54 protein-coding genes, 1 pseudogene and 1 riboswitch (1 of these 56 running past the window's edge) are annotated in these 57,671 nt (G+C 66.4%); of the genes and pseudogenes, 14 read left to right on the forward strand and 41 right to left on the reverse strand.

Annotated elements, in window-relative coordinates; translation table 11 throughout:
* Nucleotides 1-160: 160 nt before the first annotated feature.
* Genes rlmB through carD form a run of 5 tightly spaced genes read right to left on the reverse strand, consistent with a single transcriptional unit; the run spans nt 161 to nt 4,225 of the window.
* Nucleotides 161-1,132, reverse strand: a complete 972-nt coding sequence (gene rlmB / locus RhoFasB10_RS17740; protein WP_068423136.1) for a 23S rRNA (guanosine(2251)-2'-O)-methyltransferase RlmB — start codon at nt 1,130-1,132, stop codon at nt 161-163.
* On the reverse strand, nt 1,132-2,547 hold the full coding sequence (gene cysS, locus RhoFasB10_RS17745) for a cysteine--tRNA ligase (RefSeq protein ID WP_068423301.1): 1,416 nt from the start codon (nt 2,545-2,547) through the stop codon (nt 1,132-1,134). Before cysS ends, rlmB begins: the two co-directional genes overlap by 1 nt.
* Before the next feature lie 23 nt (nt 2,548-2,570).
* Complete coding sequence (gene ispF, locus RhoFasB10_RS17750; protein ID WP_068423138.1) at nt 2,571-3,035, reverse strand: 2-C-methyl-D-erythritol 2,4-cyclodiphosphate synthase; 465 nt, start codon at nt 3,033-3,035, stop codon at nt 2,571-2,573.
* The gene (gene ispD, locus RhoFasB10_RS17755) at nt 3,032-3,721 is read right to left on the reverse strand and encodes a 2-C-methyl-D-erythritol 4-phosphate cytidylyltransferase (RefSeq protein WP_068423140.1); all 690 of its coding nucleotides are present in this window, start codon (nt 3,719-3,721) and stop codon (nt 3,032-3,034) included. Before ispD ends, ispF begins: the two co-directional genes overlap by 4 nt.
* Nucleotides 3,722-3,736: 15 nt before the next feature.
* The gene (carD, locus tag RhoFasB10_RS17760; protein ID WP_068423143.1) at nt 3,737-4,225 is read right to left on the reverse strand and encodes an RNA polymerase-binding transcription factor CarD; all 489 of its coding nucleotides are present in this window, start codon (nt 4,223-4,225) and stop codon (nt 3,737-3,739) included.
* Between the two features lie 315 nt (nt 4,226-4,540).
* Between carD and RhoFasB10_RS17765 the strand changes: the two genes are divergently transcribed.
* Genes RhoFasB10_RS17765 through disA form a run of 3 tightly spaced genes read left to right on the forward strand, consistent with a single transcriptional unit; the run spans nt 4,541 to nt 7,818 of the window.
* On the forward strand, nt 4,541-5,218 hold the full coding sequence (locus RhoFasB10_RS17765) for a hypothetical protein (RefSeq protein WP_068423304.1): 678 nt from the start codon (nt 4,541-4,543) through the stop codon (nt 5,216-5,218).
* Nucleotides 5,219-5,255: 37 nt separating this feature from the next.
* Entirely contained in the window at nt 5,256-6,665 is a 1,410-nt protein-coding gene (gene radA, locus RhoFasB10_RS17770) for a DNA repair protein RadA (RefSeq protein ID WP_068423146.1), read from the forward strand.
* A 55-nt stretch (nt 6,666-6,720) separates the two neighbouring features.
* A complete protein-coding gene (disA, locus tag RhoFasB10_RS17775) occupies nt 6,721-7,818 on the forward strand; it encodes a DNA integrity scanning diadenylate cyclase DisA (RefSeq protein WP_114332007.1) in 1,098 nt (365 codons plus the stop codon).
* An 8-nt stretch (nt 7,819-7,826) separates the two neighbouring features.
* Here disA and RhoFasB10_RS17780 read toward each other — a convergent pair whose 3' ends face one another.
* Entirely contained in the window at nt 7,827-8,573 is a 747-nt protein-coding gene (locus tag RhoFasB10_RS17780) for a hypothetical protein (RefSeq protein WP_114331968.1), read from the reverse strand.
* A gap of 76 nt (nt 8,574-8,649) precedes the next feature.
* Nucleotides 8,650-9,273, reverse strand: a complete 624-nt coding sequence (locus RhoFasB10_RS17785; RefSeq protein WP_068423306.1) for a carbonic anhydrase — start codon at nt 9,271-9,273, stop codon at nt 8,650-8,652.
* A gap of 69 nt (nt 9,274-9,342) precedes the next feature.
* Here RhoFasB10_RS17785 and RhoFasB10_RS17790 point away from each other — a divergent pair, with 69 nt between their 5' ends.
* Entirely contained in the window at nt 9,343-10,218 is an 876-nt protein-coding gene (locus RhoFasB10_RS17790; protein ID WP_167677697.1) for an A/G-specific adenine glycosylase, read from the forward strand.
* A 6-nt stretch (nt 10,219-10,224) separates the two neighbouring features.
* Here the strand turns inward: RhoFasB10_RS17790 and RhoFasB10_RS17795 are convergent, their stop codons facing one another.
* Both RhoFasB10_RS17795 and RhoFasB10_RS17800 read right to left on the reverse strand, forming a co-directional pair.
* Complete coding sequence (locus tag RhoFasB10_RS17795) at nt 10,225-11,031, reverse strand: alpha/beta hydrolase (RefSeq protein ID WP_167677699.1); 807 nt, start codon at nt 11,029-11,031, stop codon at nt 10,225-10,227.
* Between the two features lie 5 nt (nt 11,032-11,036).
* Nucleotides 11,037-11,774: an alpha/beta hydrolase gene (locus tag RhoFasB10_RS17800; protein WP_167677762.1), complete on the reverse strand. Its 738-nt coding sequence runs from the start codon at nt 11,772-11,774 to the stop codon at nt 11,037-11,039.
* A 35-nt stretch (nt 11,775-11,809) separates the two neighbouring features.
* Between RhoFasB10_RS17800 and mhuD the strand changes: the two genes are divergently transcribed.
* Nucleotides 11,810-12,118 (forward strand): mycobilin-forming heme oxygenase MhuD, encoded by a 309-nt coding sequence (mhuD, locus tag RhoFasB10_RS17805; RefSeq protein ID WP_167677701.1) that lies wholly within the window; start codon nt 11,810-11,812, stop codon nt 12,116-12,118.
* 5 nt (nt 12,119-12,123) lie between these two features.
* On the opposite strand, the gene RhoFasB10_RS17810 is transcribed toward mhuD, so the two are convergent.
* From RhoFasB10_RS17810 to ftsH, 20 genes are all read right to left on the reverse strand, one after another.
* The gene (locus RhoFasB10_RS17810) at nt 12,124-13,545 is read right to left on the reverse strand and encodes a diguanylate cyclase (RefSeq protein WP_243636928.1); all 1,422 of its coding nucleotides are present in this window, start codon (nt 13,543-13,545) and stop codon (nt 12,124-12,126) included.
* 87 nt (nt 13,546-13,632) lie between these two features.
* The gene (locus RhoFasB10_RS17815) at nt 13,633-16,068 is read right to left on the reverse strand and encodes a bifunctional diguanylate cyclase/phosphodiesterase (protein ID WP_167677703.1); all 2,436 of its coding nucleotides are present in this window, start codon (nt 16,066-16,068) and stop codon (nt 13,633-13,635) included.
* A 64-nt stretch (nt 16,069-16,132) separates the two neighbouring features.
* Nucleotides 16,133-16,792 carry a DsbA family oxidoreductase gene (locus RhoFasB10_RS17820; protein ID WP_068423166.1) on the reverse strand — a complete coding sequence of 220 codons (660 nt, stop codon included), beginning with the start codon at nt 16,790-16,792 and terminating at the stop codon, nt 16,133-16,135.
* A gap of 39 nt (nt 16,793-16,831) precedes the next feature.
* Nucleotides 16,832-17,269 (reverse strand): OsmC family protein, encoded by a 438-nt coding sequence (locus RhoFasB10_RS17825; RefSeq protein ID WP_167677705.1) that lies wholly within the window; start codon nt 17,267-17,269, stop codon nt 16,832-16,834.
* Between the two features lie 75 nt (nt 17,270-17,344).
* On the reverse strand, nt 17,345-18,940 hold the full coding sequence (locus tag RhoFasB10_RS17830; protein WP_167677707.1) for an MFS transporter: 1,596 nt from the start codon (nt 18,938-18,940) through the stop codon (nt 17,345-17,347).
* Nucleotides 18,941-19,141: 201 nt separating this feature from the next.
* Nucleotides 19,142-21,682 carry an ATP-dependent Clp protease ATP-binding subunit gene (locus RhoFasB10_RS17835; protein WP_068423176.1) on the reverse strand — a complete coding sequence of 847 codons (2,541 nt, stop codon included), beginning with the start codon at nt 21,680-21,682 and terminating at the stop codon, nt 19,142-19,144.
* Nucleotides 21,683-21,979: 297 nt separating this feature from the next.
* On the reverse strand, nt 21,980-23,497 hold the full coding sequence (gene lysS / locus RhoFasB10_RS17840) for a lysine--tRNA ligase (protein WP_167677709.1): 1,518 nt from the start codon (nt 23,495-23,497) through the stop codon (nt 21,980-21,982).
* A 75-nt stretch (nt 23,498-23,572) separates the two neighbouring features.
* On the reverse strand, nt 23,573-23,995 hold the full coding sequence (locus RhoFasB10_RS17845) for a rhodanese-like domain-containing protein (protein ID WP_167677711.1): 423 nt from the start codon (nt 23,993-23,995) through the stop codon (nt 23,573-23,575).
* Nucleotides 23,992-24,585 carry a cysteine dioxygenase gene (locus RhoFasB10_RS17850; protein ID WP_308115215.1) on the reverse strand — a complete coding sequence of 198 codons (594 nt, stop codon included), beginning with the start codon at nt 24,583-24,585 and terminating at the stop codon, nt 23,992-23,994. Before RhoFasB10_RS17850 ends, RhoFasB10_RS17845 begins: the two co-directional genes overlap by 4 nt.
* A gap of 114 nt (nt 24,586-24,699) precedes the next feature.
* Nucleotides 24,700-25,500: a type III pantothenate kinase gene (locus RhoFasB10_RS17855; RefSeq protein WP_114331962.1), complete on the reverse strand. Its 801-nt coding sequence runs from the start codon at nt 25,498-25,500 to the stop codon at nt 24,700-24,702.
* Nucleotides 25,501-25,502: 2 nt separating this feature from the next.
* Nucleotides 25,503-25,934, reverse strand: a complete 432-nt coding sequence (panD, locus tag RhoFasB10_RS17860) for an aspartate 1-decarboxylase (protein ID WP_068423188.1) — start codon at nt 25,932-25,934, stop codon at nt 25,503-25,505.
* Between the two features lie 11 nt (nt 25,935-25,945).
* Entirely contained in the window at nt 25,946-26,830 is an 885-nt protein-coding gene (panC, locus tag RhoFasB10_RS17865) for a pantoate--beta-alanine ligase (RefSeq protein WP_167677713.1), read from the reverse strand.
* On the reverse strand, nt 26,827-27,741 hold the full coding sequence (locus RhoFasB10_RS17870) for a DUF2520 domain-containing protein (protein WP_167677715.1): 915 nt from the start codon (nt 27,739-27,741) through the stop codon (nt 26,827-26,829). Before RhoFasB10_RS17870 ends, panC begins: the two co-directional genes overlap by 4 nt.
* 123 nt (nt 27,742-27,864) lie before the next feature.
* A complete protein-coding gene (locus tag RhoFasB10_RS17875) occupies nt 27,865-28,986 on the reverse strand; it encodes a DUF6779 domain-containing protein (protein ID WP_167677717.1) in 1,122 nt (373 codons plus the stop codon).
* A gap of 101 nt (nt 28,987-29,087) precedes the next feature.
* Complete coding sequence (locus tag RhoFasB10_RS17880; protein WP_167677719.1) at nt 29,088-29,555, reverse strand: DUF3180 domain-containing protein; 468 nt, start codon at nt 29,553-29,555, stop codon at nt 29,088-29,090.
* A complete protein-coding gene (folK, locus tag RhoFasB10_RS17885; RefSeq protein WP_167677721.1) occupies nt 29,552-30,067 on the reverse strand; it encodes a 2-amino-4-hydroxy-6-hydroxymethyldihydropteridine diphosphokinase in 516 nt (171 codons plus the stop codon). The genes RhoFasB10_RS17880 and folK overlap by 4 nt, the downstream gene beginning before the upstream one ends.
* The gene (gene folB, locus RhoFasB10_RS17890; RefSeq protein ID WP_114331956.1) at nt 30,064-30,426 is read right to left on the reverse strand and encodes a dihydroneopterin aldolase; all 363 of its coding nucleotides are present in this window, start codon (nt 30,424-30,426) and stop codon (nt 30,064-30,066) included. The genes folK and folB overlap by 4 nt, the downstream gene beginning before the upstream one ends.
* Nucleotides 30,423-31,256 carry a dihydropteroate synthase gene (gene folP / locus RhoFasB10_RS17895; RefSeq protein ID WP_206031060.1) on the reverse strand — a complete coding sequence of 278 codons (834 nt, stop codon included), beginning with the start codon at nt 31,254-31,256 and terminating at the stop codon, nt 30,423-30,425. The genes folB and folP overlap by 4 nt, the downstream gene beginning before the upstream one ends.
* The gene (folE, locus tag RhoFasB10_RS17900; RefSeq protein ID WP_114331955.1) at nt 31,253-31,900 is read right to left on the reverse strand and encodes a GTP cyclohydrolase I FolE; all 648 of its coding nucleotides are present in this window, start codon (nt 31,898-31,900) and stop codon (nt 31,253-31,255) included. Before folE ends, folP begins: the two co-directional genes overlap by 4 nt.
* A gap of 83 nt (nt 31,901-31,983) precedes the next feature.
* Nucleotides 31,984-34,647: an ATP-dependent zinc metalloprotease FtsH gene (gene ftsH, locus RhoFasB10_RS17905; RefSeq protein ID WP_167677723.1), complete on the reverse strand. Its 2,664-nt coding sequence runs from the start codon at nt 34,645-34,647 to the stop codon at nt 31,984-31,986.
* Between the two features lie 258 nt (nt 34,648-34,905).
* Between ftsH and RhoFasB10_RS17910 the strand changes: the two are divergent.
* Nucleotides 34,906-37,299, forward strand: a pseudogene (locus tag RhoFasB10_RS17910) (serine/threonine-protein kinase).
* 4 nt (nt 37,300-37,303) lie between these two features.
* On the opposite strand, the gene hpt reads toward RhoFasB10_RS17910, so the two are convergent.
* The 4 genes from hpt to dacB are packed head-to-tail and all read right to left on the reverse strand — an operon-like array spanning nt 37,304 to nt 41,380.
* A complete protein-coding gene (gene hpt / locus RhoFasB10_RS17915; RefSeq protein WP_068423317.1) occupies nt 37,304-37,858 on the reverse strand; it encodes a hypoxanthine phosphoribosyltransferase in 555 nt (184 codons plus the stop codon).
* 48 nt (nt 37,859-37,906) lie between these two features.
* Nucleotides 37,907-38,887: a tRNA lysidine(34) synthetase TilS gene (gene tilS / locus RhoFasB10_RS17920; protein WP_167677725.1), complete on the reverse strand. Its 981-nt coding sequence runs from the start codon at nt 38,885-38,887 to the stop codon at nt 37,907-37,909.
* Nucleotides 38,884-39,939: a zinc-dependent metalloprotease gene (locus RhoFasB10_RS17925; protein ID WP_167677727.1), complete on the reverse strand. Its 1,056-nt coding sequence runs from the start codon at nt 39,937-39,939 to the stop codon at nt 38,884-38,886. The genes tilS and RhoFasB10_RS17925 overlap by 4 nt, the downstream gene beginning before the upstream one ends.
* Before the next feature lie 31 nt (nt 39,940-39,970).
* Nucleotides 39,971-41,380 (reverse strand): D-alanyl-D-alanine carboxypeptidase/D-alanyl-D-alanine-endopeptidase, encoded by a 1,410-nt coding sequence (gene dacB, locus RhoFasB10_RS17930; RefSeq protein ID WP_167677769.1) that lies wholly within the window; start codon nt 41,378-41,380, stop codon nt 39,971-39,973.
* Between the two features lie 131 nt (nt 41,381-41,511).
* Here dacB and RhoFasB10_RS17935 point away from each other — a divergent pair, with 131 nt between their 5' ends.
* Nucleotides 41,512-42,003 (forward strand): inorganic diphosphatase, encoded by a 492-nt coding sequence (locus RhoFasB10_RS17935; protein WP_068423225.1) that lies wholly within the window; start codon nt 41,512-41,514, stop codon nt 42,001-42,003.
* Nucleotides 42,004-42,047: 44 nt separating this feature from the next.
* Nucleotides 42,048-42,518, forward strand: a complete 471-nt coding sequence (locus tag RhoFasB10_RS17940; protein WP_068423227.1) for a PAS domain-containing protein — start codon at nt 42,048-42,050, stop codon at nt 42,516-42,518.
* A 27-nt stretch (nt 42,519-42,545) separates the two neighbouring features.
* Here the strand turns inward: RhoFasB10_RS17940 and RhoFasB10_RS17945 are convergent, their stop codons facing one another.
* The 3 genes from RhoFasB10_RS17945 to RhoFasB10_RS17955 form a co-directional block, all read right to left on the reverse strand.
* On the reverse strand, nt 42,546-43,622 hold the full coding sequence (locus RhoFasB10_RS17945) for a GGDEF domain-containing protein (protein ID WP_167677729.1): 1,077 nt from the start codon (nt 43,620-43,622) through the stop codon (nt 42,546-42,548).
* Nucleotides 43,623-43,705: 83 nt separating this feature from the next.
* Nucleotides 43,706-44,164, reverse strand: a complete 459-nt coding sequence (locus RhoFasB10_RS17950; RefSeq protein ID WP_243636926.1) for a MarR family transcriptional regulator — start codon at nt 44,162-44,164, stop codon at nt 43,706-43,708.
* A 5-nt stretch (nt 44,165-44,169) separates the two neighbouring features.
* Nucleotides 44,170-44,997, reverse strand: coding sequence for a crotonase/enoyl-CoA hydratase family protein (locus RhoFasB10_RS17955; protein ID WP_167677734.1), 828 nt, complete (start codon nt 44,995-44,997; stop codon nt 44,170-44,172).
* A 119-nt stretch (nt 44,998-45,116) separates the two neighbouring features.
* Between RhoFasB10_RS17955 and RhoFasB10_RS17960 the strand changes: the two genes are divergently transcribed.
* Nucleotides 45,117-45,443: a 2-oxo-4-hydroxy-4-carboxy-5-ureidoimidazoline decarboxylase gene (locus RhoFasB10_RS17960; protein ID WP_068423233.1), complete on the forward strand. Its 327-nt coding sequence runs from the start codon at nt 45,117-45,119 to the stop codon at nt 45,441-45,443.
* 1 nt (nt 45,444) lies between these two features.
* Here RhoFasB10_RS17960 and fepB read toward each other — a convergent pair whose 3' ends face one another.
* The gene (fepB, locus tag RhoFasB10_RS17965; RefSeq protein WP_167677737.1) at nt 45,445-46,455 is read right to left on the reverse strand and encodes a Fe2+-enterobactin ABC transporter substrate-binding protein; all 1,011 of its coding nucleotides are present in this window, start codon (nt 46,453-46,455) and stop codon (nt 45,445-45,447) included.
* Between the two features lie 38 nt (nt 46,456-46,493).
* Here fepB and fes point away from each other — a divergent pair, with 38 nt between their 5' ends.
* Entirely contained in the window at nt 46,494-47,789 is a 1,296-nt protein-coding gene (fes, locus tag RhoFasB10_RS17970) for an enterochelin esterase (RefSeq protein WP_084423608.1), read from the forward strand.
* On the opposite strand, the gene RhoFasB10_RS26435 is transcribed toward fes, so the two are convergent.
* Complete coding sequence (locus RhoFasB10_RS26435; RefSeq protein WP_084423609.1) at nt 47,703-47,924, reverse strand: DUF6480 family protein; 222 nt, start codon at nt 47,922-47,924, stop codon at nt 47,703-47,705. The two genes, fes and RhoFasB10_RS26435, sit on opposite strands and share 87 nt — an antisense overlap.
* Nucleotides 47,925-47,988: 64 nt before the next feature.
* Here RhoFasB10_RS26435 and alc point away from each other — a divergent pair, with 64 nt between their 5' ends.
* Together alc and RhoFasB10_RS17985 are read left to right on the forward strand one after the other, a co-directional pair.
* Nucleotides 47,989-48,948, forward strand: a complete 960-nt coding sequence (alc, locus tag RhoFasB10_RS17980) for an allantoicase (protein ID WP_068423240.1) — start codon at nt 47,989-47,991, stop codon at nt 48,946-48,948.
* 126 nt (nt 48,949-49,074) lie between these two features.
* Complete coding sequence (locus RhoFasB10_RS17985) at nt 49,075-49,548, forward strand: YbaK/EbsC family protein (protein ID WP_167677739.1); 474 nt, start codon at nt 49,075-49,077, stop codon at nt 49,546-49,548.
* An 80-nt stretch (nt 49,549-49,628) separates the two neighbouring features.
* On the opposite strand, the gene RhoFasB10_RS17990 is transcribed toward RhoFasB10_RS17985, so the two are convergent.
* Both RhoFasB10_RS17990 and RhoFasB10_RS17995 read right to left on the reverse strand, forming a co-directional pair.
* Nucleotides 49,629-50,138, reverse strand: coding sequence for a hypothetical protein (locus RhoFasB10_RS17990; RefSeq protein WP_167677741.1), 510 nt, complete (start codon nt 50,136-50,138; stop codon nt 49,629-49,631).
* Between the two features lie 132 nt (nt 50,139-50,270).
* The gene (locus tag RhoFasB10_RS17995; RefSeq protein WP_167677743.1) at nt 50,271-51,614 is read right to left on the reverse strand and encodes an aminotransferase class V-fold PLP-dependent enzyme; all 1,344 of its coding nucleotides are present in this window, start codon (nt 51,612-51,614) and stop codon (nt 50,271-50,273) included.
* A 48-nt stretch (nt 51,615-51,662) separates the two neighbouring features.
* Nucleotides 51,663-51,778, reverse strand: a riboswitch (SAM riboswitch).
* A gap of 189 nt (nt 51,779-51,967) precedes the next feature.
* Between RhoFasB10_RS17995 and RhoFasB10_RS18000 the strand changes: the two genes are divergently transcribed.
* Nucleotides 51,968-55,906 (forward strand): Pls/PosA family non-ribosomal peptide synthetase, encoded by a 3,939-nt coding sequence (locus RhoFasB10_RS18000; protein ID WP_068423248.1) that lies wholly within the window; start codon nt 51,968-51,970, stop codon nt 55,904-55,906.
* Nucleotides 55,903-57,249 carry a M1 family metallopeptidase gene (locus RhoFasB10_RS18005; protein WP_068423250.1) on the forward strand — a complete coding sequence of 449 codons (1,347 nt, stop codon included), beginning with the start codon at nt 55,903-55,905 and terminating at the stop codon, nt 57,247-57,249. The genes RhoFasB10_RS18000 and RhoFasB10_RS18005 overlap by 4 nt, the downstream gene beginning before the upstream one ends.
* Nucleotides 57,250-57,340: 91 nt before the next feature.
* On the opposite strand, the gene RhoFasB10_RS18010 is transcribed toward RhoFasB10_RS18005, so the two are convergent.
* Nucleotides 57,341-57,671: the 3' end of an MFS transporter gene (locus RhoFasB10_RS18010; protein WP_068423252.1), read on the reverse strand. 896 nt of this gene lie beyond the right edge of the window; the window shows 331 of its 1,227 coding nt (coding positions 897-1,227); the start codon falls outside the window, past its right edge; its stop codon occupies nt 57,341-57,343.

Genomic DNA, 57,671 nt, shown 5'->3' on the forward strand with positions numbered 1-57,671 from the left:
AGGCGCGCACCCGTTCTGGCCATGGAATCTTCCCTAGCCGATTCAGGTGCCCCACACCTACGACGCCAGCAAGCGTGTCTCACATGTCCGTAGACATACGACTCTCATATGTCTATGGACTGGACACCGACCCTGGTGCAACCAACCACGCACGGGCGCGTCAGCGCCTACGCTGCCGCGCGATGTCCGCGAGCACGACGCCCGCAGCCACCGATGCGTTGAGCGATTCGACCGGCCCTGCCATCGGGATGGACAGGATGTGATCGCAGTTCTCGCGGACGAGGCGAGACAGTCCCTTGCCCTCCGAACCGACGACGATCGCGACGGGACCGGTGCCGTCGAACTCGTCGAGCGTCGTGTCGCCGCCCGCGTCGAGACCGACGATCGTGATGCCCTTGGTCTGCCAATCCTTCAGCGTGCGAGTCAGGTTCGTGGCCCGCGCGACGGGAAGTCGCGCTGCCGCGCCGGCACTGGTACGCCACGCGACCGCCGAGACGCTCGCGCTACGACGCTGCGGAATGACGACGCCGTGCCCACCGAACGCAGCAACGGATCGCACGACGGCACCGAGGTTGCGCGGGTCGGTGATGTTGTCGAGCGCGACGAGCAATGCAGGCTCCTGATGCGCACGTGCCGCACCGACGAGGTCGTCCGGATGCGCGTACCGGTACGGCGGCACCTGCAGCGCGAGACCCTGGTGCAGACCGTTGGCGCTGAGCTTGTCGAGATCGCTGCGCGGGACCTCGAGGATCGAGATGCCCGCGTCGGCCGCGCGCTGGACGCTCTCCTTGAGTCGGTCGTCGCTGTCGGTGCCGGTGGCGACCCACAGCGCCGTCGCGGGAACGCCCGCACGCAAGCATTCGACGACGGGGTTACGTCCGAGAACGACCTCGGGTCCGTCGTCGTTCTTCCGGTTCGCGACGCGGCCCCCGCCCTGCCTGCCCTGGGACTGCGCAGCCTTCTCGGCGAGCTTGGCCCGACGCGCCGCGGGATGCTTCGTCCGTGCCTCGGCAGGAGGCGTCGCACCGCGTCCTTCGAGACCACGACGGCGGTTACCGCCGGAGCCGGCGACCTGCCCCTTCTTCGTGCCCGCTTTGCGAATTGCGCCGCGCCTACTGGAATTGCCTGCCATCACTGCCCTGCTTCGTCGGTACTGCTGGTTGCCCCGACGGACCATTCGGGCCCGTTGGGGGTGTCTGTCACATCGATCCCCGCCTTCGCGAGGCGATCTCTGATCGCATCCGCGGTGGACCAGTCCTTGTCGACCTTCGCCTGTGCTCGGCGCTGGAGTTCTGCGTCCACGAGAACGCCGAGGGCTCCGACGACGGCATCGCTGTCGCGAGTGCCGCTGTCCCAGTGCGGATCGAGCGGATCGACGCCGAGGATCGAGAGCATCGCCCTGACTTTCGACGCCTGCTCGACGGCCCCCTGGAGGTCGCCGCTCTCCAGAGCGCTGTTGCCCGCCTTGACCGTCGCATGGACGGCGGCGAGAGCCTTGGGCACTCCGAGATCGTCGTTCAACGCGTCGGCGAAATCGTCGGTCCACGTTCCCAGCGGAACGTCGCCCGCACGTTCGACGGTACGTTTGACGAAACCTTCGATACCCCGGTACGTCACGGCTGCCGTCTGCAGCGCGTTGTCCGAGTACTCGAGCATCGACCGGTAGTGCGCGCTGCCGAGGTAGTACCGAAGTTCCTGCGGCCGAACGCTTTTCAGCACGTTCGGAACCGACAGCACGTTTCCGAGCGACTTGGACATCTTCTCGCCGCCCATCGTCACCCAGCCGTTGTGCAGCCAGTAGCGGCTGAAGCCGTCGCCGGCGGCCTTGCTCTGTGCCCGCTCGTTCTCGTGGTGCGGGAACACCAGATCCAGACCACCGCAGTGGATGTCGAAGTCGGAACCGAGATAGGCCTCGCACATCGCGGAGCATTCGAGGTGCCACCCGGGACGCCCGCGTCCCCACGGCGTCGGCCACGACGGCTCACCCGGCTTCGCGGCCTTCCACAGCGTGAAGTCCCTCGGGTCGCGCTTGCCCGCGGCCGCGCTCTCGCCCTGATGGACGTCGTCGAGCTTGTGACCGGACAGTGCACCGTAGTCCGGGAAGCTGACGACGTCGAAGTAGACGTCGCCCTCGGCGGCGTAGGCGTGGCCGGACTCGATCAGCCGCTCGATCAGCTCGACCATCTGCGTGATGTGCCCGGTTGCGCGCGGCTCGGCCGACGGCGGCAGCACACCCAGCTTGTCGTAGGCCCAGGTGAACGACCGCTCGTACGTCGCGGCCCACTCCCACCACGGGCGGCCTGCGTCGCGAGCCTTGTTCAGGATCTTGTCGTCGATGTCGGTGACGTTGCGGACGAAGGCGACGTCGTAATCGTGCGCGAGCAACCACCGCCGCAGCACGTCGAACGCGACTCCACTGCGCACGTGCCCGATGTGCGGTTCCCCCTGAACCGTTGCCCCACACAGATACACCGACGCATGGCCAGGGACCAAGGGGGTGAATTCCCGCAGGGCCCTCGTCTCGGTGTCGTACAGGTGAAGGGTCACGACCAGCAATGCTACCGGTGCATTTACTTCGTCATGACAAGTGCGGTCGCGACCGCCGCGATTCCCTCGCCACGACCGGTCAATCCCAATCCGTCGGTCGTCGTCGCCGAGACCGACACGGGCGCTCCGAGCACCGCGGACAGCGTCTCCTGGGCCTCGAGACGACGCGGGCCGATCTTCGGACGGTTTCCGATGATCTGCACTGCCGCGTTCCCGATCGTGAATCCGGCCTCGGTGAGCAGTCGACGTACCTCGGTCAGCATGGTTGCACCGCTGACGCCGTCCCACTCCGGCCGTCCGGTACCGAAGACCGAACCGAGATCGCCCAACCCGGCCGCGGACAGCAACGCGTCGCACAGCGCATGCGACGCGACGTCACCGTCGGAATGGCCGTCGAGCCCGTCGCCGTCCTCGAACAGCACACCGGCGAGCCAGCAGGGCCGACCCGGCGAAATGGGATGGACGTCGGTCCCGATACCGACCCTCATGAACGCTCCTGCCCCACCAGCGCCTCGGCCAGCAGCAGATCGTGTGGAGTGGTGACCTTGAATGCCAGCGGGTCACCGACGATGGTGTGGACGGTTTCGCCGAGTCGCTCGACGAGACCGGCGTCGTCCGTCGCGGAATCGCCTGCCTCGGCGTACGCGCGGGCCAGAAGTTCGGCGTCGAAACCCTGCGGTGTCTGAATTGCGCGAAGCCCGCTTCGATCCGGCGTGCCGACGACGGCACCCATGATGTCGACCGTCTTGACGGTGTCGGCGACCGGAATCGCCGGTACGACGGCGGCTCGTCCGGCACGCACCTCTGCGACGACGCGCGAGACGAGCGACGACGGTGTCAACGCTCGGGCCGCGTCGTGCACGAGAACGATGTCGGCGTCACCGGCCGCGGCCAAGCCGCATCGGACGGAATCCGTTCGTTCGCCTGCACCGGCGACGACCGTGATCTCGTCGAAGGAGCCCAGTAAGTCACCGGTCCGCTCGACCAGTTTCTCGGGAACCATGACGACGATGCGATCGACGGAACCCGATTCGACGAGGCCTTCGACCGAGCGCTCGAGGAGGGTCTTGCCCCCGACGGTCACGAACGCTTTGGGCTCTCCCAGACCGAGCCGAAGACCTCGGCCCGCCGCCGGAACGAGTGCGACGACGGGACCTGTGTTGGAACGAGCCACCTAAGCAGCTGTCACTCAGGAAGCCGCAGCGAGAACTTCGTCGAGAATCGTGTCGGCCTTGGCCTCGTCGGTTCCCTCGGCGAGAGCGAGCTCGCCGACCAGAATCTGACGCGCCTTGGCGAGCATGCGCTTCTCACCTGCGGAGAGACCACGATCCTGCTCACGACGCCACAGGTCACGAACGACCTCGGCAACCTTGTTGACGTCACCGGAGGCGAGCTTCTCGAGATTTGCCTTGTACCGGCGCGACCAGTTGGTCGGCTCTTCCGTGTGCGGAGCACGCAGAACCTGGAACACCTTGTCCAAGCCCTCCTGCCCGACGACGTCCCGGACGCCGACGTACTCGGCGTTGTCTGCAGGAACTCGAACGGTGAGATCGCCCTGAGCGACTTTGAGAACTAGGTACTCTTTCGGTTCACCCTTGATGGTGCGGGTTTCTATCGCTTCGATCAGCGCCGCTCCGTGATGGGGGTAAACGACGGTGTCTCCGACCTTGAAAATCATCTGTCCCGTGCCCCTTTCGATTTTCCGAGTTTACCACGCACCCAGATCAACGGCGCAGGTCAGGGGCACAGCGCGAACGTCGCAGGGGTTGACAGGACGGCCGGAACGTGTATCCGACACCCCCGCAATGGGTTCGGAAATACACGGTGTCGACGCAACAGCGACGAAACGAAACACGGGTGAACACGCCGGTCCCCGCCGGATCCGTCGACGCGATCGAAGCCCCAGCGAAGAACCTTCGGACGATGACTACTACTCTGCCTAGTGGACCTGACGTACCGGCTGGCCCGGACCGGCACAACTGGAGGACGACCCGTGACTGCGATCCAAGCTGCGACTGCGCACCGTAAGACCCGCCGACTGGTGGCGACGGCAGCCATTGCCGCCGGTGCCGCACTGACGCTGAGCGCCTGTGGCGCGGGCCAGATCTCCCAGACGGCGGATCAGGTCGCTGCCGTCAACGGCAACTCCGCCGACGTCGGAAACATCTCGGTGCGCAACGTACACGTCGTCTACCCGCAGTCCGAGGAGTACTCGATCGAGCCAGGCGGCAAGGTCGAGCTCGGCTTCATCGCCGTCAACAACAGCCCGAACAACTCCGACAAGCTGACCCGCATCGCGACGACGGCCGCGTCCTCGATCACCCTCGGCGAGGAGCCGGGCGGCACCGAGATCGAACCGCTCACCGCGCTCGGTGCAGGCGCTCCGGCCGACACGCAGCTCGACGACCCGCTGATCCCGCTGCAGCAGATCGTCGTCGAGCTCAACGGCATCGGTGAGGACGTGCGTCCCGGACTGACCGTCCCCGTCACGTTCACGTTCGAGAACGCAGGCGACGTCGAGGTTCTCGTTCCCGTCGACGCAGGCCCCGTCCTTCCGCGCAACGTCTCCGACAAGTCGCCCGTCGAGGCGGAGGCACACGGCGAGGCCGAGAGCGCCGAGCAGAGCATCGTCGAGACCGAGGTCGAAGAAGGCGCTGACGGCAACAACTGACAGTTCCTGTCGGTAGCCGCGTCTAACGTTCTCGATCGTGGCCAAGCTCAAGACGAATTACCGCTGTTCGGCCTGCCAGCACACGGTTGCCAAGTGGGTGGGTCGCTGCCCGGAGTGCGGTAGCTGGGGTTCGATGGACGAAGCCCCGATCCTCGCGCCCGTCGCCAGTCGGCCGGGTGCGTCGGGCCTCGGGGCGGGCAACACCCGGTCGGCGACGGCCGCGATGGTGCCCACCCTTCCCGCCACCGCACTCACGCAGGTCAGCAGTACCACCTCCCAGGCCAACTCCACTGGCATAGACGAGTTCGACCGCGTGCTCGGCGGCGGCCTCGTTCCCGGCTCCGTCGTGCTCCTCGCGGGCGAGCCGGGCGTCGGCAAATCCACCCTTCTGCTCGAGGTCGTGCACCGGTGGGCTCGCACCGGCGAGGACCGTCGCGCGCTGTACGTCACGGGTGAGGAGTCCGCAGGCCAGGTGCGCCTTCGCGCCGATCGCACCGGCGCCGTCCACCAGCGAGTCTTCCTCGCCGCCGAGTCCGACCTGGCGACGGTCTTCGGCCACGTCGAGCAGGTCAAGCCGAGCCTGCTGATCGTCGACTCCGTGCAGACCATGCTGGCAGCCGACGTGGACGGTGTCATCGGTGGTGTCACACAGGTCAAGGCCATCACCAGCGCGCTCACCTCGCTCGCCAAGACGACAGGCGTCGCCGTCCTGCTCATCGGACACGTCACCAAGGACGGTGCGGTCGCCGGTCCGCGGGCGCTCGAACATCTCGTCGACGTCGTCCTGCACTTCGAAGGCGACAAGCATTCGACGCTACGGATGATTCGCGGCATCAAGAACCGCTTCGGCGCCTCGGACGAGGTCGGCTGTTTCGAATTGCGCGACACCGGGATTCACGGCATATCCGATCCGTCCGGGCTGTTTCTCCACCACCGCACCGAAGCCGTTCCCGGCACCGCTGTCACGGTCACGATGGACGGCAAGCGTCCCCTGCTCGCCGAACTGCAGGCACTCGTCGTCGACACTCAGATGCCGTCGCCGCGCCGCGCCGTCAGCGGCCTCGAATCCGCCCGCGTGGCCATGATCCTCGCCGTCCTCGAACGTCGTTGCGGCATCAAGATGTCCAAGAGCGAGGTGTACGCCGCGACCGTCGGCGGCATGAAGACCACCGAGCCGGCAGCCGATCTCGCGCTCGCGGCAGCACTCGCGTCGGCCGTCACCGACAGGCCGCTGCCGTCGGGCGTCGTCATCCTGGGCGAGGTCGGACTCGCGGGAGAGGTCCGTCGCGTGTCGGGGCTGGGTCGTCGGCTCGCCGAAGCGTCGCGGCTCGGTTTCACCCGAGCCATCACGCCGGAACACGACGACACGGTGCCCGCCGGAATGAAGGTCCACGCCGTCACGAATCTCGGTGAAGCATTGAACTCGGTAACAATGCGGGCCGTATGACCCCGGCGGCGTACCCTCTACCTGCGAGACTGTGACACAACACGAGGGGATGAACATGGACGTATCCGCGCGCGACACCACGTCATCTCCGGCACTCCGGGACACCATTGCACGTCTCGCGCCCGGCACGGCCCTGCGCGACGGCCTGGAGCGCATCCTGCGCGGCCGCACGGGCGGTCTCATCGTGCTGGGCTACGACGACGAAGTCGAGGCCATCTGCGACGGCGGATTCGAGCTGGATGTCGAGTTCTCACCGACGCGGCTGCGCGAGCTGTCGAAGATGGACGGCGCAGTCGTCCTGTCCACCGACGGCCGACGGATCGTCCGGTCCAATGTGCAACTTGTTCCCGATCACAAGATCGCGACGGTCGAATCCGGCACCCGGCATCGGGCCGCCGAGCGGACCGCGATGCAGACCGGCTATCCGGTCGTCTCGGTCAGCCAGTCGATGAGCATCGTCAGCGTCTACGTCGCCGGCATACGCCACGTGGTCGAGGGTTCGGCCACGATCCTCTCCCGGGCCAATCAGGCCGTCGCGACGCTCGAACGGTACAAGGCGCGCCTCGACGAGAACACGCGTCAGCTGTCCGTCGTCGAGATCGAGGACTTCGTGACGCTACGTGACGCTCTGACCGTCGCGCAGAGGCTGGAGATGGTGCGGCGCGTGTCCGTCGAGATCGAGCAGAACGTCCTCGAACTCGGTACGGACGGTAGGCAATTGGCCCTGCAACTCGAAGAACTCCTCGGCGACAACGATGCCGATCGGCAGCTGATCGTCCGCGACTATCTCGCCGGTGCGGAACCGTCCGACACGGTCGCCGTCGAGAAGGCACTCGCTGCCCTCGACAAACTGACGGACGTGGACCTACTGGATCTGACGACGCTCGCGCGGGCGTTCGGCTACCCGGGCACGATCGAGGCACTCGATACCCCGATGAACCCGCGCGGCTACCGGGTGTTGACGCGTGTGCCCCGGCTGCAGTTCGGCCAGATCCACCGGCTCGTCGGCTCGTTCGGAACGCTGCAGGGTCTGCTCGCCGCGACCGCAGCCGACCTGCAATCGGTCGACGGCATCGGCGGGCTGTGGGCCCGTCATATACGAGAAGGCCTCTCGCGTCTCGCGGAGGCCTCCATCGCCGGACCGTACGACTAGCGGACTTCTCAGGTCATGTTGAACGGCTCGGGCGAGCTGCGAAGCTCGCCGAGCTGAGCGATCACCTTGTACGAGCCGACGCCCACCGGGATGCGCTCCTCGCCGCATCCGGGCACCGAGTTCGTGCCCGACCACTTGACCGTGAAGCCTGCCTGCTCGCCCGGCTTGAACGTCCGCAGGTCGGACTGTGCGTCGGGGAAGCAGTCGGTGTTGGACCAGATGCGCTGATCGTCCAGCGTGTAGACGAGGGCCTGCTGCAGGCCTGCGCCGACATCGCGCTGGCATTCCGTCGAGCTGATGTTCGTGATGACGACCGTGAACCCGGGCTCTTCTCCGACGCGGTACGACGGCTTGTCGGGCGTCGCCTTGATGGCCAGGCTCTGATCCGAGCACTGGTTCGCGGGAGCAGGCGCGCCTGCAGGAGCGGCCGCGGACGAGCTGGTGCTTCCGTTGCCGGCCGCCGTGTTGCCGGAACCGTTCCCCGAACCACTGCCCGAGGAGCCGCTGCCCGAACCGCCGGACCCGCCGCCAGACGAGGCCGGTTGAGACGGCGTCGCCGATGCACTCGGCGTCGTGGGCGCCGGTGTCGTCGCGACGACACCGGCGGGCTCGGCTTGCGGAGGCTCGTCGTTACCACCGCCGAGAGACGAGATGAACCACACGATCAAACCGAGCACCACGACGGCTGCGCCGATGGCGAGAGCTCGGCGACGCCAATAGATTTCGGGAGGCAAAGGCCCGGTCGGTTGCAACACAGAACAACCGTAAACGCCAGCAGCTACCTATCCCTGAAGCACACGCGGCGTGTCGCGAAGCCGATGCGCCTGGACGCTAGGGCTGCTCGCCGATGTCGCCGATGACCGCGCGCAACTGCGCCTTGCCCTCCGACAACTGGTAGGTGAGACCGACGATCGCGACCTGTCCCGACTCGACCTTCTCCGCGATGATGCGTGAGCGCTCCATCAGCAGTTTGCCGGTCTCCTCGACGTGGCGACGCTCGAACTCGTCGGCAGCATTCTGACCGTCGCGACGAGCCGACAGCACCGACGGAGTGACCCGCTCGACGACGTCGCGGATGTAGCCCCCCGGTGTGTCTCCGGACTCGAGCGCGTCGACCGTCGCCCGGACCGCACCGCAGCTGTCGTGGCCGAGCACGACGATCAGCGGGACGCCGAGGACCGCGACGCCGTATTCGATGGAACCGAGGACGGCGGAGTCGATGACATGACCTGCCGTACGCACGACGAACATGTCGCCGAGGCCCTGGTCGAAGATGATCTCCGCGGCGACGCGGGAGTCGGCGCAGCCGAACAGCACGGCACCCGGGTGCTGACCTTCCGTCAGACGGGTCCGATCGTCGATTCCCTGACTGGGGTGCAACGACTCGCCGTCGACGAAGCGCTGGTTACCCTCCTTGAGAGACTTCCATGCTGAAACTGGATTGGTAGCAGGCATGGACCCCATTGTGCCCCGGCCCACTGTTACCGGCGAGTCGGGTCCGCTGCAGAAAGGTGTGCAGAGCAGGTGCCGATCGATACGGACGCGTTGCTCGGATGGTTCGACACCGAGGAACGCGATCTTCCCTGGCGCCGTCCCGGCGTCACGGCCTGGCAGATCCTGATGAGCGAGATCATGCTGCAGCAGACGCCGGTGTCCCGCGTCGCGCCGATCTGGGCGGAGTGGGTGGAGCGGTGGCCGGTGCCGTCGAAGATGGCCGCGTCGAGCCAGGCCGAGGTGCTGCGCGCATGGGGCAAGCTCGGGTACCCGCGTCGCGCACTGCGATTGCACGAGTGCGCGGGCGTGCTCGCCGCGGAGCACGGTGACGTCGTTCCCGACGACGTCGACACACTCCTGAGTCTCCCCGGAATCGGCGCATACACCGCGCGCGCGGTGGCCTGTTTCGCCTACGGACAGCGAGTTCCCGTCGTGGACACCAATGTTCGACGCGTCGTCGCGCGGGCGGCTCATGGCGCCGCCGAGCCGGGCAATCCGTCGACCACGCGCGATCTGGCCGACGTCGAGGCCATACTGCCGATCGAACGAACGAAAGCTGCACGCTGTTCGGCCGCGTTGATGGAACTCGGAGCATTGATCTGCACGGCGAAGAATCCGGCATGCCTGCTGTGCCCGCTGCGGAAGTGCTCGTGGATCGAAGCAGGTCGACCCGCCTACACCGGACCGCCGAAGAAAGTGCAGAAGTTCGCGGGCACCGACCGTCAGGTGCGCGGCAAGCTGATGGCCGTGCTCCGCGAGAGCGACGGCCCCGTCGAACGCGCCGAACTCGACGTCGTCTGGCTCAGCGATCCGGGCCAGCGGGACCGAGCACTGGACTCGCTGCTCGTCGACGGGTTGGTCGAGCAGACCGAATCGGGCCTGTTCGCTCTCGCCGGTGAAGGGTAGTGCGCGTCAGCGCAGAAAATCCACGAGCAGCGAGTTGACGACGTCCGGGCGTTCCAGGTAGCCGAAATGCCCTGCGTCCGATACCTCTTCGTATCGCGCGCCCGGAATGGACTGCGCCACTTCACGGCTCAGATGCACGGGGATGAGACGGTCGTCGGCGAACCCGACGACCATCGCCTTCGCGGAGATTCTGCGGTACGCCGTCAGCCGCTCCGACCCGGCGCGCATCTCCAACCCGATCTGCGCCCGCTTGCCCGCGCTCGGCGCACCTCCCGAGTACTCGAGCACGGCGAGCCAGTCACCGATCGCGGTGTCGTCCCGCAACGTCGCGGGCGAGAAGTTGTTCATCGCGGTGATCGCAGCACGATAGCTGTCGGGCAACGTGATTCCGGCGTCGTACAGATCTCGCTCACCGCGCGACAGCGCCTTCTGCATCGCCGACGCCCGGCCGTACGTTGCCATCATGACGGCGTGCGACACGAGGTCCGGGCGCGCGAGAGCGAGTTCCTGCGTGACGCGTGCGCCCATCGACGTCCCGACGACGCGTGCGCGCATTCCGCCGAGGTGCTCGATCAACGCGGCGGTGTCGGCCACGAGGTCGTCGAGTACGAACCCTTCACCGCATTCCGACGACGGTGCGATTCCGCGGTTGTCGAACGTGACGACGGTGTACCCGGCTGCCGTCAGAGCGGGCACCTGATGCGTCTTCCACACCCGGCCCGGGCTTCCGGATCCCATGACCAGCACGACGAGGGGCCCACTGCCCGCGACGTCGTAGTTGATTTCGATACCGTTCAGTCTCGCCCTCGACATTCGCGTCACTGTAGTCGGCGCAGGAACTCCTCCACCGCCTGCCGGTAGACCGTCGGTTGCTCGTCGTGGACGAGGTGCGCCACTCCCGCGACGCACACGTAGGTCGACATGGGGTTCCGGCGATGCATTTCCGTCATCTGACCCGCAGGTGTGATCCCGAACTCACCCTCGATCAGCAGACTGGGCGCACGGACGGCGTCCCACTCGTCCCAGAAGTGCCGCGTGCCCCACTCCTGCGAGATCTTCTCGAACGTCGACACGTCACCGTGCAGATGGTAGCCGTCGTCCCGGCGCAGAAAGGAGTCCCGAAAGTATTGTCCCGCAACGTCTCCGAAGTACCGGTCGACGGCATCCGCGTCGGGAAACGGTTGCGGCCACCGACGGATCATCGCCGCCCACGCGTCGGCGGTTCGGCCGCGGAAGTCCGGCGCGATGTCCTCGACGACCACGCCCGACACGAGATCGGGGCGGGCGGCTGCGAGACACACTCCGTGCAGTGATCCCATCGAATGACCGATCAGCACCGTCGATCCGAGGTGCCGGACATGCTCGATCAGATCCTCGACGAACGCCTCCGTGGTGAGGTCCGACGGCGGCGGCCTGCGATGACCCGGTGCGTCGTAGGTGTAGACGTGCCCGAACTCTCGCAACCACGGAACCTGACGACGCCACGTGCCCGCACTGCCCATCAGCCCGTGCAGCAGCAGAAGCGGTCGCCCCGTCCCACCCTCGTCGTACAGCACCATTGGAACTGTAATAGGGCGAGTAGCCTTCGAGCATGGCAGTCGTGAAGATCAACGCAATCGAGGTCCCCGAAGGCGCAGGCGCCGAGCTGGAGAAGCGCTTCGCCGCCCGAGCCGGAGCCGTCGAGAATTCTCCGGGTTTCCTCGGATTCCAGCTTCTGCGCCCGGTCAAGGGCGAGAACCGCTACTTCGTCGTGACGCAGTGGGAGACCGAAGAGGCCTTCCAGGAGTGGGCGTCGGGACCGTCACGGGCGGCACATGCAGGCGAGCGGGCCGAACCGGTGTCCAGCGGTGCGTCACTGCTCGAGTTCGAGGTCGTGCTCGACGTCGCCGCCAAGAGCTGACGGCCTCACAGCGCAAGATCGTGTTCGGCACGTGAGGACGGCGTGCCGAACACCGAAAACCCGGACGTATCGGCGTTCTTCGCGGCGTACATCGCCGCGTCGGCTTTCCTGAGCAGGTCGTCGGCGTCGGCCTGGAACCCGTCGTCGACAGCGATGCCGATACTCGCCGAGACGGTGACGACGTATCCCTCGATCTCGACCGGATCCGCGAGTTCGGCAAGTATCCGCTTCGCCACCCCGACGGCATCCGACCCGCGATGCAACACGACGAACTCGTCGCCGCCGAATCTCGACACGGTGTCGTCGGGACCCACTGCGCCGGCCAGAGTTTCGGCTGCGATTCTCAGGATGTCGTCCCCGACAGCATGCCCCAACGTGTCGTTGATCGTCTTGAAGTTGTCCAGGTCGATCACGAGAAGTGCTATCGGATAAGGGTTTCCGTTCTCGGCGATGTCACGGATCCGTTGCCCGACGAGCACACGGTTGGGCAATCCCGTCAGCGGATCGTGCAGGGTCCGGCGTCGCAGTTCACTCTCGAGGTCGTGCCGACGAACGGCCGCCGACACCACACCGGCGACGGTTTGCACGAATGCGAGTTCGCCGTCGTCGAACCCCCTGCGCTCGGCGCTGTACACCGCGAGGACACCCCACGGCTCCCCCATCCCGTCGATCACGACGGCAGCCCCGCTGCGCACGCCTCGGTCTCGCATGAATTCCGTCGGAAAGCGGAACTCCGCGTCGCGGTCGACGCACACGACGGGCTCGTCGGACACCAGCGCTGCCGCGGCATGAGACATGCGGGACAGAGGAATCGGACCGGGAGCACGGCCCGGGCCCGAATAGGCGACGGCCATCAGTTCCGTTCTGCTCGGAAACCCGGGTTCGAAGATGACGGCGCACTTCATACCCATCAACGACAGGGCCGCGTCGGTTGCGGTCTGCATGACGTGGGCTGGGCTGGCCGTCAACGCGATTCGACTCAGATTCGCGACCGCCCGCTGTTCCCTGGCGTGCGCGTCGGCCGCGACGGCGACCTCGACGAGGCGCCGTTCGTGATCGAAACGACCACGTAGGTCGCGGAATGCCAAGGCCACCATCGCGACGGAAGCGTGCCGTCCCGTCACCACGTACGCGGACACCCACGTCGGTATCGCCTCTCCGGTGCGGAGGTGCGTGAGTTCGACATCGCCCGTCCACACCCCACCCGCGAGCGCACGTGCCACCGGGCCCGTACGTGCGTACACCGAGCCGAACACCCATTCGGCGGTCCGCACCGCCTCGGCCGTGTCCCGCGCACCGATCAACTCGATCGCCGCCGAATTCAGGTACGCGACATCACCGTCCGACCCCCGCAGACACATCGCGTCGGGGGATCGGTCGGCCGTGGCGGCGAACTCCGCCACCCACTCCTCGACAACCGGATCCACTGTCCTGCACTCCCACTGACCAGCACTCGAATCCCCCGATGCTTCGTGGTGCGCCCTCATCGTCCTACGCCCGTACGGCGTCACTCACTACTGTCGTTGGGGCACCGGCCCTACGGCTTCCGACGAGGCGTCGTCGTCACGGTCCACGTCGAGTCCGGACGAGACCCTGCCTTCGACGCGCTCGACGAGCGCCTGCAATTCCTCGGCGGGAACAGGGCGTCCGATGTGGTAACCCTGCGCGCCGTCGCATCCGAGAACACGAAGACGATCCAGAGTTGCCTTGTCCTCCACGCCTTCTGCGACGACGTTCATTCCGAGGCTGCGTCCGAGTTCGATCGTCGAACGCACGATGGATGCATTGGTGGGTTGACTGTTCATCGCGGTGACGAACGACCTGTCGATCTTCAGTGTCTGCACCGGAAGGGATCTGAGGTAGGCCAGCGAGCTGTATCCGGTGCCGTAGTCGTCGATCGCGATCGACGATCCGATGTCCCTCAATGACACGAGCGCGTCGACCGAGCGACGCGGATCGGTCATCGCCGACGTCTCCGTCACCTCGAATTCGACTGCGGACGAGGGCACGTCGTGCCGCTCGAGCGCCGACGCAACTTGATCGACGAGCGTCGGGTCGATCAGGTTGCGCACGGACAGGTTGATCGAGATTCCGATGCGAAAACCTTTGCTGCGCAATGCGCCACAGCACGCGAGCGCGTCTTCCAGAACGTACGCGGTGATCGCGGGCAGCATACCGGTGCGCTCGGCGTCGGCAAGGAACGAACCGGGCCCGATCAATCCTTCTCGTGGATGCTGCCACCGCAACAGTGCCTCGACGCCGACGACACGGCCGGTCAGCAGATCCAGGCAGGGCTGGAAGAACACGCGCAATTGGCGTTGCAGAACGGCAGTTTCGAGTTCGCCGAGCAACCGCATCTGCTCGCGGCGATCGCAGTCCATCGCCGGGGCGTAGATCGACAGGCGCATGTGGCCCGCCTTCGCCGCGGTCAGCGCGACGTGCGCGTGTTGCAGGAGTGCGTCGGCGTCGGCGCCGGGCAGCGTCGAGGACTGTACGACGCCGACCGTCGCCTCCAACGCGACATTGATGTCGTGCACGAACATCGTCCTGCTCACGCATCGTTGGAAGTGCTCGGCACATTCGGCGGCCGGCATCGGCATTCGCTGCGTCGGTACCGCGACGACGAACTGGTCTCCGCCGAGCCGTCCGACGACGGCGTCCGTCACCGCGGCGGAGACGAGTCGTTGCCCGATTTCGCGCAGAACGGTGTCTCCCACCGGATACCCGAACGTCTCGTTGATCTGGGCGAAGCGATCGATGTCGACGATCAGCACCAGGATTCCCTGGTCTGTCGCCTCGTCGACTGCGCGGTCGAGCAGTTCACCGATACGCCGACGGTTCGGCAGACCGGTGGTGGAGTCCGACATCGCCGCGGTGGTCAGTTCCGACGCTTGGCGTCTCATCACCGACAGGAAACAGGCCATTCGAGCTCCGACGAGCGCGACCACGACCATCGAACACCCCGCGACGATCCAGCCCCACTCGGACACCGGAGCGCCTCGTGCGAGTTCTACGCCCATCACCACGGGCGCCATCAGGCTCGCCGCGCACAACCCGAGGAGTCGCGTTCGGTCGGCGAACAAGTGCTTCTCCACCCCGACGGACGACGACACCCGACGCGACGGGTGGAGCGAGTACGCGGCCAACAGCACGTAGCCGAGGAGCGAGGTCGCGGTGGCAGGGTCGACGGTCAGACCGTTCCAGAACGTATATGCCGATGCGTTGTACGCGAGCGGATTCGACAGGGCGATCGCGCAGAACGCGACCGTGAGCAGCACGAACGGAGTGGTTCGCGCGCGTTTCGACAGCAGAAGGATCAAGGCCGTGGCGACGAGCAGGCCGTCCGCGATCGGGTACAGCACAACGGGCCAGTTCGACGCCAACCGAGCCGGCAGTTCTCCGGCCGGCCCGTGCCCGACCAGGAAGACCCAGGAGATCAGGCCGAGTCCGGTAGCCACGATCGACGCCTCGAGAACGTCCTCGACCTTGACTACGCGGCCGTCGGCGTCGCGCAAACAGAGAACCGCGCCGACGAACGCCGCATGGCCGATCAGATACAGGAAGTCCGCCACCGACACCACCGGTGCCGCGCGCCCCTGGACATCCCCGAACTCGACGACGGCGTCGCCGACAACGCAGGCCAGCAGACCGATCAGCAGTAGGACCCACGTTGCCCGGTCGTCGCGGCGACGCGCATATCCACCGCGGACGAATGCAACGACGGTAACCACAGCTACCAGCGCGTGGAGGACCGCACGCCAGACATCGTCCGCGAGCAGGATGTACCCGGCCACGCAGGCGAGCCCCGCAGCCAGGAACCTCGACCAGACCATCGTCTCGGGCCGTTCCTTCCTGGTCCCCCAACCGTCGAATTCTTGTATTTCGCGTCGAAACCAGTCGTTCCATCGGTATTCGTACCCGAAACCGCACCGGATTGGTTCGGGTTTCAAGAATTACAGACTAGGGGAAGGATGTAACGCGCGGCTACTGGAGACCAGGCGGTATCGGCGGACGCTACTCGCGCATCGCGTCGAACCCCTGCTCCAACAGCTGCAGAAGCACCGGCACCGGCTGCGCACCCGAGACTGCGATTCGACGTCCGGCCACGAAGAACGGAACCCCTGTGACCTGCAGTTCTCTTGCGGTCGCAAGATCGGCACGTACCTCGTCCAACCCGGCGTCACCCGCCAAAGCGTCGGCAGCACCGGTTACGCCCGCACGTTCTGCCAGTTCGACCAGAACGTCCCGATCGTCGACGACGCGGCCATCGGAGAAATGAGCCTCGAACAGCGCGGACAGGATTTCGTCGGCGAGACCTTGTTTGCGTGCGATGTGGACGAGGCGATGGGCGTCGAACGTGTTCGCGGCGACGACGGTGTCGAAGTCGATCGTCAGTCCGTCCGCCTTCGCGATGCTCGCGACGTGCTCGAACATGCCTGCTACCTGTTCGGGAGCCATGCCTTTCATGCGCACGAGTGCGTCCAATTCGCGTTCTCGCGCGCCGACGGGCGCCTCGGGCGACAGTTGATAAGAACGCCAGATCACGTCGACGCGGTCGCGGCGGTCGAATTGCTCTAGTGCCGCCGCGAACCGCGTCTTCCCGATGAAGCACCAGGGACATGCGATGTCGGACCAGACCTCCACCTGCAGGACATCGATATCAGTTGAAGTCACGGCGAATGCAACCGCCGGGGTGCGTCGGCTGTTCCCGGGTCAGGATTCGAGCGCGGCGTCCAGAGTGATCTCGACGCCCGTGAGTGCTTTGCTGACCGGGCACGTCTCCTTGGCCGACTGCGCAGCCTTCGCGAAACCTTCGTCGTCGAGGCCGTCGACCTCACCGCGGACCGTCAGCTTGATACCCGTGAGCTTGAATCCGGGATCGTCCGGGCCGAGCGAGACGTCGGCCTTGACCTCGAGACTCTGGGGTGTGCCGCCCGCTTCGGCGATCAGCGCCGACAGCTGCATTGCGTAGCAGGACGAGTGTGCGGCAGCGATCAACTCCTCCGGGCTCGTCGTGCCGTCGGCATTCTCGGCGGCACGCTTGGGAAAGGACACGTCGAACGTTGCTGCGCCCGAACTCGTCAGCTCGACCTGACCCGATCCGGCTTCGAGGGTTCCGTTCCATGCGGTGCGCGAAGTACGTGTGGGCATTGCGTTCCAATTCCTCTCGTCGCGGACCGCCCGTCCAGCGGCCCTGGTGTGCAGGTTGCCCGGATCGGCTGTTCCCTAACCGGGCCTCTCCGCGGACTCCGATCGCTGCGCGTCGTGCGAATGATAGTGCGCGAGAAGGACTCTTTCGGCGTCGCGCTTGGGGAATGCGAAGAACACCAGAACTGCACCCACGAGAACCACGAGAATGGCTGCGGCGTAAGCGTTCTGGTCACCGTCGAGGAACGCTTGCCTCGCGGCGGAGATGATCTGATCGGCATACTGCGGGTAACTCTCGGAGAGGTCGGCGGCCGAGGAGAACGATTTCGTCAGGACCGCCTGGGTCTGCTCGCTGACCGCGCTCGCGTTCGGAGAGCTCGCGATCTGTGACGACACCGACGCCGCGTAGCCTGCCGTCAGCAACGCTCCGAGGGTGGATTGCATGATGGCACCACCCAGGTCGCGTTGGAGATCTGCAGTGCCGGAGGCCATTCCGGCACGATGCACCGGAACCGAGCCCGTCAGCGACCGCGACGCCGGCGTGCCGGCGAACCCGACGCCGACGCCGAGCATGATGTAGCTGATCGCGACGACCCAATAGGCGATGTTCTCCTTCCAGGTCGCCCATGCGACGACGAGCCCGGCGACGATGAACACGTATCCGAGCAGCAGCGTGAACCTCGACCCGTGGGACTCGACGAGCTTGGCCGACTGTGGTGCGACGACGACCATCGCCAGCGCGGCGGGAAGCGTCGACGCGCCAGCAGCGAGGGTCGAGTATCCGAGCACGTTCTGCAGAAACTGCTGTCCGACGAAGATGACTCCCATCAACGATCCGAACACGATGATGCCCGCCAGCGCCGCCACCCAGAACGTGCGACGTCGGGCGACGCCCAGGTCGTACAACGGAGATTCGACCCGTCGCTGCCGGACGACGAACGCGACACCCGCCGCGAGCGCGATGACGCCGAGACCGATGGACAACGTCCCCATGCCTCGCACCGGCGCGAAGTTGATACCGAGAACCAAGGCCGCGATGAACACCACCGACACCATGCCGCCCAGATGGTCCACCGCGTCGGTCGTCTCGTTGACGTGCGCGGGAACGAACACCACCGCGAGGATCAAGGCCAGCAACGCGAGTGGCAGCGTCACCAGGAACACCGAACCCCAGTGGAACTTCTCGAGCAGCGCGCCCGACATCAGCGGTCCCAGCGCGGACAGGGCGCCGCCGAGCGCCGACCACAACGCGATCGCCTTGGTCCGTGCCGGTCCCGACCACAACGCCGTGATCAGGGCCAACGTCGTCGGATACGCGAGCCCCGCGGACAGACCACCGAGCAATCGGGCACCGAACAGCACCTCGACGTTCGGCGCGAACCCCGCGACCACACATGCCGGAATCGACAGCGTCATTCCCAGCACGAGCAGTAGCTTGCGTCCGTACCGATCTCCGATCGCGCCGAGGTACAACACCGACGCGGCAAGACCGAGCGAGTACGCGACGGCGACGAGGTTCAGCTGGGTCTGACTCGCGTCGAAATCTCGACCGATCTCGGGCAGAGCGACATTGGCGACGGCCAGATTCAGGTTCGCCACTGCGGCGACGAGGATCAGAACGAACAACACCAGCCCGGCTCGGGCCGGTACCGAGCCCTTCTCGACAGAGGTCACACGCGACAGTAAAGCTCAGTATGGGCGTTCGTGCCTCACCTTTGTCGTGCGAACTGTGTACTCGCTCGTGGTCGTTCCGCATCGATGGACCCTCGCAGCCGTCTGTCGGCTGCCGCGTGACATCGATGCCGTAGGACAGCGAGACAACGAAGCGGGCCACGCCGAACAGATGGCGTGGCCCGCTTCGTTGGAACTACCTGACTACTCGCTGTCGCTGTCTCCCGCGGCCTTGGCCAGGTCGACGGGCAGCTCGTCCGGAACGCTGATCGGCTTCTTCTCACCGCGGAACGTGAACTTGGCGTCCTCGCCCTGGCCTTCGCCGTCCCAGTTCTCGACGTCGACCAGAACGATCTGGCCTGCCTCGATCTCGCCGAAGAGGATCTTCTCCGACAGCTGGTCCTCGATCTCGCGCTGGATCGTGCGACGCAGCGGCCGCGCACCCAGGACGGGGTCGAAGCCGCGCTTCGCGAGCAGGGACTTCGCCTTCTCGGTGACCTCGATGGACATGTCCTTGTTCCGCAGCGCACCCTCCACGCGGTTCAGCATGAGGTCGACCATCTGGATGATCTCGTCCTGCGTGAGCTGGTGGAACACGACGATGTCGTCGATACGGTTGAGGAACTCGGGGCGGAAGTGCTTCTTCAGCTCGTCGTTGACCTTGAGCTTCATGCGCTCGTAGTTCGAGCCCTGGCCCTCACCCGAGGAGAAGCCGAGGCCGACGGCCTTCGAGATGTCCGACGTACCGAGGTTCGACGTGAAGATCAGCACGGTGTTCTTGAAGTCGACCGTACGACCCTGACCGTCGGTGAGGCGGCCGTCTTCCAGCACCTGCAGGAGCGTGTTGTAGATCTCCTGGTGTGCCTTCTCGATCTCGTCGAACAGGACGACGGAGAACGGCTTGCGACGGACCTTCTCGGTGAGCTGGCCGCCCTCTTCGTAACCGACGTATCCGGGAGGAGCACCGAAGAGCCGCGACGCGGTGAAGCGGTCGTGGAACTCGCCCATGTCGATCTGGATGAGTGCGTCGTCCTCGCCGAACAGGAAGTTCGCGAGAGCCTTCGACAGCTCGGTCTTACCGACACCGGACGGGCCGGCGAAGATGAACGAGCCCGACGGGCGCTTCGGATCCTTCAGGCCTGCACGCGTACGACGGATCGCCTTCGAGACGGCCTTGACGGCGTCTTCCTGGCCGATGATCCGCTTGTGCAGCTCCTCCTCCATGCGGAGCAGACGCGTGGTCTCCTCCTCGGTGAGCTTGAAGACGGGGATGCCGGTCCAGTTTCCGAGGACCTCGGCGATCTGCTCGTCGTCGACCTCGGCGATGACGTCCAGGTCACCGGAGCGCCACTGCTTCTCACGCTCGGTGCGCTGGTGAACCAGCTGCTTCTCCTTGTCGCGCAGGTTCGCAGCCTTCTCGAAATCCTGTGCGTCGATCGCGGATTCCTTCTCGCGACGAGCGTCGGCGATCTTGTCGTCGAACTCGCGCAGGTCCGGCGGCGCGGTCATCCGGCGGATGCGCATGCGCGCGCCCGCCTCGTCGATGAGGTCGATGGCCTTGTCCGGCAGGAAGCGGTCGTTGATGTAACGATCGGCCAGCGTCGCGGCCGCGACGAGAGCACCGTCGGTGATCGAGACGCGGTGGTGAGCCTCGTAGCGATCGCGCAGACCCTTGAGGATCTCGATGGTGTGCTCGACGGTCGGCTCACCGACCTGAACGGGCTGGAAGCGACGCTCGAGAGCCGCGTCCTTCTCGATGTACTTGCGGTACTCGTCGAGGGTCGTGGCACCGATGGTCTGCAGCTCACCACGAGCGAGCTTCGGCTTGAGGATCGACGCCGCGTCGATGGCACCCTCGGCCGCACCTGCACCCACGAGAGTGTGCAGCTCGTCGATGAACAGGATGATGTCGCCGCGAGTGTTGATCTCCTTGAGGACCTTCTTCAGGCGCTCTTCGAAGTCACCGCGGTAGCGGCTGCCTGCAACCAGCGACCCGAGGTCGAGGGTGTAGAGCTGCTTGTCCTTCAGCGTCTCGGGAACCTCGCCGTTGACGATGGCCTGCGCGAGGCCTTCGACGACGGCGGTCTTACCGACGCCGGGCTCGCCGATGAGAACAGGGTTGTTCTTGGTACGGCGGCTCAGGACCTGCATGACGCGCTCGATTTCCTTCGCGCGACCGATGACGGGGTCGAGTTTGCCTTCCAGGGCAGCCTGGGTCAGGTTACGTCCGAACTGGTCGAGAACCAGCGACGTCGACGGGGTGCCCGCCTCGCCACGGCTGCCGCCGGACTCCGACGGCTCCTTGCCCTGGTATCCCGACAGCAGCTGGATGACCTGCTGGCGAACACGGTTCAGGTCGGCTCCGAGCTTGACCAGAACCTGAGCCGCGACGCCTTCGCCTTCGCGGATCAGACCCAGCAGGATGTGCTCGGTGCCGATGTAGTTGTGGCCGAGCTGCAGCGCTTCACGCAGGCTGAGCTCCAGAACTTTCTTGGCGCGCGGGGTGAAGGGAATATGACCGGACGGAGCCTGCTGGCCCTGACCGATGATCTCCTCGACCTGGCTGCGGACTCCTTCAAGGGAGATACCCAGCGACTCCAGAGACTTGGCCGCCACGCCCTCACCCTCGTGGATGAGACCGAGCAGGATGTGCTCCGTGCCGATGTAGTTGTGGTTGAGCATCCGGGCTTCTTCTTGAGCCAGGACGACAACACGCCGCGCGCGATCGGTGAACCTCTCGAACATCGCTCTCCCTCACTTCTCGGTGGGTGGTAGCACTCACCCACCAGGTCTTTCCAGCACCACGTTTTCGGTAACTCGGGGTCGCTCGGCATCGAAGGTGTCGCGCCTACGCTCGAATACGTCTGCGCGCCCAACTTCACTGTAGTTGGCCGGTGGTGCGCTTGCCGACCCTCGGTCCCGTAAAGCCTCGGTTCCGAAAGGTCCTACCGAGGCCCTCCATGCCTGCTTACCGTTCATAACGCGTGCACGGGCAGTTTCGTTTCCGGTTCGCTGTCCGCTGCTGGCGAACAACCGAACCGGCTACTTCGACGGCTTGACGATCGGGAACAGGATCGTCTCCCGGATACCCAATCCCGTCAGCGCCATGAGAAGGCGATCGATTCCCATGCCGGTGCCCGTCGTCGGCGGCATACCCTGTTCCATCGCGGCCAAAAAGTCCTCGTCCAGAACCATTGCCTCGTCGTCGCCGGCCGCAGCCTGACGCGCTTGATCCTCGAACCGCTCGCGCTGGATGACCGGGTCGACGAGTTCGGAGTAGCCGGTGGCCAACTCGAATCCTCGAACGTAGAGATCCCACTTCTCGGTGACGCCAGCGATGCTGCGGTGCTGACGCGTCAGCGGCGACGTCTCGACGGGGAAGTCCCGCACGAACGTCGGCGCGGACAGGTCGTCGCCCACCTGGTGCTCCCACAGTTCCTCGACGAGCTTGCCGTGTCCGTAGATCGGCTTGCCGTCCTTGCGTGGCACCTCGAGCCCGACCTTCTCCGCCAGTGCAAGAAGCTCGTCGACGGTGGTCTCCGGGGTGACGGTGACGCCGATGGCCTCCGACAGCGACGGGTACATCTCGAGCGTCGTCCACTCGCCGCTCAGGTCGTACGTGGAGCCGTCGGGAAGCACGACGACCTGCGTGCCCAACGCCGCCTGCGCGACTTCCTGGATCAATTCGCGCGTCATGCGGGCCGAGTCGTCGTACGTGCCGTATGCCTCGTACGTCTCGAGCATCGCGAATTCCGGCGAGTGCGACGAGTCGGCGCCCTCGTTGCGGAAGTTGCGGTTGATCTCGAAGACCTTCTCGATGCCGCCGACGACACAGCGCTTCAGGAAGAGTTCGGGAGCGATACGCAGGTACAGATCCGTGTCGAGTGCGTTGGAGTGCGTGACGAACGGACGCGCCGCGGCGCCGCCGTGCAGCGTCTGCAGCATCGGCGTCTCGACCTCGAGGAAGCCGCGACGTTCGAGCGCGTTACGCAGCTCGCGGACGACGGCGATGCGCTTGCGTGCGACCTCACGAGCCTCGGGACGGGTGATCAGGTCGAGGTAGCGCTGACGGATGCGCGTCTCCTCGTTCAGTTCCTTGTGCGCGACGGGCAACGGACGCAGCGCCTTCGACGCCATCTGCCATTCGTCCGCCATGACGCTGAGCTCGCCGCGTCGGCTCGAGATGACCTCGCCGTGCACGAACACGAAGTCACCGAGGTCGACGTCGGCCTTCCATGCTGCGAGCGCATCCTCCCCGACGCCCGCGAGGCTGATCATCGCCTGCAGCTGGGTGCCGTCGCCTTCCTGCAGCGTCGCGAAGCACAGCTTGCCGGTGTTGCGCACGAAGATGATGCGTCCGACGACGCCGACGAGCTGACCCGTCGTGGTGTCCGCGTCGAGGCTGGGGTACGCATCGCGAATCTCGCGCAGCGAGTGGGTGCGCGCCACCGAGACCGGGTAGGCCTCACGGCCCTGCTCGAGCAGCCGGTCCCGCTTTTCACGACGAATCCGTAGCTGTTCCGGCGTGTCGTCGACTATGTGGGAAGCTGCTTCAGTCACGGACACACACTTTATCCGCGAGCCCTACGTACCTCGCAAATGCATGTGCTTTTGCAGGAAGGGCTCGGGAACCGATCAGTGCGACGCGACGGCCTCGGCCTCGCGGACGCAGTGCCTGGCCTGTGTCAGGATGCCGAGCAGCCCGGCCGCCTTCAGCGCTTGATACCCGCCGACGAGGTCGGTGGCCTTCGTCAGACCCAGTTCCTGCAGCGAGGCGGCCGCGAGCGACGACGTGTATCCCTCGGAGCAGATCACGACCCATTCGACGTCGTGGTCGATGGCGGCGGCGAGTCGCGCGTCGCTGGTCGGATCGAGACGCCATTCCAGAACGTTGCGTTCGATCGCGAGCGCACCCGGAAGCGTTCCCTCCACGGCGCGCTGAGCCTGAGGGCGGATGTCGACGACGATCGCGCCACGTGCGACGGCGTCGCGCAGCTCGAAGACGGTCATGCGGTCGATCTTGGTGCGGGCCTGCTCCAGCATTTCGACGATGGTCATTTCGAAGGTCCTTCGGGTTCGTCGGTGAGCTCGGTGCGGGTTCTTCGAAGTGTGGACTTGTCCGTCACTTCGTAGTACGACATGGCCGTCAGAGGCGGCGAATAGGCATGCACGCTCAGCGTCGGGTGAGGAGTCGTCGGGTCGCTCCGCAGGCTCCGCTCCTGCCCGGTGATCGACGCGGGTGCACGCATGACGTCGTGAACCCAGCCGAGCGGGAACGACGCCTGATCTCCCGCGTCGAGACGTCGACGCTTCAACGCGTCTCCCGCCCAACGGTATTCGACGAGCGAGCCGCTGAGAACGGTGAGCGCTCCGAGCGACCCGGCATGGTCGTGCAGCTCGGTGGACCGGTCGGCGACCCAGCTGATCAGCCAGACGTCGAGGTCGTCGTCGGCGTGCAGGCGCGTCGACCAACGCTCGTCGGTGGGCCAGACTCCGCCTGCGGGCAGCAGGTGGTCGAAGCGGCCCTCCAGAACATCGGCAGCACCCTGATCGGTGATGCGCAGCAGGTCATGGGGGCGCAAGCGCGTCGGCAGCGTCAGCTGGGGAGAGACGGGCGCAGATACAGAAAAGACAGGTGTGGAAAGCACGGAAACTACTCCAGGGTGTGAAAATGAACGAGGCAGCGGTCAGCCTCGACAACACTCCTGGGGTCCCATGCACATCATCACGCCGACGATTCTGACACACGCAGCGCGAACGCGCTAGCGCGCCCGCCTTTTCGCCAGATTGCGTTCGTACACCAGACGCAGACCTTCGAGCGTCAGATCGGGCTCGTGATGCTCGATCGACGTGCTCTCGTCCATGATCAGCGGTGCACTGTCGCCGGTGCCGATGACCGCGACATCCTTGCCTGCGAACTCGGGCAGCTCGCGCCTGACGCGTCCGACGAGGCCGTCCACGAGACCCGCGAAGCCGAACACGGCCCCGGACTGCATGCACTCGACCGTGTTCTTCCCGACGACCGAGCGTGGACGAATCAACTCGACCTCACGAAGCGCCGCGGACCTCGACGACATTGCGGCCGTTGATATTTCGAGTCCGGGCGCGATCGCGCCACCGAGGAACTCTCCCTTGGCCGACACGACGTCGACACACGTCGTCGTGCCGAAATCGACGACGATGCATGCACTTCCGTACAGATCGTATGCCGCGAGGGTGTTCACGATCCGGTCCGCACCCACCTCTTTCGGATTGTCGACGAGCAGAGGCACTCCCGTGCGTACACCGGGCTCGACCACCACGTGCGGCACGTGCTTCCAGTACCGCGCCAGCATCGTGCGCATCTCGCGCAGCACCGACGGGACCGTCGACAGTGCCGATACACCGGTGATCCGATCGACGTCGTCGCCGAGAAGCCCACGCAGCATCAGAGCCAGCTCGTCCGCGGTGACGCGAGGATCGGTGCGCATCCGCCAGTCGCGCAACAACTTCGAGTGATCTCCACTGCCGGTGAAGAGCCCGAGCGTCGTCGACGTGTTGCGCACGTCGATCGCGAGAAGCACGGCTACACCGCGACGGAATCGGCGCGCAACGAGCGCGGGTCGATCAGGCCCGAACCCTCCGGCGCGTGTGCCGGGTCCGCACCGAGCACGACGGGCGCGTTCTTCTCGTCGACGAACACCACGCGCGGGGCGTAGTTCGCTACCTCCTGCTCGTTCATCACGCCGTAGGCGATCAGAATGACGAGGTCACCGGGATTGACGAGATGCGCTGCGGCACCGTTGATTCCGATGACGCCACTGCCGCGCTCACCGGTGATGACGTACGTTTCGAGGCGTGCGCCGTTGTCGATGTCCACGATCGTCACCTGCTCACCCTCGAGCAGGTCGGCAGCCTCCATCAGGTCCTTGTCGACCGTCACCGAACCCACGTAGTGCAGGTCCGCGTGCGTCACGGTGGCGCGGTGGATCTTCGATTTCATCATCGTACGAAACATGGTCGTTCCCTTCAGTTCTCGAGGAAGCCGGTGCCGACGGCGACCCCGACGTTGTCGATCAGCCGCGTCGTGCCGACCTTGGCTGCGACGAGCAGCCGGCCGTCGCCGCGTTCGGGCGCGGGACCGAGATCCACACCCCGAAGTTCCAGATAGTCCACTTTCACCTCGGGCGTGCTGTCGAGCACGCTCCGTGCGGTCGCCAGAATCGCCTCGGCGCCACCTGATGCCGCGTGGGCACCGGCGACGAGAGCCGCGGACAGCACCATCGCCGCCTCACGTTGGGCGGGATCGAGGTATCGGTTACGCGACGACAACGCGAGCCCGTCCTGCTCGCGAACCGTCGGAACGCCGAAGATCTTGACGTCGAAGTTCAAGTCCCGCACCATCTGTCGGATCAAAGTCAGCTGCTGATAGTCCTTCTCCCCGAAGTACGCCGCATGCGGCGTCGCTATCTGCAGCAACTTCGCGACGACCGTCAGCATTCCGGCGAAGTGAGTGGGACGCGACACCCCTTCGAGTTCGCTCCCGAGCGGGCCGGGATGGATCGTCGTGCGCGGGCCTGCCGGGTACATGTCGGACGCCGACGGAGCGAACACGAGCTCGACGCCTTCCTCGCGCAGAAGTTCGACGTCGGCATCGAGCGTACGCGGATACGCGTCGAGGTCCTCGCCTGCACCGAACTGCAGCGGATTGACGAAGATCGACACGATGACGACCGCACCGGTACGCCGCGCCTGACGCACGAGATGGATGTGCCCGGCGTGCAGAGCACCCATCGTCGGCACCAGCGCGACGGTCTTGCCCACGGCGCGAAGGGCTTTCGACACCGAGGTGACGACGGCCGGATCGTGGTGGACTGTCAGCTCCCCCGCCTTGTAGCTGCCTGCCAGGGTCATCGTTCACCTTCCAGAAATTCGACGAGCTCGGAGTTCGAGCCGATCTTCGTTGCCGCGCGCAGTGCGAGGGCTCGGTACTCGGCCGCGATGCCTGGATCGACTTTCGCCAGCGTCGCCAGGTGTGCTTCGACGGCGACGAGGTCGCCGCGGGCGACAGGCCCGGTCAACGCCGAGCGGCCGCGTCGCAACGCATTCTCGAGAGCGGCAGTGACGAGCGGTGCGAGGACTCGGACCGGGGTGTTCGGGTCCGTGTCGATACCAGGGAATCCAGGGCCGTCGAGTGCGACGCCGAGTGCGTCGATCGCGTCGGCGATGACCGTGACGAGGTGGTTGGACCCATGCGCGAGAGCTGCGTGATAGAGCACCCGATTCTCTTCGGCGACGTGAACCGGCTCGCCACCGAGCTCGAGGACGAGCGCCTGCGCCACCGCGTAACCGATCTCGTCGGCGGCGGTGATACCGAAACACGCGGACGACAAACGGTCCGTGTCCTCGGCTTCACCCGTGAACGTCATCGCGGGGTGGATCGCCAGGGGAATTGCCCCGAGCGCCGTCAGCGGTGCGAGCACCGAGATGCCGTTGGCACCCGACGTGTGTACGACGAGTTTTCCCGGGGCCACCGCGCCCGTCGACGCCAATCCGGAGGCGATGGATGCGAGTTCGGTGTCGGGAACAGCGAGAACGAGAAGCTCTGCGCGACGCGCGACCTCGTCGACCGGCAGAATCTCGGTGTCGGGCAGTCGGGTCGTCGCCCGCTGCACCGGATCCGCGGATACCGCGGAACACGCCACGACGACGTGGCCGACGCGCTCGAGCGCCTCGCCGACCGCAGTGCCCACACGGCCCGCGGAAACGATTCCCACGGTGAGGCGTGCAGGTGCGATGTCGGCGGTGAACTCCGATGAGGTCACCAAAGATCCCTTCGTTCGTTCCAGTCCCGCTCGGCGGGTACCAGACGTCCTTCAGGAAGGATAGCGGCATCGTGCACCGCCCGACCACGGGCCGAGCGCGTGATCTATTTCACGGGCGGCGTGTCAGTCCGCGCGACGGCGGTGCCGACGCGTCTGAGGCTCGGACCCGCCCGATTGCAGGCCCGCCATGATCTCGGCGACGGACCGGCCGTTCGAGTGAGCTCCGTCGGCGTCGACCTCCGGCTCCGCGCGACGACGGCGACGCGGTGAGACCGGGGGCAGCCCGTCGTCGTACGTCGGTGCAGGGTCGGGAGCGGGCGCAGGGTCCGGCGACGCCTCCGCTGCTGCCTCGCCGCCGACGTACGCGGGTTCTGGCTGCGGCTGCGGCTCCGGCTCCGGCTCGCGCTCGGGTTCCGGGAGAGAGGGTGGGCCTGCAGGCGAGCCGACCGGCTCGTTGACGAGGGGCGCGATGGGTGCGCGCGGCGGCATCGGAACACGACGTCCGCTGCCGGGGATCCGGACATCCGTCGCGCGCTCGGACCGTCGACGGGTAGGAGCTGCGGTGGAATAGCCCGTCGATCCGGGGTCTTCGCTGCCGATGGGGACGTCGGGGTACAGCACGGACGTCTCGGCCGTGACGGGCTCGTCGAGCGGGTTTCCCAGCCCGGCGACGGGCGCGCTCTCGGCGTCCGACGTGCTGGCCTGCGGCTGCGAACCGCCGCCCGGGACGTAAAGGCCCGACGCCGCAGCCTGGTAGTTCTCGTAGCTGCGACCGCCGAGTTCCTGCATCCGTGTCGCCTCGGCGCGCAGCGCCACACGTTCGGTGGGCAGGTTTCCGTCGAACAGCAGCTGCAGGTTCTCGCGGAGATGCGCGAGTTCCGCGCGCAGAGCTGCGACCTCGGTGGTTTCGAGCTGCACCTCGCTGCGCACCCGGGCCTCGACGCCCAGCTCGTACTCACGCCGGGCGGAGATCTCGCGTGCGAGCTGCAGTTCGTACACCGTCTGCAGATCCTTGGCCTTGGCCTGATCGGCCACTGCGTCGCGTCGATACTTGGTCATCGCGAAGGCGCCGACGATCGCGGCCCACAGCGCCGAGACCAGGCCGACGCGCAGCCATTGAATGTTCTCGCTGAACAGCAGCAGCGCACTGGCTGCGATGCCGAACACCACCAGGGCGGCGATGAACAGCTGGCTCGCACTGCGCCGCGGACGGCGGGTCGCTTTCGCGCGAGTCGGTTCGGTCATGGCAACCAGGGTAGCCGGGAAATCGGACTACACGAGACAAGCTGAAACGTCGATCTGATTCGATTCACAAGACCGTCGTGTTCACACGGTAGGAGCGAGGCTCACGGCGTGGGCTCGTCGGGCGAGTCGTCCGGCGTGCGGCAGCAGTGTTCGAGCCACAGCGCAGCGCCGACGAGCGCTGCACCCGCGACGAGTCCGACGATCGCGCCCGCTCGGTCGGAGGCGGCCGCACGCACGGTCGACACCATCGGCATCACATGCAGCAGGAATCCGATCCATACGCCGGTCGCAGCAGCGCCGACCAGTGCCGAAGCCTTTGCCAGAGCCAAGGCTCGCGCTGCGGTGATCGGGTGAATCTGACGCGGGCCTGAGCCGATCTGACGCCGGTCGACTCTGGATCGGATCACGAACGCGAGGATCGTCTCGACCAACGCGACGGGATAGAGCGACGCGCCTGCGTAGACCGGGATGGGCGGCAACGATCCGTAGAACGTGCGCACCAGCAACCACGTGGCGACGGCCGCGATGACGGCGAGACCGATCAGATCCCAGACACGAGTCGGTTTCACGCGGACTCCGGTGTGTCGAGCGTCATGTCGGTTCGACGCACGCCCGCACGCTCGTCAGCGCCGAGGGCAGCGAGCCACTCGGTGACAGGGCGAACCGTGCCGTCGACCTCGAGCGTCGCAGCCGGGTCGACGTCGAGCCACGGGATCAGAACGAACGCCCGCTCGTGCGCACGAGGGTGCGGCAGAAGAAGTTCGGCATCGTCGCTGCTCACGTCGTCGCACACGACGATGTCGACGTCCAGGCTGCGTGGCCCCCATCGCTGCACGCGGACCCGATCGGCAGCCGTTTCGCATGCACGGGCGAAGTCGAGCCACTCCCACGGCCCGCGAGCGACATCGTCGACGATCAGAATCGCGTTGATAAAATCCTGCTGCTCGACGCCTCCCCACGGCTCCGACGAGTAGACGGCCGACGCGGCCACGAGCCGATCGCCGAGCGCGTCGACGACCGATCGAAGATGCGCGAGCGAATCTCCGATGTTGCTGCCGATCGACAGCACGGCACGCGTCACGACCTGCTCCGGTAAGCGACGACCGCGACGTCGCCGAACGTCAGCGGAATCGGCGCCGACGGTTTGTGCAGGGTGACCTCGACCGCGTCGACTCGCTCGTCGGCCATGACGCCGTCGGCGATCTCGGCGGCAACCGTCTCGATGAGATCCCGGGGTGGGCCTGCCACGATCTTCGCCGCGGCCTCGGCGAGTTCGCCGTAGTGCATCGTCCGCGTCAGATCGTCCGTGGCCGCAGCCGGACGCAAGTCCATCCACACGATGATGTCGACGACGAAATCCTGGCCGTCACGCTTCTCGAAGTCGAAGACCCCGTGATGTCCGCGGACGACGAGTCCACGCAACTCGATCCGGTCGCTCATGCGCCTCCTGACTGCCATGCTGCTACGACCGCTACCGCGTCGAGCGAGGAGATGGCGTCGTGCACCCGGACGCCCCACGCGCCGCCCGCGACGGCGAGGGCCGACACGACGGCCGTGGCGACTTCGCGGCCTGCCGGGGGGCGCGGTGCGCCGTCGTCGGCGGCGAGCAACGATCCGAGAAAGCGCTTGCGCGACGCACCGATGAGCACCGGCATCCCCAGCTCGACGAACGTCGGCAGCGCATGCAGCAACTGCCAGTTGTGACGCGCGTTCTTCGCGAACCCGAGACCGGGATCGAGGATGATGTTCGACGCGTCGACGCCTGCTGCGAGCGCGAGATCGACCTGCTCGAGCAATTCGCGTCGGACGTCGGCGACGATGTCGTCGTAGTGCTCGACGCCCCCGGCGTGCACGTAGGCCGTCGCCGGTCGCCAGTGCATCAGAATCCACGGCACGCCTGCGTCGGCGACGACGTTGGCCATGTCCGGGTCCGCGCGTCCACCCGAGACGTCGTTGACGATCGACACTCCTGCCTCGATCGCAGCCGCGGCGACCGACGCCCGCATCGTGTCCACGCTGGTCGTGACTCCGTGCCTGGCCAGAGCGGCGATGACCGGAGCGACGCGGTCCGCCTCCACCTCGGGTGCGACGCGTGCAGCGCCGGGACGAGTCGATTCGCCGCCGACATCGACGATGCCGACGCCGCAGTCGCGCAGTTCGAGACCGTGCGCGACAGCCGCGTCGAGGTCGAGATACCGGCCACCGTCGGAGAACGAGTCGGCGGTGACGTTGAGAACACCCATCACGACGGGTGCGGCGGGCACGCTCATTTGCGAAGAATGAGATCCAACGCCTCGGCCCTGGACGCGGCACTGGATTGCAACAGACCGCGCACGGCCGACGTCGTCGTGCTCGCACCGGGTTTGCGGATGCCGCGCATCGCCATGCACAGATGCTCGGCCTCGATGACGACGATGGCGCCCCGCGGATCGAGCTTGCGCATGACCGCGTCGGCGATCTGGCTGGTCAGGCGCTCCTGCACCTGCGGGCGCTTGGCATACAGGTCGACGACGCGTGCGAGCTTGGACAGGCCGGTGACCTTGCCTGCCTTGCCCGGGATGTACCCGACGTGGGCGACGCCGTGGAAGGACACCAGGTGGTGCTCACACGTCGAGAACATCGGAATGTCGCGCACCAGCACCAATTCCTGGTGGCCCTCGTCGAACGTGGTGTTCAGCACGGAGTCGGGATCGGTGTAGAGGCCCCCGAAGATCTCCTTGTACGCCCGCGCGACGCGTGCCGGGGTGTCGACGAGTCCGGGACGATCCGGATCCTCGCCGACAGCGATCAGCAGCTCGCGCACCGCCGCCTCCGCCCGGGGCTGATCGAACGTCTGCCCCGTCTCGACCGCGACGAGCTCGCCGACGCCGTTGACCGCGGCCGCGCCGTCGTCGCCGGCATGCCTGACTGACACCAAGATCGCACCTCCGTTGGCGGGGTTCGGATGCCCCGAGGATTCTTCGTCAGCCTAGCGTCCGGGCAAAAGCGCAGAACGAGCTAGTGCTGCCCGTTCGGCCCTTCCCAGCGCTGAGTGCGTGGGCCACCGTCCTCGTCACGGCCGGGCTCGTTGCCGTCCGGGCGAGGTTCCGGGTTCGACGGGAGACCGCCGAGCGGATCCCAGTGCTGGGTCGGCGGGCTGTCGTGGCCCTCGCCCTGGCTCGTGTCACCGTTGTGGCCGCGGTTGTCGGACCCCTGATGACCCGGCCCCTGATGACCGGGTGTCCGGTATTCGGGCGCCTGATATTCAGGCGCCTGGTACTCGGGTGCCTGGTACTCGGGTGCCCGATACTCCGGGGGCTGGTACTGCGGCGGACGGTAGTGCGGCGACTGATACGCGGGCTCGGTCGGTCCCGAATTCGGCCCGGTCGACTCGCGCGGAGGCCAGCCCGGTGCCGACCACCCTGCGGGAGCACCGTAGTCGGGCCGCGAACCCTGCGGCCGCGGTTCGGGAGCCCGGTAACCGCCGCCGTTGTTGCCACCGCCGTTGTTGCCACCGCCGTTGCCCTGGCTGTGGGCAGGCCCACCGTTGTACGGGCTCACGCCCTGGGGATGCGTCCCGTGCGACCCGTTGACCGGCGCACCGTTGGTGTACCCACCGTTCGTGTAGCCGCCGTTGCGTCCACCCCCCTGAGCGTCCTGCCCCTTGCTCAGCTGCGGCGAACCGGCGTACTGCGGCTGCGGGAACGGTTGCGGCGGAACGACTTTCGGTGCGATCGGCTGCGGCGGCCACGGCTCGCCACGTTCGAGGGCCAGCTCGCGCGGCGTCTTCACCGGCGGCTTGTCCGACGGAATCCGCTCACCGAAGTCGTTGAAGGTGGTGATCCGCGGACGCTTGGTGACACTGGTGAAGATCTTCTCCAGGTCCTTGCGCGTCAGGGTTTCGCGTTCGAGGAGTTCGGTAGCCAACGTGTCGAGCACGTCGCGGTACTCGTTGAGGATTGCCCACGCCTCGGTGTGTGCAGCCTCGATGAGCTTGCGCACTTCCTCGTCGATCTCGCGGGCGACCTCGTGCGAGAAGTCGGACTGCACGCCCATCGAGCGGCCGAGGAACGGATCGCCCTGCTCCTGGCCGTAGCGGACTGCGCCGAGCTTGCTGCTCATGCCGTACTCGGTGACCATCGCGCGCGCGATCTTGGTGGCCTGGTCGATATCCGACGACGCACCCGTCGTCGGCTCGTGGAACACCAGTTCCTCGGCGGCGCGGCCGCCCATCGCCATGACGAGGCGAGCGATCATCTCGGACCTGGTCATCAGACCCTTGTCGTCCTCGGGGACCGTCATCGCATGTCCGCCGGTGCGGCCGCGGGCAAGGATGGTCACCTTGTAGACGGGCTCGATGTCCGGCATCGCCCACGCGGCGAGCGTGTGACCGCCCTCGTGGTACGCGGTGATCTTCTTCTCGTGCTCGCTGATGATGCGGCTCTTGCGACGCGGGCCGCCGACGACGCGGTCGACCGACTCCTCGAGCGACGCCTCGGTGATGACCGTGCCGTTCTCGCGAGCGGTGAGCAGAGCTGCCTCGTTGATGACGTTGGCCAGGTCCGCGCCGGACATTCCGACGGTGCGCTTGGCGAGCCCCTCGAGGTCGGCATCCTGTGCAACAGGCTTGCCCGCGGCATGCACCGCGAGGATCGCGCGACGGCCGGCGAGGTCGGGGGCACCGACCGGAATCTGACGGTCGAAGCGGCCGGGACGCAGCAGCGCGGGGTCGAGGATGTCGGGACGGTTGGTGGCGGCGATCAAGATGACGCCGGTGCGCTCACCGAAGCCGTCCATCTCGACGAGCAACTGGTTGAGCGTCTGCTCCCGCTCGTCGTGGCCACCGCCCATGCCTGCGCCACGCTGGCGTCCGACGGCGTCGATCTCGTCGACGAAGATGATGCACGGGCTGTTCTGCTTGGCCTGCTCGAACAGGTCGCGAACGCGGGACGCACCGACACCGACGAACATCTCGACGAAGTCCGAGCCGGAAATGGTGAAGAACGGAACGCCTGCCTCACCTGCGACTGCGCGGGCGAGCAGCGTCTTACCGGTTCCGGGAGGTCCGTACAGCAGGACTCCGCGGGGAATCTTGGCGCCGAGCGACTGGTAGCGGGCGGGATTCTGCAGGAAATCCTTGATCTCGTAGAGCTCTTCGACGGCTTCGTCGGCGCCCGCGACGTCCTGGAACGTCGTCTTGGGCATGTCCTTGCTGAGCTGCTTGGCCTTCGATTTGCCGAAGCCCATGACGCCACCGCGTCCACCGCCCTGCATACGGCTCATGACGAAGACGAAGAGTCCGAGCAGGACGATCATCGGGAGGAGGAAGAGCAGCAGCGACGAGAACCAGCTGTCCTGCGAGACGACGGTGTTGAAGCTCTGCAGACCGTCCTGGTTGACCTTGTCGAAGATGGTCTGCGACGCCGAATCCGGGTACTTCGCGAGGATCTGTGTCTCGCCCTCGGTAGCGTCGTTTCCGTTCTTCAGATCGAGACGGATCTGCTGCTCACGATCGTCGATCTGCGCGGTGTCGACGTTGCCCGAATCGAGCTGCGCTATCGCCACCGACGTGTCGACGGTCTTCCAGCCACGCGTGTCGTTTCCGAAGTAGCTGAAGGCGTAGATCACCAGCAGGATGCCGAAAACGATGGCCAAGTTGCGTATAACTGTCTTCCGATTCATACAGCTTCAGCCGAGACGGCCTCGTCCTTTCCAGTCTGCTCCGATGAGCGGCGTCCGGCCGCTACCGGATGCTCAAGGCTACCGCGTACTTCCGACACGGGCCCGAAGTGCATCAGGTGCCCAGTGCTGGGCCGATACGTCTCGAACCGCCCGACGACGCAGCGCGCTTCTGCGTTGTACAACGTTCCCCCTACCCCTGAGGTTCCCCGACCCCGACGGCGTCTCGTTCAAACGGCACGATAGACCGTGAGCAGGTCTATGGTAGTGACCGTGCAGCCAGGCTCGGACCGAGTCACCGTGAATCAGGAGAGCGTCCCGGCCGCATCGGACGAATCCCGGACGTTGCAGACACCGCTGTTCGATTCCCCGGTCGACGTGGGTGGCCCGTTCCGCGCCGCCTGGACGGTGGCACTGGCCACCGACCGGGCGACTCCTCCCGACCTGGCGTCGTTCCTCCCCGATTCCGACGCGGCCCGACGCGGCTGGCTGATGCAACTGATCTCGATAGACCTGCAGGAACGCTGGCTGCGCGCTCGTCTGCCCAAGCGCCTGCCGGAGTACTGCACCGAGTTCCAACTCGATCGCGCGTCTCTGCCGCCCGGGCTGATCTACGAGGAGTTCTGCATCAGGCGCCAGGGCGGTGACGCGGTGTCACCGCGCGAGTACGTCGCCGCGTATCCCCATCAGGCGTCCGAGTTGACCGAGCTGCTGAACACGACGTCGGGCGAACCGACCGATACCCACGACGCCCGGGCGGTTCCGGACGCGACGCAGGCCGCTGCCGCCACCGCCACCGCTGCGGCCGGGTCGTTCACCGCCGATCTGTCGTGGACCCACCCACGGACCAGGGACGAGCTGGAAGATCTCGACGACGGGGACCGGCTGGACGACTTCGATCTTCTGATGGGGCTGGGACGCGGCGCGTTCGCGCGGGTGTTTCTCGCACGCCAGCGATCGATGCAACGCGTCGTCGCCGTCAAGATCTCCGAGGATCGCGGTAGCGAGCCGCAGACACTAGCGTAGCTCGATCACGACTACATCGTGCGCGTCTTCGATCAACGGATACTGCCGGAGAAGAAGCTGCGGCTCCTCTACATGCAGTACCTGCCGGGCGGGACGCTGCTCGACGTGCTGCACCGAACGAGGAAGATCCCGCCCTCCGAGCGTTCGGGACAGACGTTGCTCGACGCCATCGACGCCGCCATCGAGATGAAAGGCGGGCTGCGTCCCACCGATTCGACTGTGCGCCACTACCTTTCGACGCTCACCTGGCCGGAGACAGTGGCCTGGATCGGCAGGCGGCTCGCCGAGGCACTGAACTACGCGGGCGATCGCGGCGTCCTGCACCGCGACATCAAACCGGCCAACGTACTGCTGACCGCGGAAGGCGTCCCCAAGCTCGCGGACTTCAACATCAGCTTCAGCGACAACGTCAAGGGCGACAGTCCGGTTGCGTACTTCGGCGGCTCGCTGTCCTACATGTCGCCCGAACAGTTGGAAGCGTGCCATCCCGGCTTGCCCGGTCGCGCAGAGGATCTCGACACTCGTAGCGACCTCTACTCGCTCGGCGTCGTGCTGTGGGAATTGCTCACCGGCGTGAAGCCGTTCGACGACACGGACGTCGGGTCGACGGCGGGAGACCGAACCACGATCGACGGCCTGCTCGGGATGCGGTTGGCGGGCGTCGCCGACGACGCGTTGTCCTCGCTACCGCCGCACTGTCCGACGACGCTGCGACGCGTCCTGCTGAGGTGTCTGGCCGCGAACCGGGACGACCGATGGCCGACGGGACGAGAACTGGCGCAGCAGTTCGACCTGTGTCTCGACGCGCACGCTCGCGGTCTCGTCGACCCTCCCCCGTCGAGTGCGCGGTTTCGCATTCGCCCGTTCACCGTTCCGGTGATGACGGCGGCCATCGGCATCCCCAATGTGATCGCCGCGGTCTACAACTATCAGCACAACAAGGCGCTCATCATCAGCGATCTGTCCGAGGTGGCCCAGGACAGATTCGAAGCGGTCAGCACGGTCATCAACGGCATCGCCTGGCCGCTCGGCCTCGTGATGATCGTGTACTGCGGACGTCGCATCATCTCGGTGCCGCATGTGTTGCGCGCGGGACGGGCCGTGTCGGAGGAGCGGCTTGCACGGACCAGGGCCGACACCCTGCTCGTCGCGGACCGCGTCGTCGCGGTGTGCCTCGGTCTGTGGATCGTTGCCGCCGTGGCCTATCCGGTGTCGTTGCAGATCGCCGCGGGCGCGGTGCCGACGAAGGCCTACGTGCACTTCTTCGCGTCGCTCGGCGTGTGCGGCGCGATGGCGACCGCGTACCCGTTCTTTCTGGTGTCGCTGTTCACGATTCGATGTCTGTACCCGTCGCTGCTGCCGTACGGACACGCCGACAGCGAGGACGTCCGACGACTTCACGCACTTGACCGTCGGAGCGTCGTCTATCTCGCGGTGGCCGCGTCGATACCTCTCGTCGCCGTCGCAGGACTCACTTTCGTTCCCGCCGAGGACATTCCGGACATCATCGGCGTCGTGCGTGTCATGTGCGTCGGCGGTATCGCCGCGTTCGTCGTGTCGTACTCGATCTTCCGACTCCTCGAGAGCGACCTGCGTGCGCTGCGACGCGCGGTGTCGATGGACAGCTGAACGCTCAGCCTCCGTAGACCTTCGGGTCGAGGGTGCCGATGTACGGCAGGTCGCGGTAGCGCTCGTTGTAGTCGAGGCCGTAACCGACGACGAACTCGTTCGGAATGTCGAAGCCGACGTTGGCGACCTCGACGTCGACCTTGATCGCGTCGGGCTTGCGCAGCAGCGTGACCACCGACAGCGACGCAGGGTTGCGCGTCGCCAGGTTTCGCTTGAGCCACGACAGCGTCAGACCGGAATCGATGATGTCCTCGACGATCAGGACGTTACGGCCGTTGATGTCGCGATCGAGGTCCTTGAGAATGCGCACGACGCCGGACGACGACGTCGACGAGCCGTACGAACTGACAGCCATGAATTCGAGCTGCGTGGGGATCGGCAGGGCACGCGCGAAATCGGTCATGAACATGATGGCGCCCTTGAGGACACCGACGAGCAGCAGATCCCCTTCGGGGCTGCCTTCGGGATATCGCTTCGCTATCTCCTCCGCCAGTTCGGCGGTGCGCGTCCTGATCTGCTCCTCGGAGATGAGAACTGACTCGATATCGCCCTCGTACACGGCGCATCCCTTCATAGGTTCGTTCACTGTTTCTCGGACCGGCCGGAATCACAGCAGACTCCATTCGAGCTCTGCTCCAAGCCTGCCATGTCGACGCTGCACCACCAACCTCGCACCTGCCGGTCCTCCGCCGACCGCCACTCCCCCTTGGCCTCGCCACCGCACGATCAGGTCGTCGATGGTTCGCAGTTGCCTGTCGGACAACGAGTGTGCGCCGACCTCGTGCAACCACACGCGAACTGCCCTGCGTCGCAGCGCAGCGGGGCGGTCCGCGATGGCCGTCACGTCGAGTTCGTCGCCCGCACGCGCCGACGCGAGGAGTTCCGAGGCGAGGTCGTCGAGCACCGCGGCGTCCTCGCGCAGCTGAGCAGCAGTGCGCGCCAACGCAGGTGCGACGCCTCCGCCGAGAACGTCTTCGAGCAGCGGAAGCACCTCGAGCCGCAGCCGGACGCGGGTGAAGTCGCTGCTGACGTTGTGTGGGTCCTCGAACGGCGTCAGACCGAGTTCCTCGCACGCCGCCCGCGTCACCGACCGGCGGACTCCGAGCAGCGGACGACCCCACGGCTCGTCCCAGTCGGCCATACCCGCGATCGACCGGGGTCCGGACCCCCGTGAGAGTCCGAGCAGCACCGTCTCGGCCTGGTCGTCGAGGGTGTGGGCGACGAGAACGTTCGCGCCGTCCCGTGCCTCGTCGAGCGCCGCGTACCGCGCGCGCCGAGCGGCCGCCTCCATGCCACCGACGCGATCGACGCGCACCGGCAACACCGTCGCGTCCGCACATCCGAGCGACACCGCGGTGGCTGCGGCCGCGTCGGCGACATCCTTCGACCCGGGTTGCAGCCCGTGGTCGACGACGAGAGCGCGCACCGACGACGCCTCGGCGACGGCCGCAGCGGTGAGCGCCAACGAATCCGCGCCTCCGGACAACGCAACGGCAACCGGACCCGGCCACGACCTGATCCACGCGCGAACCGCATGCCGAACCTCGAGGATCGCAGGGCCCTCGGGCAGCGGCGCGACCGGTGTCATGCCAGGACGCGAGCGATCCACCGGTCGGGATCTTCGATCTCGTCGAGCTTCGGCAGCGTCGTCGCATCGGTCCAGATTCGGTTGAACTCGGCCATGCCGACCTTGCCGACGACGTGGTCGACGAATGCCTTGCCGCGCACGTACTGCGCCATCTTGGCGTCGATGCCGAGCAATGCGCGGACGATGCGCTGCAACGGGTTGGTCTTGCGCCGACGTCGACCGTCGAAGGCGCTGCGGATCTGGGCGACCGCGGGCACCACGGCGGGTCCGACCGCGTCCATGACGTGGTCCGCGTGGCCCTCGAGCAACGTGCCGAGCACGAGCAGTCGATCGATGGCGTCACGCTGCTCGGGTGCTTGCGTGGCACGCAGCAGGCCGACGATGCCTGCATCCTCGGCCCTGTCGGACTGTCGCCGGTTCTTCAACGCCTCGGTCAATCGGTTCGCGAACTGGCTCATCGGCTCGTCGACACCGTCCGACAGCACCGCCACCGAACCACGCATGTAGTCGCCGAGCCACGGCGCCGACGAGAACTGGACACGGTGGGTCACCTCGTGCAGGCAGACCCACAGCCGGAAGTCGCTGGGCGGCACGCGCAGTGCGCGTTCGACGGCGATGACGTTGGGCGCGACGAGCAGCAGCGTCCCGTGCTCACCGGTGAACGGGTCGTACTGGCCGAGGATCGCACTGGACAGGAACGCCAGCATCGCACCCGCCTGCAGGCCCGCGGGCTTGCCTGCGAGCAGTCCCGACGGCTCGGAGTCCGGCTCACCGGTCAGATGCTTCATCGACGACGCGGCCGCGTCGATCCAGCCGGCCCGATCGACGATGCGTGCCTGCGGGACAGGAAGGCCGTCGGCGAGTCCGGTGGTCTCGCGCACCGGCCCCTCGGCTCGCACGGACGCGTCGGCGAGCTCGGTGACCACGGCGTCCGCGGTGTAGCGAGACGTCGACGGTTCCTTCGGGGCCAGTGTGGCGCCGGTCCTGGCCGCGAGTGCCCAGTCGACCGACGAGCCGAAGCCCGACGAGCTCTCCGCGTCGCGATCGCTCATGCAGGTACCACTGTTTTGTCTTGTAGCTCTGTCATCGGCAACCACACATCCTCAGTGTCGACGCCACCGCGTCGAGCGCAGGTCTGCTGATCTCCGGCGGACGATCGTTGGACATCAGCGCGAACGTCAGTGTTCTGCCGTCGACGTCGACGACGAAGCCGGCAAGCGCACTCGCTGTCGACAGTGTGCCAGTTTTGGCGCGGATCCAACCGGCTCCGACGCGATCGGCGCTGGCGTAGCGGTCGGACAGGGTTCCGGTGGCACCGGCGATCGGCAGGTAGTCGAGCATCGGACGCAGTTCGGCCTTCCCTGATCCGGCGGCGCTCGTCATGATCTCGTCGAGAAGCCGCGCCGGAATCAGGTTGTCGACCGACAGGCCGCTCGTGTCGTGCAGTTCCACGCCGTCGAGGTCGTAGCCGGCCGAGAACAGCGTCTGTCCGATCGAGTCGATCGCTCCTTGGAACGACGCCTGCGCGTTCGTCTCGATGGCGATCTCGCGCCCGATCGCTTCGGCGAGAACGTTGTCCGAACGGCCGAGCATCTGGCCGAGACGATCGCGCAGAGGCGCCGACTGCACACTCGCCACCTGATCTGCGCCCTGCGCGGCCGTGCCGATCGACACACGAGCCGGATCGATACCGAGCCCGCGCGCGAGGGCACGACCGGTGTCGAGTGCCGGTTCGGCGCTACGCGGTGACTCGTCCTCGGCCGGAACGGAACGTCCGCCGTCGAGCATGATCGGTTCGATCGGTGTGATGTACCCGGCGGCGACGTCGGGCGCGAACCAGCCCTGCGCCATCGTCGACCCGTTGTAAATCGACGTGTCGACGACGATCTTGTCGACCGGAGTGCCCGCCTTCGAGATCTGTTCGACGAGGTCGTCGATCCGCGCCGCACCCGGGTAGAAGCCCGGGGTGCCGACGGGCTGCGCGGTGAGCGTCGGATCGCCTCCCGCGATCAGCACGATCTCCCCCGGCGCCGCGCCTTTGACGACCTTCGTCGTCACGCGGTGTTCCTGAGGCAGAGCCAGCATCGCGGCCGCCGCCGTCAGCACCTTCGTCGTCGACGCCGGGGTCATCGGCGTATCGGGCGACGAGGACCACAGCACGTCACCGCTGACGGCGTCGGCGACGACGCCGGTGAACGAACCGAGATCGGGCGATCCGACGACGGGAGCCAAGGCCGCGGTCAGAGCGGCCTGCGTCGGTATCGGCGCGGTGTCCGGGTACGGAACGATCGACGGAACCGGCATGACGGCGTCGGGCTCGGGGGCCGTCTCCGTGTCCGACACCGCGTCGGACGTCGTCGGGACTATTGCCGCGACCGCGACCCCGCCTGCTGCCACGATCACGACGGCCACGAGTATCAGGAGGACGCGCGTCCGCCGTCGTCGCCGGCCGGCGGTGGGACCGAGAATTCGCTTGGTCAGGCCCGCCAACATTCCTCCATCTGCTTCGAGCTCTGCCGGTCGGCAGTTCATCCAACAGTATCCCTGGGTCCGGTACGCTTGCGCCGCGAAGCATCATGCGTCGCCCATGACGCACGACACGAAGAGAAGAGCGAGGGCTGCACGTGCCGTTCGACGTCACCATCGAGATCCCCAAGGGACAGCGCAACAAGTACGAGGTCGACCACGTCAGTGGCCGCGTTCGCCTCGACCGTTACCTGTACACGGCGATGGCATATCCGGCCGACTACGGCTTCATCGAAGGCACGCTCGGCGAGGACGGCGACCCTCTGGACGCGTTCGTTCTGCTGCCCGAGTCCGTGTTCCCCGGCGTCATCGTCGAGGCTCGCCCGGTCGCGATGTTCAAGATGGTCGACGAGGCAGGCGGCGACGACAAGATCCTGTGCGTTCCGGCAGGCGACAAGCGCTGGGATCACATCCAGGACCTCTCCGACGTCTCGACGTTCGAGCTCGACGCGATCAAGCACTTCTTCGTCCACTACAAGGACCTCGAGCCGGGCAAGCATGTCGAGGCGGCCGACTGGGTCGGTCGCGCAGAGGCAGAAGCCGAAATCGCTGCGTCCTTCAAGCGTTTGGCGGACAATCCGGAGCACTGAGTCGAATACCGGCTCGGCACGAAAGGGATCAGGTGGGGAGAGACATGACGGACAGCAATTCGGTCGGTAGCGCCGTCGGCGGAAGCGGCGAGCGACGCAATGCCGATTCGCGGCCCATTTCCGATCCGGCGCAATTCCCCGATCTGCCGGTCACGGTCGTCCTCGACCGCATTCCGGTCCCGATCCTCGCTGTCGATCCGAGCGGTGCCATCGTCTTCGCGAACGAGGCGTTCGACGAATTGTTCGGCACGGACCGTTCCGAACGGGCCGACTTCCACCTGCACGACATCTTCCCGGATCGGGCTCCCGAGGGAGTCAACGTCGCGGACATGTTCCTGACGACGGTCGCGACACGCGCCGATTCGTTGTGGCGAATGACCGACAAGTCCGGCGATGTCGTGCAGGTGCGGGCCAGCAAGTCGATTCTGCGACGGGCCGAGGACACCGTCGTGCTCGTCGCGCTCGAGGACTTCACCGATCAGCTGTGGAACGACCCGAAGAGCGCGCTGCGCTGAGACGGTCTCACCGGGTGGGTTCGAGACTCATCCGGTGAACACCCTCGCTTGATTGCCGCCCGACCGCTTGGCCTCGTACATCGCCGTGTCCGCTTTGAGCAGCGCGGCGTGGACCATTTCCGCAGCCTCGTCGGCGTGCAATGTCCGCCACGCGTCCGCCGAGATGAGTGAGGCGCCGACGCTTCCCGTCACCGGTATCTCGTTCTGGATGCGCGCGAGTGCCGCCCGAATCCGTTCGGCCATGTTCAGTGCGTCCGGCGGTGTCATCACCGACGCAACCGTGAATTCCTCACCGCCCGTTCGGGCCACACATGCTCTCCGCGGCGCTGCTGCGGCGAGACGCTCGGCCGTCGCTTTCAACACTCGATCGCCTGCCGCGTGACCGTAGGTGTCGTTGACGTTCTTGAACCGATCGAGGTCGACGACCGCCAGCACGACGGTCTGACCCGCCGAGCAATCGCACAGCAGACGTTCGAGGCGAAGATCGAAACCGCGTCGGTTGAGCAGGCCCGTCAGCGAGTCCGTGTTGGCGAGGTCGAGCTGCGTCTTGATGACCGCGCGGAACGCGATGACGGAGTTGACGACGAGCAGCGCGACGAGCGTCTGCGCGATGACGGCTGACAGATCCTGCTCGCGTTCGAGGTACGTTGCCACGGACAGCACGAGAATCACGATGCTGACGAAGACGGCATGCGCCCGCAGCACCCGCCGACTCGAGAAGTACGCGATATAGGTGCCGATGACGGCGAACAGCGACGTGACAGCCAGTGCGAATCCGCGAGAGGTGAAGGTGAACAGCACGATCGCGACGCCGACGTCGGCATAGAACACGAACCATCCCGGCATGCGTGCGACGCGGATGCCGCGACGCAGCCACCACGCGCCGACCGGGATCGTCGACGCCAGCACGATGCCGCACAGTATCCGCCTCCCGGTCGAGCCCGGACCTTCCTGCGAGAACAGGACGATCGTGCCGATGACGGCGAAGAAGGGAACGAGGACCGCGATTCCGAGGCCCACTCTGCGCTCGAGCCTCGTCGCGGGGGTGTTCGTTTCCAGGATGCGCAGCGGTCCCGGTGTCCACCGACCCAGCATTCCTGGCATCTCGCCCCCTCACCGGCGTTTTCGACGACACCGACGCTGCCACTACATCGATGTCCGACAACACAGAACGCGAGCTTCGGACTCTACCGTTCACGCACCGCCTGTAAATCGGGCTTGACGCGTTCCCAGTCTGTCAGGAATCTGTCCAACAGCTCGACCAGGCGAGCACGATCGTCGCCCGACCAGTCTTCGATGACGCGTGCGAGGTTGGCGGTACGCCGCTCCTGAATGCGACGCGCGATTTCCCGTCCGGAGTCCGTGACGGCCAGAACGTACGCTCGGCCGTCGGTCTCGTCGCGAAGACGCTCGACGTGGCCACGGTCGACGAGTTGAGCCACCTGCCTGCTGACCGTCGACGGATCCGAGTCGACCATCGCAGCCAGCGTGCTCGATCGCATCGGGCCGTCCGTCAACAACCGGAACAGGCAGACGAACGCTGCGCCTTCGACGCCGCCCGACGCGTCCTTCAGCTGCGCGAGTTTGCGCTCGCGGATGCGCTGAAGTCGGACCAGCTGGCTCCCGATCTCTTCGGCGTATTCCACTTCTCTCAGCTCCCGGTGAACTTCGCGGGACGCTTCTCGAAGACCGCGGTGATGGCTTCGGTCAGGTCGTTCGACGCGAGGAATGCCGCGTTCCATGCCGCGACGTAGCGAAGACTGTCGTCGACGGCCGCGGAGCGGGAGTGGTCGAGCACCGTCTTCACACCCTGGACGACGAGCGGCGGATTCGCGGCGATCTCGGCCGCGGTGGCACGAGCTGCGGCGAGCACGGCGTCGGCGTCGTCGAACACGTCGTTCACGAGCCCGATCTTCTCTGCACGCGCGGCGTCGATGTCCTTGCCCGTCAACGCGAGTTCGCGCACGTGACCATCGCCGATGATCGCGGGAAGCCGCGCGAGCGACCCCATGTCGGCGACGATCGCGACCTTGACCTCGCGCACGCTGAACTTGGCGTCGGCGCTGGCATAGCGAATGTCTGCGGCGCTGATCAGGTCGAGTCCGCCGCCGATGCACCAGCCTTGTACCGCGACGACGACGGGTTTGCGGCAGTCGGCGACGGCGTTGGTAGCCAGCTGCATCCGCTTGATCGTGTCGTGGAACGTGGTGCGCGGGCCCGCAAGCGCCTTGTCGGCCATCAGCGGCGCGAACTCACCGCCCATCGCAGCGAGGTCGAGCCCGTACGTGAAGTGCTTTCCCGACGCGGCGAGGACGATCGCACGAACCTCCGGATCGGCGTCGAGCTGTGTGAACAGCTGTGGACACTCGCTCCAGAAATCCGGACCCATCGCGTTGCCCTTGCCGGGACCGATCAGCGTCACCTCCGCCACGTGGTCGGAGACTTCCACCGAGAATGCCTTCCAGCTCTGTTCCGTCATAGGGCGAGCCTAATGGAGGACACAGCGACGAGGTCAGGCTGTGTTACGCCGCGTAACGCCTGCGCTAACACCGTGCGGAACCGCTGGAGGTGGCCGCTGTCGCGGCTCATGATCGATCCATGATGATGCATCAGGGTCTTGGATTGGACGTGTTCAACGACCTGCCGCGTCACAAGGCGGTACATGCACTCTTCGAGTGCTGCTGCTCGGTGACGTGGGCGTCGCACGTGGCGGACGGACGCGCATACGGCTCGTACGCCGAGTTCTTCACCCGGGCCGATCTCGAACTGGGCGAGCTGTCCGATGCCGACGTCGATGCGCTCGCGTCGACCTGTCCGTCGATGACCGGGATCGACGCGGCGATGCTGCGGCGGGAATTGGCGAAGGTCAACCGCACTCGGTTGCAGAAACTCCTGGGCCCCGAGGGCGGTTGGCCTCCGTACTGACCTACGCGACTAGCTGCGCCTGCAAGCGTTCGACGACGTTGGTCGCGCTGTAGTAGTCGAGCCGGAAGCTGTCGAGGCCCGCGTCGTAGACGTGGCCTCCGGTGACGGCAGGCGACTGTGCTAGTTGCGGATCGGCGACATACGCAGCCACGTCGGACTCGTCCGCGCTGACGAGCACGACCGTGTTACCGGTGAACGCGCGGCTGAAATTCTCGGGCGAAACGGAGACGATGTCCTTGCGCGCACCCATGCTGGTGTCGCCGAGGACGGCGTCGGGCATCTCGGCGAGGGTGAACCCGAGGTCGACCAGCAGTTTGCCCTGCGCCGACTCGCCGGTCCACACGTTCGCGGACTCGGCGCCGTTGTAGACCAGCGCGGTCGTCGGCTGTGGCGGCAGAGCGATCGCTTCTCTCGCGGCCTCGACGGTGTCGCCGAACGTCGCGATGACGTCCGCGGCGTCGGACTCGTGTCCCGTCGCCTCGCCGAGGACGGTGGCGACGTCCTGCCACGTCTTGTTGCCGTAGTCGACGACGATCGTCGGGGCGACCTGGCTCAGCTGGTCGTACAGCTCGATCGCGGAATCCGCGCCGGTCTTCGAGACCACGATCAGGTCGGGATCCTGGACGACGATCTGCTCGATGTCGATGTCTGCCGACGGCAGCGGTTCGACGCCGCGCTCGGCCGCGATGTCGCCCCACTGGGTGAAGAATCCCTGTTCGTCGGCCACGTCCGTGTTGGGTGACGTCGCACCGCTCGCCACGACGGGTGCATCGATCGCGAGGAGACTGCCGGTCAACGTGACCGACGTCGACACGATCCGCTCCGGTGCGGCCGGGATCTCCACCGGGCCCTGTTCCGTGTCGACCGTCCGTGGCCAGTTCGCGTCACCGCTCGTGGACGATTGCGCGTCCGCCGCGTCCGGCCCCTCCGAGGAACTACAACCGGCGAGACCTACGGCCGCGACCGCCAGTACCGCCGCGGTACGCACCAGACCGCTTCTTCTTCCGAACACGTCAGAACACCCTTTCGACCGGAGGTTAGGCTTGCCTCATGCTAGAGGACGTGGAGTCGCAATTGCGCACCGAGTTGATCGCTGCCGGATCGGAAGACGTGTTCTGGGCGGGCGTATCGAGAGCGGGACTTCCGCGCATCGAGGCCTCGGGCGACAGCCGGGTCCGGGTGACTTTCTTGTGGAGAGATGCAGCGACGAAACCCTTCAGGGTCTACTTCGACGCGAGTTCGCTCACCGACCACCACGCCGAAGACCTGACCGACATGACACAGGTGGACGACAGCGGAATCTGGTTCTGGAGCACCGAGATCACCCGCACGTGGCGCGGGACCTACTGCTTCATGCCCGTCGCGGAGGAGGTCGTTCGTACGTTGGATCCGCCGGGTGTCGCCGCCACACGCGAGGGTGTCCGCACTCGCTTCCTCGGCCTACTCGAGCATGCCGTCCCCGACGAGAACAACGTCCGACGCTTCGGCCGTGGATCGATCGCGGAGATGCCCGACGCGCCCGTTCAACGATGGTGGAACGACGACACCACTCTCGGTTCGACACCTCGAAAACTACGGTGGCACAGCGGTTCTCTCGGTAATTCACGCGACGTCTGGATTCACGAGACCGTCGGCCACGGGGTTTCCTCCGAGCGACCGCTGGTCATCGTGCTCGACGGAAGACGATGGATCGACGAGGCACCGCTGACTCCGGTGCTCGACGCCGCGGTGCGCGACGACGCACTGCCACCGTCGGTGATCCTGTTCGTCGATTCCGGCGACGGGGACATGCGCAGTCGTGAATTGCCTTGTCACCGCCCGTTCTGGGAGGCCGTCGTCGACGAACTGATCCCACTCGCGGCGCACGAGGCGTCGTTCACAGGCGATCCGCGTCGAACCGTCGTCTCCGGGCAGAGTTTCGGCGGCCTCGCATCGCTGTTCGCTGCCCTGGAGTTCCCACACCGATTCGGCCTTGTCGCAAGCCAATCCGGGTCGTTCTGGTGGCCGGTCATGTCGCACCGAGGCGTGCGCGGGCCCCTCGGCGGACGCGTCGCCGAGATGCTCACCGCATCGTCGGACGCACTGCCGATACGGGTCGTCATGGACGTCGGAGTTCACGAGGGCGACATGCAGGCACACAACCACCACGTCGCGACAATGCTGCGCGCACGTGGCGTCACCGTCGACTACCACGAATTCGACGGTGGGCACGAAACTCTGTGTTGGAGGGGAGGATTGACGTCGGCACTGATCACATTGCTAGAACAGACCGGCGATTCGGCCGACGAAGAATGCGACGACGAGGATCACGAGGAGCGCGACGATTCCGAGGAAAACGACCGGTAGGGCCAATCCACGTTGAGGAGGTTCGTGATTGGGTCCCCCGACGCCGGTCTCGACGGGAGGAGTGTCCCCTGGAGCGACGCCACCACCGGGTTCGAGGCCAGCGGTGTCGTCGGGTTCGGGGTTCTGAGCAGTCATGTCTCGCGAGTACCCGATGCGCTTCGACTCAATCCGCCGGGAGTCTTCGCTTATTCTCACGAGTATGACGGCCACGTTCCCCCTTCCCCTGCCCGACCTCGCCGTTCGCACGCTGGGCGGTGCCGTCGTCTGGGCGAACGACGAGACGTTCGCGGAGAAGGAGAATCTGATCACCCCGGGCAAGGCCGACTTCTCCAAGGCCACCTTCGGACACAAGGGACAGATATACGACGGCTGGGAGACGCGTCGGCGTCGGGAAGCGGGATACGACGAGGCCATCGTGCGTCTCGGCGCACCGGGCGTCGTCGATGCAGTCGTCGTCGACACCGCGTGGTTCACCGGTAACTACCCGCCCGAGATCTCCGTCGAGGCCGCGGCGGTAGAGGGCTTCCCGTCGGGCCAGGAACTGTACGACGACGCCGAGTGGATGACCATCGTTCCGCGGAGCCCCGTGAACGGCGACACCGAGAACCGGTTCGAAGTGGAGTCCTCCGACCGCTGGACGCACGTGAAGCTGTCGATCTACCCCGACGGTGGCGTCGCACGGCTGCGTGTTCTGGGCCGCGGACGTCCCGACCCGCGTTTTCTCGCTGCGGGCCCGTTCGACCTGGCGGCGCTCGAGAACGGCGGCTACGTGTCCGCGTGCTCCAACATGTTCTACAGCTCGCCGAACAACCTGCTGTTCCCCGGCCCGCCGCGATCGATGGGCGAGGGTTGGGAGACGTCCCGCCGGCGAAACGACGCGAACGACTGGGTTCAGGTCATGCTCGCAGGAACCGGTACCGTCCGGTTGGCCGAACTCGACACATCCTGTTTTCTCGGCAATGCCCCCGGCGCGGCGTCGTTGAAAGGCCGTCTCGGCGACGGGGAATGGATCGAGCTGCTCCCCCGGACTCGTCTGCAGCCGGACACCCGTCACCGGTTCGTCCTGGACGCCGCCGAGCCCGTCTCCGAGGTACGGATGGACATCTACCCCGACGGCGGCATGGCACGCCTGCGACTGTTCGGGGGTCTGCTCGATTGATGGCTCATTCCGCAGGCTCCACTCCCGCCTCGATTGATGGCTCATTGCGCAGGCTCCACTCCCGCCTCGATTGATGGGTCGCCCTTTGCGCCTGCGGAGTTGCTCGACTGGCAATACTCTTGGAAGATGCCCCGGCTTCTCCACCCGAACGCGGCGCATGTCGCCGACATCCTGATCTCGCGCGGGCATCACGGGGTGGTCGTCACCTCGCCCGAACCCACATCGACCGTAGAAGCGGCGGCGGAATCGCTCGGCGTGAGCGTCGGCGCGATCGTGAAGTCTCTGGTGTTCCTTCTCGACGACGACCCGGTGCTGCTGTTGGTGTCCGGAGCCCATCAGGTGAACTCGAACGCCACCGGCGAACGGTTGGGCGGCACGCTGCAGCGCGCACCGCTCGATCTCGTCAAATTGGCGACGGATCAGCCGATCGGCGGCATCGCGCCCGTCGGGCACCCCACCAACCTGGCTACCTACATCGACGAGTCGCTGTCCCAGTACCCCGAATTGTGGGCTGCGGCAGGGCATCCGAACACGATCTTCAGGACGACCTTCAAGGAGCTGCTACGCATCACGGCGGGCCTCGCCGTGGATGTGACCTGACTGCGCAACTCAGTGCACAGAATCGGCCCGGATCGGAGGTTATCCGTCGATTCGGGCCGATCGTGTGCAGTCAGTCGCGCTCAGGACGCGAGTTCACGTGCCGACGGCACCGCACCCGTCGCTGCGATGAGGCCGTCGACCTGGAACGCGACGCCGCGATCCTCCAACCACGGGACGACGCCCGCTGCGACGTCGGCCAGGTTGCGCGCCTCCGGTCCGACTGCGACGAGGGTGACACCGTCGGCCACCTCGGCGGCCTTCACGTCGGCGACGAGCCCCGCCAGACCTGCAGCGGTTCCGACGTACCGGATGGAACCGGGAACGGCGGGTACGTCCAACGCCGCTAACTCACGACGCGCGGTCCTGGCGTCGTCGGCGATGTGGAACTCGATGTCGAGGAAGACTGCGACGCTGTCGGCATCCTTGCCTGCGGTCACTGCATCGGAGCGCAACGCCGTGCGAGCCTGTTGGCCCTCACGAAGGTCTGCGGCGACGATGCGGGCTACCGCCTCGGTCGGAACGGCGTCGGTTATTTCGGTCCAGGTGCCCGCGTGATCGACGGCGACGCGTACGGGTGAAGTGTTCGACATGAGATGTCCTGTCGTGGAAGCAGGGGAAGGTTGCCTAGGTCCTACCCGAGCGCCTACAAGACCCGGAGGCCGTGCGGCACAGATCCACGTACCTGTCGCGCCAGAATCGGCCCTGCGACACGACATTTGCTGTCATGACCCGATGCTAACCTCTCCGTTCGCGCACGGGGATCCCACGCCTGCGCTGCCATCGGCGATCGCCGGGAACGGGCGCGGATCGGGCACCGGGTTCCACCATCCGTTGTCCTCCTCGTAGACCCACGAGGGGCCGGACGAGGCCAGCTGCGCGACGGCGTCGACGAGGCGGTCGACGTCGGCGTCGGAACTACCGAGCCCCAGGCTGGCCCGCACGGCACCGCCTGCGTAACCGAGTCGCTGCAGCAACGGGTGGGCGCAGAACTTGCCGTCGCGCACGCCGATTCCGTGTTCGGCGGACAGGTACGCGGCGATCTCGCCCGGGCCGTACCCGTCGAGTGTGAATGTGACGATGCCCACACTGTCCGGAGCGTCGTTCCACACCGACAGAAGGTGAATTCCGTCGATTCCGGCCAACCCGTCGCGGAGCCGAGTGCACAGACGACGCTCGTGGTCGACGGCACCTGCCGCCTCGTACGCCGTGATCGCCTCGCACGCAGCTGCGAGCGCGACGACGCCGAGCACGTTCGGGGTCCCGGCCTCGTGACGCGCGGGCGACGGAGCCCAGTCGGTCGACGTCGTGGTCACGCGACGTACCGCGCCACCACCGGCCAGGTAGGGCTCACCGGCGTCGAGCCAGTCACGCCTGCCGACGAGGACACCCGCACCGTGCGGCGCGTACAGCTTGTGGCCCGAGAAGGCGAGGTAGTCGACGCCCAGGTCGGCAAGATTCACGCGGCGATGCGGCACCAACTGGGCACCGTCGACGAGAATTCGAGCACCGTGCCGATGCGCGAGCGTCGCGAGTTCACGGATGGGCAGCACCTCGCCCGTGACGTTCGACGCTCCCGTGACGGCAAGCAGCGCAGCGGGTTTCGTCTGCAGTTCCGCGTCGATGCGCGCAACGGTCTCGGCGACCGAGTCCGCTGCGGCGACGACGCGACGCCCGTTCCACGGCAACAGGTTCGCGTGGTGCTCGATGTCGAGCACGACGGTGTCTCCCGGGACACAGCCAGCGAGAAGGTTCAGCGAGTCCGTGGTGTTCCGCGTGAAGATCACGACGGAATCCTGTTGCGCTCCAACGAATTCGGAGACGGTCACCCGAGCCTTCTCGTATGCGGCCGTCGAGACCCGCGATGCATATCCGGCGCCGCGGTGCACGCTGGAGTAGAACGGCAGCAGCTCCTCGATTCGCGCGGACACCTCGGCGAGCGCAGGTGCACTGGCCGCGTAGTCGAAGTTCGCGTAGCTGCAGGTGGTTCCGTCGACGAGCGGGACCTGCACGTTCGCGCCGCTGACCGCAGCGAACGGTGCACAGGTCTTCTCGAGAACAGCAGTCATGACAATTATCCCCTTGACGTTCGGGGACCCACGCCGATACGGCGTTCGAGTCCGCGCTTGCCGCACCGGTTCTCCGGCGTCGGCCAGGTCGTCACCCGGAGCACCCCACCGCGGAGGAGGGTTGCCGACCAGCGAGCCGGGGCTTTGCGCTGGTACTCATGACCTGAACTGAGAATGGCAAACGACTCTCGTCATTGTCAACCCGGCAGGTAGGAAACCTGTGGGGCGAAGTCGCACCACCCGAGTAAACTTCGCCCGGTGTCTCGACCATGCAGCCGTTCACCTTCTGGCAAACCCAACATGAGATAACGACCCACAAATCACGTTGACGATTCGAGAAGAGGAACACCCGGTTGTCTGTGGAATCACGATCGGAATCGACGAAGACGCAGGCGTCTGCGGCCATACCTGCCGAATTTCTGCGCGGAGATCGCGCTCCTCGTGAGCGCACTCTCATCGACGTCCTGCGGTCGACGGCGTCGCAGCATCCCGACGCCATGGCGATCGACGACGGAAGCACGTCGATCACCTACCGCGAGCTGCTCGAGGACATCGACGAGGGCGCGCAGTGGCTGGCCAGGGCGGGAGTTCGACGCGGCGACCGCGTCGGCGTCCGGATGCCGTCGGGCTCGTTCTCGCTGTACGTCGCGATTCTGTCGATCTTGAACGCCGGTGCCGCGTACGTGCCCGTCGACGCCGACGACCCCGACGAGCGCGCCGAGCTCGTCTTCGGTGAGGCCAAGGTGACCGCGGTCGTGACGGCGGGCGGCATCGCCGCAGGTACGGCCGACAAGCAGGACATTCCCCTCCCCGACACCCTGACCATCCCGAGCCCCGACGACGACGCCTGGGTCATCTTCACGTCGGGTTCGACGGGTACGCCGAAGGGCGTCGCCGTCAGCCATCGCAACGCCGCTGCATTCGTCGACGCCGAAGCGCGGATGTTCATGCAGGACGATCCCCTCGGCCCGGGCGACCGCGTGCTGGCAGGTCTGTCGGTGGCGTTCGACGCGTCCTGCGAGGAGATGTGGCTCGCGTGGCGTCACGGCGCGTGTCTCGTTCCCGCACCTCGCTCGCTCGTCCGCAGTGGATTCGATCTCGGACCGTGGCTCGTCTCCCGTGACATCTCGGTCGTCTCGACCGTCCCGACGCTCGCAGCTCTGTGGCCCGCTGTCGCGCTCGAAGCCGTCCGACTGTTGATTTTCGGCGGCGAGGCGTGCCCGCCCGAGCTGGCCGAACGCCTTGCCGTCGACGGTCGCGAGGTCTGGAACACGTACGGACCCACCGAGGCCACCGTCGTCGCGTGTGCGTCGATCATGGACGGCAAGGGTCCGGTTCGTATCGGCCTGCCACTCGACGGCTGGGATCTCGCCGTCGTCGACGCGTCCGGCCAGCCGGTTGCCGTCGGCGAGGTCGGTGAACTCGTCATCGGCGGTGTCGGCCTCGCGCGCTATCTCGACCCGGCGAAGGACGCCGAGAAGTACGCCCCGATGCCGACGCTCGGGTGGGAACGCGCCTATCGCAGTGGCGACCTCGTCAAGCTCGAAGTCGAGGGCCTGCTGTTCCAGGGCCGCGCCGACGACCAGATCAAGCTCGGCGGTAGACGCATCGAGCTCGGCGAGATCGACAACGCGCTGCAGGCTCTCCCCGGCGTCGCCGGTGCGGCGGCCGCGGTCCGCAAGACGGGTGCGGGCAACTCGGTGCTGGTCGGTTATCTCGCCAGCACCGACAAGAATTTCGACCTCGATGCGGCGCGGACGCTGCTGTCCGAGCAGCTCCCGGCTGCGCTCGTTCCGCGGCTCGCGCTCGTCGAGGAGATGCCGACGCGGACGTCGGGCAAGGTCGACCGGAACGCGCTGCCCTGGCCTCTGCCGGGGCTCGGTGACGCGTCGGCGCTGGAAGGCACTGCCGGCTGGGTCGCCGAGCTGTGGACCAACATCCTCGGCGCTCAGGTGACCGACGAGAACGCCGACTTCTTCCAGAACGGCGGCGGCTCGTTGTCCGCTGCCCAGTTGGTGACGGCACTGCGTGAGCGGTTCCCCGAGATCACCGTCGCCCAGCTGTACGACCACCCACGGCTCGGTTCACTCGCCCGATATCTGGACGAGCTGAAACCGCCGGTCGAGGTCGTGCCGCGTGAGGTCGAACCGACGTCACGCACGGCGCAGTGGGCGCAGATCGCCGCGACCGTTCCGCTGACGACGCTGACCGGCCTGCAGTGGGTCACATGGCTGGGGATTCTGTTCAACGTCATGTCGTGGTTCGCCGAGGTCCCGTGGGCGCCGACGGTGTCGTGGTGGTGGATCCTCGTTGCGTTCGTCCTGTTCATCACGCCGGTCGGCCGCATGGCGATCTCGGTCGTCGGCTCGCGAATCCTGCTGGCAGGCCTGAAACCCGGCGCCTACAGTCGCGGCGGCAGCGCTCACATCAGGCTGTGGGCAGCGACGCGTCTGACCGACGCCAGCGGGGCGTCGAACCTGTCCGGAGCACCGTGGATGGTCTACTACGCCCGTGCGCTCGGCGCGAAGGTCGGCAAGGGCGTCGACCTGCACACGCTTCCGCCGGTCACCGGCATGCTCGAACTCGGCGACGGCTGCTCGGTGGAACCGGAGGTCGATCTCACCGGTCACTGGATCGACGGCGACCTCGTCTACATCGGCGGTATCAAGATCGGCGCGGGAGCTGCCGTCGGCGCTCGCTCGACGCTTCTCCCCGGAACGTCCGTCGGCAAGAACGCGGTGGTCAGCGCCGGCTCGGCCGTCGTCGGCAAGGTCAAGGCCGGTCAGCTGTGGGCCGGTTCGCCCGCCCAGAAGGTCGGCAAGGCCGAGCACCCCTGGCCCGACGAGACTCCCCCGCGCGCAATCCAGTGGATGCTGGCCTACGGCGTCGCGTCGCTGTTCCTGTCGGGCATGGCCATCTTCTCGATCGGTGTCTCGCTCGTGCTGATGGGCTGGTGGCTGCACACTGCCACCTCGATCGGTGAAGCCATCGGCCGAGCGGCCATCATGCTGCCCGTCGCGACCCTCGTGTCGCTCGGCACGTTCGCGGTCATCACGCTTGCCGCGGTCCGGCTCCTCAGCATCGGCCTCACCGAGGGCTACCACCCGGTGCGCAGCCGTATCGGCTGGCAGGTCTGGGCCACCGAACGCCTGATGGACTCCGCCAGGACGTTCCTGTTCCCGCTGTACGCGTCGCTGCTGACACCGCACTGGCTGCGACTGCTGGGCGCGAAGATCGGCAAGGACGTCGAGGCGTCGACCGTGCTGATGATCCCCAAGTTCACGACCGTCGCCGACGGCGCATTCCTCGCCGACGACACGATGGTCGCGAGCTACGAGCTCGGTGGCGGCTGGATGCACCTCGGCGACGCGAAGGTCGGCAAGCGCGCGTTCCTCGGCAACTCGGGTATGACCGGCCCCGGCCGTACCGTTCCGAAGAACGGCCTCGTCGCCGTGCTGTCCGCGACACCGGACAAGGCGAAGTCGGGCTCGTCGTGGCTCGGAAGCCCGCCGGTGCGTCTGCGTCGTGCAGCCGGCCGAGGCGACAGCTCCCGGACGTTCGATCCGCCGCGCAAGCTGAAGATGGCCCGTGCGCTCGTCGAGACGTGCCGCCTCATTCCGGTCGTCGTCACGTTCGGGATCGGCCTGGGCGTGCTGTTCGGACTGACCGCCATCGCCGACGCCGTGGGCTACTGGCTCGCCGCGCTGCTCAGCGGCGTCGTGCTGCTGGTCGCAGGTGCGGTCGCCGCGGCGATTTCCGCAGCCGCGAAGTGGGTCTGGGTCGGCCGCATCGACAAGGTCGAGCACCCACTGTGGAGCTCGTTCGTGTGGCGCAACGAGGTCGCGGACACGTTCGTCGAAACCGTCGCCGCGCCGTGGTTCGCGCGCGCAGCCGAGGGAACGGCCGTCCTGAACATGTGGCTGCGCTGGCTCGGTGCGAAGATCGGTCGGGGTGTCTGGTGTGAGACTTACTGGCTTCCCGAGGCGGATCTGGTGACTCTCGACGACGGTGCCACCGTGAACAGGGGCTGCGTTGTGCAAACCCACCTGTTCCATGATCGGATCATGAGCATGGACAGCGTGACACTCGGACGAGGAGCGACACTGGGCCAGCATTGCGTCGCCCTGCCCGCCGCAGGCATCGGCGACGGCGCGACGGTCGGGCCCGCGTCGCTCGTGATGCGCGGCGACACCGTGCCCGCGCATACCCGCTGGCAGGGCAACCCGATCGCACCGTGGGCGAAGGGCGACCCGTTCTCGCGGATCATCCCCGCCGCTGAGGTGAGCGAGTGAAGTTCGTTCCATCGAAGCTCGTGACGCCGACGTTCGACATCGATTCCTCCGATGCGCCGATCGACGACTACCTGCCGCAGAACGGCAATCGTGGCTATCGGGTGTCGCGCTACGAACTCGATCTGGAGTACAAGGTCGAGAGCAACCGTCTCGCGGGCAAGGCGAAGATCACCGCGGTCACGACGGCGACGCTGTCGAAGTTCGCGTTCGATCTCGGACCTGCACTGCGCGTGTCCAAGGTGTCGGTCAACGGTTCGCGGTCGGTCAAGTTCAGCCAACACCGCGACAAACTGAAGATCACCCCTGCCAAGCCGATCGCGTCGGGTGCAGCGTTGGTCGTCACGATCCAATACGGCGGAACTCCGAAGCCCATCAACGGGTTCTGGGGTGAGGTCGGCTGGGACGAGCTGACCGAAGGGTCGATCGTCGCGAGTCAGCCGAACGGGGCCGCGTCGTGGTTTCCGTGCGACGACCACCCGGTCTCGAAGGCCAGCTACGGCATCACCATCACCACCGACTCGCCGTACTACGCGGTCGCCAACGGCACACTCGTCAGCAAGCAGACGCGCGCCAGCCGCACCACATGGGTGTACGAGCAGCCCGAACCGATGGCCACCTATCTCGCGACGGTGCAGATCGGTCCGTACTCGGCACACGCCATCAGCGGTAGCTCGGTTCCGATGAAAGCTGTTCTCCCGTCGCGGTTGAAGCAGAATTTCGAGCACGACTTCGGTCGTCAGACCGAGATGATGGACACGTTCACTCGCCTCTACGGGCCCTATCCGTTCGCGGCGTACACCGTCGTCGTCACCGACGACGACCTCGAAATACCCATCGAGGCACAGGGTTTGTCGATCTTCGGCGCCAATCACTGTTCGGGCACACGGTATTTCGAGCGACTGGTCGCACACGAACTCGCGCATCAGTGGTTCGGCAACAGCCTGACGCTCGGCAAGTGGAAGGACATCTGGCTCCACGAGGGCTTTGCCTGCTACTCGGAGTGGATCTGGGCCGAGAACTCCGGCGGCACGAGTGCACGGGACAAGGCGCGACGCGTCCACACCATGCAGCGGGGCCTACCGCGGGACCTCGTGCTCGGCGATCCCGGTCCGGCCAAGATGTTCGACGACCGTGTCTACAAGCGCGGAGCCCTTGCGCTGCATGCACTTCGGAGCACCGTCGGCGACGACAAGTTCTTCCCGCTGATCCAGGAGTGGACGTCGAAGTACCGGTACTCGACCGTGAGCACCGCCGACTTCACCGACCTTGCCTCGCGGTACGGCTGCCCGCGCACGCTGTGGGACGAGTGGCTGAATCGGACCGAACTGCCTGCACTTCCGTAGCCCAGGCCCCGGCCCCGGCCGAAATTTACCCTCCTGTTGTGCGGTTTTGGACTTCAGAAGCGCACAACAGGAGGGTAGATTTTCGTGAGGCCTACTCCCCGGCCGGAAGGTGCGAGGTCGACTGAGTGCGCACGAACACCCAGCACACCCCGGCCATGATGGCACCGACGACGAAGATCGCGGGGTAGGTGACGACGCCCGGCCATTCCTCCGTGAGCGCGGACAGAATCGCCGGAACCGCGAAGCCCAGGTAGGTCAACGAGTAGAAGACAGCCGTCAGACCGGCAAGATCGTCCGGGCCCGCAATGCGTTGCACCTCTTGCAGTCCCGAGACGAGCGCCATGCCGTATCCACATCCGAGCACGGTTGCCGCGATCAACGCAGCCGCGACGGTGAGGATCGACGCGGCCCACGCGGCGAGC

Source organism: Rhodococcus sp. B10 (genome assembly GCF_011770055.1).
GTDB classification, from domain to species: Bacteria; Actinomycetota; Actinomycetes; order Mycobacteriales; family Mycobacteriaceae; genus Rhodococcoides; species Rhodococcoides kyotonensis_B.

Bases quoted from the DNA above. Each gene is read 5' to 3' on its own strand.
- rlmB (WP_068423136.1), bottom strand. From the start codon at position 1,132: ATGGCAGGCAATTCCAGTAGGCGCGGCGCAATTCGCAAAGCGGGCACG.
- ispF (WP_068423138.1), bottom strand. From the start codon at position 3,035: ATGAGGGTCGGTATCGGGACCGACGTCCATCCCATTTCGCCGGGTCGG.
- carD (WP_068423143.1), bottom strand. From the start codon at position 4,225: ATGATTTTCAAGGTCGGAGACACCGTCGTTTACCCCCATCACGGAGCG.
- disA (WP_114332007.1), top strand. From the start codon at position 6,721: ATGGACGTATCCGCGCGCGACACCACGTCATCTCCGGCACTCCGGGAC.
- RhoFasB10_RS17785 (WP_068423306.1), bottom strand. From the start codon at position 9,273: ATGCCTGCTACCAATCCAGTTTCAGCATGGAAGTCTCTCAAGGAGGGT.
- RhoFasB10_RS17795 (WP_167677699.1), bottom strand. From the start codon at position 11,031: ATGTCGAGGGCGAGACTGAACGGTATCGAAATCAACTACGACGTCGCG.
- mhuD (WP_167677701.1), top strand. From the start codon at position 11,810: ATGGCAGTCGTGAAGATCAACGCAATCGAGGTCCCCGAAGGCGCAGGC.
- RhoFasB10_RS17825 (WP_167677705.1), bottom strand. From the start codon at position 17,269: ATGCCCACACGTACTTCGCGCACCGCATGGAACGGAACCCTCGAAGCC.
- RhoFasB10_RS17835 (WP_068423176.1), bottom strand. From the start codon at position 21,682: ATGTTCGAGAGGTTCACCGATCGCGCGCGGCGTGTTGTCGTCCTGGCT.
- RhoFasB10_RS17845 (WP_167677711.1), bottom strand. From the start codon at position 23,995: ATGACCATCGTCGAAATGCTGGAGCAGGCCCGCACCAAGATCGACCGC.
- panD (WP_068423188.1), bottom strand. From the start codon at position 25,934: ATGTTTCGTACGATGATGAAATCGAAGATCCACCGCGCCACCGTGACG.
- panC (WP_167677713.1), bottom strand. From the start codon at position 26,830: ATGACCCTGGCAGGCAGCTACAAGGCGGGGGAGCTGACAGTCCACCAC.
- RhoFasB10_RS17875 (WP_167677717.1), bottom strand. From the start codon at position 28,986: ATGACCGAACCGACTCGCGCGAAAGCGACCCGCCGTCCGCGGCGCAGT.
- folB (WP_114331956.1), bottom strand. From the start codon at position 30,426: ATGAGCGACCGGATCGAGTTGCGTGGACTCGTCGTCCGCGGACATCAC.
- folP (WP_206031060.1), bottom strand. From the start codon at position 31,256: ATGAGCGTGCCCGCCGCACCCGTCGTGATGGGTGTTCTCAACGTCACC.
- ftsH (WP_167677723.1), bottom strand. From the start codon at position 34,647: ATGAATCGGAAGACAGTTATACGCAACTTGGCCATCGTTTTCGGCATC.
- tilS (WP_167677725.1), bottom strand. From the start codon at position 38,887: ATGACACCGGTCGCGCCGCTGCCCGAGGGCCCTGCGATCCTCGAGGTT.
- RhoFasB10_RS17925 (WP_167677727.1), bottom strand. From the start codon at position 39,939: ATGAGCGATCGCGACGCGGAGAGCTCGTCGGGCTTCGGCTCGTCGGTC.
- dacB (WP_167677769.1), bottom strand. From the start codon at position 41,380: ATGTTGGCGGGCCTGACCAAGCGAATTCTCGGTCCCACCGCCGGCCGG.
- RhoFasB10_RS17940 (WP_068423227.1), top strand. From the start codon at position 42,048: ATGACGGACAGCAATTCGGTCGGTAGCGCCGTCGGCGGAAGCGGCGAG.
- RhoFasB10_RS17945 (WP_167677729.1), bottom strand. From the start codon at position 43,622: ATGCCAGGAATGCTGGGTCGGTGGACACCGGGACCGCTGCGCATCCTG.
- RhoFasB10_RS17955 (WP_167677734.1), bottom strand. From the start codon at position 44,997: ATGACGGAACAGAGCTGGAAGGCATTCTCGGTGGAAGTCTCCGACCAC.
- RhoFasB10_RS17960 (WP_068423233.1), top strand. From the start codon at position 45,117: ATGATGATGCATCAGGGTCTTGGATTGGACGTGTTCAACGACCTGCCG.
- fes (WP_084423608.1), top strand. From the start codon at position 46,494: ATGCTAGAGGACGTGGAGTCGCAATTGCGCACCGAGTTGATCGCTGCC.
- RhoFasB10_RS26435 (WP_084423609.1), bottom strand. From the start codon at position 47,924: ATGACTGCTCAGAACCCCGAACCCGACGACACCGCTGGCCTCGAACCC.
- alc (WP_068423240.1), top strand. From the start codon at position 47,989: ATGACGGCCACGTTCCCCCTTCCCCTGCCCGACCTCGCCGTTCGCACG.
- RhoFasB10_RS17985 (WP_167677739.1), top strand. From the start codon at position 49,075: ATGCCCCGGCTTCTCCACCCGAACGCGGCGCATGTCGCCGACATCCTG.
- RhoFasB10_RS17990 (WP_167677741.1), bottom strand. From the start codon at position 50,138: ATGTCGAACACTTCACCCGTACGCGTCGCCGTCGATCACGCGGGCACC.
- RhoFasB10_RS17995 (WP_167677743.1), bottom strand. From the start codon at position 51,614: ATGACTGCTGTTCTCGAGAAGACCTGTGCACCGTTCGCTGCGGTCAGC.